At 33.2% G+C, this 50,484-nt stretch carries 49 protein-coding genes and 1 tRNA gene (1 of these 50 only partly in view); 24 read left to right on the top strand and 26 right to left on the bottom strand.

What is annotated here, in order from left to right:
- Positions 1 to 418: 418 nt before the first annotated feature.
- The gene (cobA, locus tag RM519_RS08655; RefSeq protein WP_311593305.1) at positions 419 to 1,177 is read right to left on the bottom strand and encodes a uroporphyrinogen-III C-methyltransferase; all 759 of its coding nucleotides are present in this window, start codon (positions 1,175 to 1,177) and stop codon (positions 419 to 421) included.
- Between the two features lie 91 nt (positions 1,178 to 1,268).
- Here cobA and RM519_RS08650 point away from each other — a divergent pair, with 91 nt between their 5' ends.
- The 6 genes from RM519_RS08650 to RM519_RS08625 all read left to right on the top strand — a co-directional run bounded on the left by RM519_RS08650 (position 1,269) and on the right by RM519_RS08625 (position 5,984).
- Positions 1,269 to 1,859 carry a DUF4202 domain-containing protein gene (locus RM519_RS08650; protein ID WP_311593304.1) on the top strand — a complete coding sequence of 197 codons (591 nt, stop codon included), beginning with the start codon at positions 1,269 to 1,271 and terminating at the stop codon, positions 1,857 to 1,859.
- 78 nt (positions 1,860 to 1,937) lie between these two features.
- Positions 1,938 to 3,878: a threonine--tRNA ligase gene (gene thrS / locus RM519_RS08645; RefSeq protein ID WP_311593303.1), complete on the top strand. Its 1,941-nt coding sequence runs from the start codon at positions 1,938 to 1,940 to the stop codon at positions 3,876 to 3,878.
- Between the two features lie 66 nt (positions 3,879 to 3,944).
- Positions 3,945 to 4,460, top strand: a complete 516-nt coding sequence (gene infC, locus RM519_RS08640) for a translation initiation factor IF-3 (protein ID WP_311593310.1) — start codon at positions 3,945 to 3,947, stop codon at positions 4,458 to 4,460.
- Positions 4,461 to 4,519: 59 nt separating this feature from the next.
- A complete protein-coding gene (gene rpmI, locus RM519_RS08635) occupies positions 4,520 to 4,717 on the top strand; it encodes a 50S ribosomal protein L35 (RefSeq protein ID WP_311593302.1) in 198 nt (65 codons plus the stop codon).
- 89 nt (positions 4,718 to 4,806) lie between these two features.
- Positions 4,807 to 5,151: a 50S ribosomal protein L20 gene (rplT, locus tag RM519_RS08630; RefSeq protein ID WP_311593301.1), complete on the top strand. Its 345-nt coding sequence runs from the start codon at positions 4,807 to 4,809 to the stop codon at positions 5,149 to 5,151.
- 86 nt (positions 5,152 to 5,237) lie between these two features.
- Complete coding sequence (locus tag RM519_RS08625) at positions 5,238 to 5,984, top strand: MBL fold metallo-hydrolase (RefSeq protein WP_311593300.1); 747 nt, start codon at positions 5,238 to 5,240, stop codon at positions 5,982 to 5,984.
- Positions 5,985 to 6,058: 74 nt separating this feature from the next.
- On the opposite strand, the gene prfA is transcribed toward RM519_RS08625, so the two are convergent.
- The 5 genes from prfA to RM519_RS08600 all read right to left on the bottom strand — a co-directional run bounded on the left by prfA (position 6,059) and on the right by RM519_RS08600 (position 13,037).
- Entirely contained in the window at positions 6,059 to 7,135 is a 1,077-nt protein-coding gene (gene prfA / locus RM519_RS08620; protein ID WP_311593299.1) for a peptide chain release factor 1, read from the bottom strand.
- A 96-nt stretch (positions 7,136 to 7,231) separates the two neighbouring features.
- Positions 7,232 to 8,251 carry a DUF3078 domain-containing protein gene (locus tag RM519_RS08615; RefSeq protein WP_311593298.1) on the bottom strand — a complete coding sequence of 340 codons (1,020 nt, stop codon included), beginning with the start codon at positions 8,249 to 8,251 and terminating at the stop codon, positions 7,232 to 7,234.
- 21 nt (positions 8,252 to 8,272) lie between these two features.
- Positions 8,273 to 9,454, bottom strand: a complete 1,182-nt coding sequence (locus tag RM519_RS08610) for an AIR synthase related protein (protein WP_311593297.1) — start codon at positions 9,452 to 9,454, stop codon at positions 8,273 to 8,275.
- A 59-nt stretch (positions 9,455 to 9,513) separates the two neighbouring features.
- A complete protein-coding gene (locus RM519_RS08605) occupies positions 9,514 to 10,797 on the bottom strand; it encodes an amidohydrolase (RefSeq protein ID WP_311593296.1) in 1,284 nt (427 codons plus the stop codon).
- A gap of 53 nt (positions 10,798 to 10,850) precedes the next feature.
- Positions 10,851 to 13,037: a glutamine synthetase III family protein gene (locus tag RM519_RS08600; protein ID WP_311593295.1), complete on the bottom strand. Its 2,187-nt coding sequence runs from the start codon at positions 13,035 to 13,037 to the stop codon at positions 10,851 to 10,853.
- Positions 13,038 to 13,239: 202 nt separating this feature from the next.
- Between RM519_RS08600 and RM519_RS08595 the strand changes: the two genes are divergently transcribed.
- Positions 13,240 to 14,253, top strand: a complete 1,014-nt coding sequence (locus RM519_RS08595) for a glutamine synthetase beta-grasp domain-containing protein (protein ID WP_311593293.1) — start codon at positions 13,240 to 13,242, stop codon at positions 14,251 to 14,253.
- A gap of 81 nt (positions 14,254 to 14,334) precedes the next feature.
- Here the strand turns inward: RM519_RS08595 and RM519_RS08590 are convergent, their stop codons facing one another.
- A complete protein-coding gene (locus RM519_RS08590; RefSeq protein ID WP_311593292.1) occupies positions 14,335 to 15,270 on the bottom strand; it encodes a calcium/sodium antiporter in 936 nt (311 codons plus the stop codon).
- Positions 15,271 to 15,425: 155 nt separating this feature from the next.
- Here RM519_RS08590 and RM519_RS08585 point away from each other — a divergent pair, with 155 nt between their 5' ends.
- From RM519_RS08585 to RM519_RS08560, 6 genes are all read left to right on the top strand, one after another.
- Positions 15,426 to 15,782 carry a BlaI/MecI/CopY family transcriptional regulator gene (locus RM519_RS08585; protein ID WP_311593291.1) on the top strand — a complete coding sequence of 119 codons (357 nt, stop codon included), beginning with the start codon at positions 15,426 to 15,428 and terminating at the stop codon, positions 15,780 to 15,782.
- A 4-nt stretch (positions 15,783 to 15,786) separates the two neighbouring features.
- Entirely contained in the window at positions 15,787 to 17,475 is a 1,689-nt protein-coding gene (locus RM519_RS08580; protein ID WP_311593290.1) for a M56 family metallopeptidase, read from the top strand.
- A gap of 21 nt (positions 17,476 to 17,496) precedes the next feature.
- Positions 17,497 to 18,507: a carboxypeptidase-like regulatory domain-containing protein gene (locus tag RM519_RS08575; RefSeq protein WP_311593289.1), complete on the top strand. Its 1,011-nt coding sequence runs from the start codon at positions 17,497 to 17,499 to the stop codon at positions 18,505 to 18,507.
- 22 nt (positions 18,508 to 18,529) lie between these two features.
- The gene (locus RM519_RS08570) at positions 18,530 to 19,315 is read left to right on the top strand and encodes a TlpA family protein disulfide reductase (protein ID WP_311593288.1); all 786 of its coding nucleotides are present in this window, start codon (positions 18,530 to 18,532) and stop codon (positions 19,313 to 19,315) included.
- A gap of 27 nt (positions 19,316 to 19,342) precedes the next feature.
- Positions 19,343 to 19,492, top strand: coding sequence for an SsrA-binding protein (locus tag RM519_RS08565; RefSeq protein ID WP_311593287.1), 150 nt, complete (start codon positions 19,343 to 19,345; stop codon positions 19,490 to 19,492).
- A gap of 36 nt (positions 19,493 to 19,528) precedes the next feature.
- A tRNA-Arg gene (locus tag RM519_RS08560) sits at positions 19,529 to 19,602 on the top strand.
- Positions 19,603 to 20,070: 468 nt separating this feature from the next.
- Here RM519_RS08560 and RM519_RS08555 read toward each other — a convergent pair.
- The 5 genes from RM519_RS08555 to tpiA form a co-directional block, all read right to left on the bottom strand.
- Entirely contained in the window at positions 20,071 to 21,585 is a 1,515-nt protein-coding gene (locus RM519_RS08555) for a M28 family peptidase (protein WP_311593286.1), read from the bottom strand.
- Positions 21,586 to 21,612: 27 nt separating this feature from the next.
- A complete protein-coding gene (locus tag RM519_RS08550) occupies positions 21,613 to 23,157 on the bottom strand; it encodes a M28 family metallopeptidase (RefSeq protein WP_311593285.1) in 1,545 nt (514 codons plus the stop codon).
- Between the two features lie 106 nt (positions 23,158 to 23,263).
- Positions 23,264 to 23,539 (bottom strand): ATP-dependent Clp protease adaptor ClpS, encoded by a 276-nt coding sequence (locus tag RM519_RS08545; RefSeq protein ID WP_311593284.1) that lies wholly within the window; start codon positions 23,537 to 23,539, stop codon positions 23,264 to 23,266.
- Between the two features lies 1 nt (position 23,540).
- On the bottom strand, positions 23,541 to 24,374 hold the full coding sequence (gene prmA, locus RM519_RS08540; RefSeq protein WP_432280181.1) for a 50S ribosomal protein L11 methyltransferase: 834 nt from the start codon (positions 24,372 to 24,374) through the stop codon (positions 23,541 to 23,543).
- Positions 24,375 to 24,436: 62 nt separating this feature from the next.
- Positions 24,437 to 25,195: a triose-phosphate isomerase gene (tpiA, locus tag RM519_RS08535; RefSeq protein WP_311593283.1), complete on the bottom strand. Its 759-nt coding sequence runs from the start codon at positions 25,193 to 25,195 to the stop codon at positions 24,437 to 24,439.
- A gap of 211 nt (positions 25,196 to 25,406) precedes the next feature.
- On the opposite strand from tpiA, the gene pyrF reads away from it, so the two are divergent.
- The gene (pyrF, locus tag RM519_RS08530) at positions 25,407 to 26,225 is read left to right on the top strand and encodes an orotidine-5'-phosphate decarboxylase (protein WP_311593282.1); all 819 of its coding nucleotides are present in this window, start codon (positions 25,407 to 25,409) and stop codon (positions 26,223 to 26,225) included.
- Positions 26,226 to 26,269: 44 nt separating this feature from the next.
- Here pyrF and RM519_RS08525 read toward each other — a convergent pair whose 3' ends face one another.
- Positions 26,270 to 27,919, bottom strand: coding sequence for a dipeptidyl-peptidase 3 family protein (locus RM519_RS08525; RefSeq protein ID WP_311593281.1), 1,650 nt, complete (start codon positions 27,917 to 27,919; stop codon positions 26,270 to 26,272).
- Positions 27,920 to 28,013: 94 nt separating this feature from the next.
- Here RM519_RS08525 and RM519_RS08520 point away from each other — a divergent pair, with 94 nt between their 5' ends.
- Entirely contained in the window at positions 28,014 to 28,445 is a 432-nt protein-coding gene (locus RM519_RS08520) for a DUF4890 domain-containing protein (protein WP_311593280.1), read from the top strand.
- Positions 28,446 to 28,476: 31 nt separating this feature from the next.
- On the opposite strand, the gene RM519_RS08515 is transcribed toward RM519_RS08520, so the two are convergent.
- From RM519_RS08515 to RM519_RS08505, 3 genes are read right to left on the bottom strand one after another with little or no spacing between them, the layout of a single operon-like run.
- Positions 28,477 to 29,475, bottom strand: a complete 999-nt coding sequence (locus tag RM519_RS08515; protein ID WP_311593279.1) for a glucosaminidase domain-containing protein — start codon at positions 29,473 to 29,475, stop codon at positions 28,477 to 28,479.
- A 15-nt stretch (positions 29,476 to 29,490) separates the two neighbouring features.
- Positions 29,491 to 30,420 (bottom strand): 1-aminocyclopropane-1-carboxylate deaminase/D-cysteine desulfhydrase, encoded by a 930-nt coding sequence (locus tag RM519_RS08510; protein ID WP_311593278.1) that lies wholly within the window; start codon positions 30,418 to 30,420, stop codon positions 29,491 to 29,493.
- On the bottom strand, positions 30,413 to 32,323 hold the full coding sequence (locus tag RM519_RS08505; protein ID WP_311593277.1) for an ABC-F family ATP-binding cassette domain-containing protein: 1,911 nt from the start codon (positions 32,321 to 32,323) through the stop codon (positions 30,413 to 30,415). Before RM519_RS08505 ends, RM519_RS08510 begins: the two co-directional genes overlap by 8 nt.
- 62 nt (positions 32,324 to 32,385) lie before the next feature.
- On the opposite strand from RM519_RS08505, the gene RM519_RS08500 reads away from it, so the two are divergent.
- Positions 32,386 to 32,787 carry a DUF983 domain-containing protein gene (locus tag RM519_RS08500; RefSeq protein ID WP_311593276.1) on the top strand — a complete coding sequence of 134 codons (402 nt, stop codon included), beginning with the start codon at positions 32,386 to 32,388 and terminating at the stop codon, positions 32,785 to 32,787.
- On the opposite strand, the gene RM519_RS08495 is transcribed toward RM519_RS08500, so the two are convergent.
- The 7 genes from RM519_RS08495 to topA form a co-directional block, all read right to left on the bottom strand.
- Positions 32,777 to 33,823 (bottom strand): NAD(P)/FAD-dependent oxidoreductase, encoded by a 1,047-nt coding sequence (locus RM519_RS08495; protein ID WP_311593275.1) that lies wholly within the window; start codon positions 33,821 to 33,823, stop codon positions 32,777 to 32,779. The genes RM519_RS08500 and RM519_RS08495 overlap by 11 nt on opposite strands.
- A 78-nt stretch (positions 33,824 to 33,901) precedes the next feature.
- Positions 33,902 to 34,804 (bottom strand): type IX secretion system ring subunit PorN/GldN, encoded by a 903-nt coding sequence (gene porN / locus RM519_RS08490; protein ID WP_311593274.1) that lies wholly within the window; start codon positions 34,802 to 34,804, stop codon positions 33,902 to 33,904.
- An 11-nt stretch (positions 34,805 to 34,815) separates the two neighbouring features.
- Positions 34,816 to 36,369, bottom strand: coding sequence for a type IX secretion system motor protein PorM/GldM (porM, locus tag RM519_RS08485; protein ID WP_311593273.1), 1,554 nt, complete (start codon positions 36,367 to 36,369; stop codon positions 34,816 to 34,818).
- 38 nt (positions 36,370 to 36,407) lie between these two features.
- Positions 36,408 to 37,025: a type IX secretion system motor protein PorL/GldL gene (gene porL / locus RM519_RS08480; RefSeq protein WP_311593272.1), complete on the bottom strand. Its 618-nt coding sequence runs from the start codon at positions 37,023 to 37,025 to the stop codon at positions 36,408 to 36,410.
- Positions 37,026 to 37,075: 50 nt separating this feature from the next.
- Positions 37,076 to 38,443, bottom strand: a complete 1,368-nt coding sequence (gene porK, locus RM519_RS08475) for a T9SS ring complex lipoprotein PorK/GldK (RefSeq protein WP_311593271.1) — start codon at positions 38,441 to 38,443, stop codon at positions 37,076 to 37,078.
- An 88-nt stretch (positions 38,444 to 38,531) separates the two neighbouring features.
- A complete protein-coding gene (locus RM519_RS08470; RefSeq protein ID WP_311593270.1) occupies positions 38,532 to 39,692 on the bottom strand; it encodes a formimidoylglutamase in 1,161 nt (386 codons plus the stop codon).
- A gap of 48 nt (positions 39,693 to 39,740) precedes the next feature.
- Positions 39,741 to 42,224, bottom strand: a complete 2,484-nt coding sequence (topA, locus tag RM519_RS08465) for a type I DNA topoisomerase (RefSeq protein ID WP_311593269.1) — start codon at positions 42,222 to 42,224, stop codon at positions 39,741 to 39,743.
- A 197-nt stretch (positions 42,225 to 42,421) separates the two neighbouring features.
- Here topA and miaB point away from each other — a divergent pair, with 197 nt between their 5' ends.
- From miaB to groL, 7 genes are all read left to right on the top strand, one after another.
- Positions 42,422 to 43,873, top strand: a complete 1,452-nt coding sequence (gene miaB, locus RM519_RS08460; RefSeq protein WP_311593268.1) for a tRNA (N6-isopentenyl adenosine(37)-C2)-methylthiotransferase MiaB — start codon at positions 42,422 to 42,424, stop codon at positions 43,871 to 43,873.
- A 3-nt stretch (positions 43,874 to 43,876) separates the two neighbouring features.
- Positions 43,877 to 45,115: a sigma-54 dependent transcriptional regulator gene (locus tag RM519_RS08455; protein WP_311593267.1), complete on the top strand. Its 1,239-nt coding sequence runs from the start codon at positions 43,877 to 43,879 to the stop codon at positions 45,113 to 45,115.
- A gap of 14 nt (positions 45,116 to 45,129) precedes the next feature.
- On the top strand, positions 45,130 to 45,639 hold the full coding sequence (locus tag RM519_RS08450) for an LptE family protein (protein ID WP_311593266.1): 510 nt from the start codon (positions 45,130 to 45,132) through the stop codon (positions 45,637 to 45,639).
- A complete protein-coding gene (locus tag RM519_RS08445) occupies positions 45,640 to 46,398 on the top strand; it encodes a DUF8458 domain-containing protein (protein WP_311593265.1) in 759 nt (252 codons plus the stop codon).
- A gap of 3 nt (positions 46,399 to 46,401) precedes the next feature.
- Entirely contained in the window at positions 46,402 to 46,746 is a 345-nt protein-coding gene (gene secG / locus RM519_RS08440; RefSeq protein WP_311593264.1) for a preprotein translocase subunit SecG, read from the top strand.
- A 139-nt stretch (positions 46,747 to 46,885) separates the two neighbouring features.
- Entirely contained in the window at positions 46,886 to 47,164 is a 279-nt protein-coding gene (locus RM519_RS08435; RefSeq protein WP_311593263.1) for a co-chaperone GroES, read from the top strand.
- A gap of 12 nt (positions 47,165 to 47,176) precedes the next feature.
- Positions 47,177 to 48,811, top strand: coding sequence for a chaperonin GroEL (groL, locus tag RM519_RS08430; protein WP_311593261.1), 1,635 nt, complete (start codon positions 47,177 to 47,179; stop codon positions 48,809 to 48,811).
- Positions 48,812 to 48,887: 76 nt separating this feature from the next.
- Here groL and RM519_RS08425 read toward each other — a convergent pair whose 3' ends face one another.
- The 3 genes from RM519_RS08425 to xrtF all read right to left on the bottom strand — a co-directional run bounded on the left by RM519_RS08425 (position 48,888) and on the right by xrtF (position 50,298).
- Positions 48,888 to 49,259: a heavy metal-binding domain-containing protein gene (locus RM519_RS08425; protein ID WP_311593259.1), complete on the bottom strand. Its 372-nt coding sequence runs from the start codon at positions 49,257 to 49,259 to the stop codon at positions 48,888 to 48,890.
- Between the two features lie 74 nt (positions 49,260 to 49,333).
- Complete coding sequence (locus tag RM519_RS08420) at positions 49,334 to 49,759, bottom strand: exosortase F system-associated membrane protein (RefSeq protein WP_311593258.1); 426 nt, start codon at positions 49,757 to 49,759, stop codon at positions 49,334 to 49,336.
- On the bottom strand, positions 49,756 to 50,298 hold the full coding sequence (xrtF, locus tag RM519_RS08415) for an exosortase family protein XrtF (RefSeq protein WP_311593257.1): 543 nt from the start codon (positions 50,296 to 50,298) through the stop codon (positions 49,756 to 49,758). Before xrtF ends, RM519_RS08420 begins: the two co-directional genes overlap by 4 nt.
- A 56-nt stretch (positions 50,299 to 50,354) precedes the next feature.
- On the opposite strand from xrtF, the gene RM519_RS08410 reads away from it, so the two are divergent.
- Positions 50,355 to 50,484, top strand: partial view of a GAF domain-containing protein gene (locus RM519_RS08410; protein ID WP_311593255.1) — the 5' end (the start) only. 308 nt of this gene lie beyond the right edge of the window; only the first 130 of its 438 coding nucleotides appear in the window; its start codon is at positions 50,355 to 50,357; the stop codon falls past the right edge of the window.

The following is a 50,484-nucleotide window of genomic DNA, read 5'->3' as shown; positions in this document are numbered from 1 at the left end:
GAAAATTAAAACTTTTTTTAATCTTTTTTCTTACCCCGAATAAAACCTCTATCTCAATGAACTTGCTCCTAAAACTTATGCCCCAAAAGCGGATGCAAATATACGACCCTTTTATAATTGAGCAAGGCTTTTTAAAGGTTTTTTTGAATAAAAATCAAAATAACTTATACTGCACTGATTCACTACTACTTATAATTGATGAATTCAAGAAAATAATATATATAAATTAACGATTTCAACTAAAAACTAAATAAAACATCTCTAAAGGCGTCATTCCACCAATTCCATCTACAAGATTTTAACCAATGGCAAACAACCAAAAACATCTAACAAGTTAATTCGTAACTCATTATGCTTTTACATCAAATCTTAAACAGAACTAACACTTTTAAATAGCAAGAAAAATGACATTAAACAGTTATGAAAATCTTTCTAAAACTCTATGTATTTCCTCTGATAAAAATTGAGGGTGCTCAGCAACAACATCTCCTATAACAATAACACCCGGAAACTCACAATCTAATTCTTTCTTCACCTTATTATAATTACCTATCTTATTAATGTAAAATCGTTCATTAAATAAGGAGCCATTTTGAATAATAGCAAAAGGCGTATTACTTGACCTATACAAAGAAACTAGATCCATAATCTCAGACAGTTTTCTTAATCCCATTAAAATCACTAACGTTGTATTCGACTTTGCACCATAAATTAAGTCATTCGAAATCTTACCAGATGAATTCACGCCTGTTACAACCATAAAACTCTCACTAATCTTACGCTTAGTTAATGGAATACCTTGCAATTCAGGAACGGCAATAGCACTTGTGATTCCAGGAATCACCTTTACCTCTAACCCTGACTCCTCGAGAAAAGTCATTTCCTCAGCACCACGACCAAAAACAAAAGAATCACCGCCTTTTAAACGAACTACTTTATTATAGTACAACGAACACTCCAATAATAAATCATTTATTTCAAATTGAGAGTATTTATGGTTTCCAAACTTCTTCCCAACATATATACACTTTACACCTTGTTTGGCATATTTCAACATTTCCTCATTAACCAATGCATCATATAATATAACATCTGCTTCCTTTATTGCATTCATCCCTTTTATCGTCAACAAATCTAAATCACCGGGACCTGCCCCTACCAAAGTTACCGTACTCATAATTGAAATTTTCCACAAATATATTAATTCCTAGTAATTTAGTAGGGTATTTATTTTATTTTTGTATACTTTTACATAAATCATAATATTTATGGATTTAAATTTTCAAAAAGCAATAGAGGAATTTGACAAACTAAACGCATTGGACCCCAATAAGATTAAATCCAAAGGTGAAATTTACCCAAAAGAACTTCTATATTCAAATAGAATGACAGATACCTTACTTAGTTATGATTCCAATCCCAGTGAAATCATGCAACTTACTGTGCGCTGTCAACACCTTTGCAGATGGGAAATTCCAAGAAGTACATACGAGCAGAATAGAACAGGTTATTTAAAATGGCGCAAGGATTTATCTAAATTTCATGTACAAAAAACAAGTATAATACTTAAAGACTTAGAATTCGAAGAGGATACTATCAATAAGGTAACTGATTTATTAAAAAAAAAGGGGCTAAAAACCAACCCCGAAGTTCAATTACTTGAAGATGTTGTTTGCTTAGTTTTTCTAGAATATTATTTTGAACAATTCTCTAATAAGTATAACGACGAAAAAATGATTGAAATACTTCGAAAAACTTGGGTTAAAATGTCTAATAAAGCCCAAGTTAGAGCGTTAAAACTCAAATTTTCAGCAAGAAGTGAAAATTTAATCAAACAAGCAATTTCTTCAAAAAAATAAAGGTAATTAAAGAATCTAAAATCTTATTGTGTACCTATAAGTTTTGCAATATCTTTGCATTCTTAATTTTACAAAAAAATGATAAAAATTACATTACCAGATGGTTCGGTAAAAGAATTTGAAAATGGCAGCACTCCTTTTGATGTTGCGATGAGTATAAGTAGCGGGTTAGCTCGAAATATAATTTCGGCGAAATTTAATGGAAACACCGTTGAAACCGTGACCCCTTTAACAACCGATGGCGATCTAGTTTTATTTACATTTGATAGTGACGAAGGTAAAAAGGCCTTTTGGCATTCATCTGCCCACGTTTTAGCACAAGCAATATTATTCTTTCATCCTAATGCTAAACTAACGATTGGACCTGCAATTGATAGCGGGTTCTATTACGATTTAGATTTAGGTGATGAAACTATTTCTGAAAAAGACTTCAAAAAAATTGAAGATAAATTTTTAGAATTTGCACGTGGTAAACACCAGTTTAAATTGCGTGAAGTTTCTAAAGCAGACGCTTTAGACTTTTACAAAAAAGAGAATAATGAATACAAAGTTGAGTTGATAGAAAACTTAACTGATGGAGATATTACATTTTGTGATCATGCAGATTTTACGGATTTATGCCGTGGAGGACATATACCAAATACTGGTATTATAAAAGCGGTAAAAGTTATGAGTGCAGCAGGCGCTTATTGGAGAGGTGACGAAAACAACACGCAGTTAACGCGTATTTATGGAATTTCTTTTCCAAAACAAAAATTACTTACTGAATATCTTGAATTATTAGAATTAGCTAAACAAAGAGATCATAGAAAACTTGGTAAGGAATTAGAGTTCTTTACTTTCTCTCAAAAAGTTGGACAAGGATTACCATTATGGTTGCCTAAAGGAACTGCTTTAAGAAACAGGTTAGAAGACTTTTTAAAAACAGCTCAAAAAAAGGCAGGGTATGAAATGGTTATTACACCACATATTGGTCAAAAAGAGTTGTACGTTACATCTGGGCATTACGAGAAATATGGAGAAGACAGTTTTCAGCCAATAAAAACTCCAAAAATGGATGAAGAGTTTCTTTTGAAACCGATGAACTGCCCACATCACTGTGAAATCTATAACCATCGTCCATATTCATACAAAGAATTACCTAAAAGATTTGCCGAATTTGGTACAGTTTATAGATACGAACAAAGCGGTGAATTACACGGAATGACAAGAGTTCGTTGTTTTACACAAGACGACGCTCACATTTTCTGTACTCCAGATCAATTAGATCAGGAATTTAAAGAAGTTATTGACTTAGTATTGTATGTTTTTGGCTCTTTAGGTTTTGAAGATTTTACAGCTCAAGTGTCTTTAAGAGACCCAGAGAAACCAGAAAAGTATATAGGTAGCACAGAAAATTGGGATAAAGCAGAAAAAGCCATTATAAATGCAGCCCAAGAAAAAGGTTTAAACTATGTGGTTGAAACTGGAGAGGCAGCATTTTACGGACCCAAACTAGATTTTATGGTAAAAGACGCTTTAGGTAGAAGCTGGCAACTTGGTACTATTCAAGTTGACTATAACTTACCAGAGCGATTTGAACTTACTTATAAAGGATCTGATAATGCAGAACACAGACCTGTAATGATTCACCGTGCTCCTTTTGGATCTATGGAACGATTTATTGCAGTTTTATTAGAACATACAGGAGGAAATTTCCCACTTTGGTTAACTCCAGATCAAGTTATTATCCTGCCAATCAGTGAGAAATATCAAAAATATGCCGAAAAAGTTTCAGATGTCTTAGAAAATTCCGAAATTCGCGCCCTCATTGACGACCGTAGTGAAAAAACGGGAAGAAAAATTAGAGATGCGGAAGTGAAAAAGATTCCTTACATGATTATTGTTGGTGAGAATGAAGAAGGTAATGGAACTGTGTCTGTAAGAAAACATGGCGAAGGAGACAAAGGAACATATACTATCGAAGATTTTATATCTTTGATGCAAGAAGAAATAAAGAGTACAATAAAACAATTTTAGTTTAATTTAAATTTTACAGCCATAGCAATACGTAGAAGAAGAGGACCTAGAAAGCCTTGGAGAGTCATCAAAGAAGATCAACACAGAATTAATGATAACATTAAGTTTGTTGATGAAGTCCGCCTAGTAGGGGACAATGTTGAAATAGGTGTTTACCCATTAGCAAAAGCGAAAGCTATTGCTAGAGAGCAAGAGTTGGATTTGGTAGAGATATCACCAAAAGCAGTTCCACCTGTATGTAAAGTTATTGACTATAAAAAGTTTTTATACGAACAAAAGAAAAGAGAGAAAGCTCAAAAAGCGAAAGCAACTAAAGTAGTTGTAAAAGAAATTCGTTTTGGACCTCAGACTGATGAACATGATTACGAGTTTAAAAAGAAACACGCAATTAAGTTTTTAGAAGACGGTGCTAAATTAAAAGCTTTCGTATTCTTTAAAGGTAGATCTATTATTTATAAAGATCAAGGACAAATTTTACTATTAAAACTAGCGCAAGAGTTAGAAGAATATGGTAAAGTTGAACAAATGCCAAAATTAGAAGGGAAGCGTATGATTATGTACATCGCTCCTAAGAAAAAATAAAAAAGGATGCTGAAAAACTTTCAGCATAAAGATATTAAGCAAGATAAAAACGAAGAGAAATGCCTAAAATGAAAACAAAATCTAGTGCCAAGAAACGTTTTAAGTTGACTGGTTCTGGAAAAATCAAAAGAAAGCATGCTTTTAAGAGTCATATTTTGACAAAAAAATCTAAAAAGCGTAAGCTAAGACTTACTCACGATGGTTTGGTACACAAATCTGACAAGAGTAACATCTTACAACAATTAACTTTGAAATAGAAGTTAGGAATTTTTAACCATGTAATGGTGCTCGTATAAGAGTCTAGAATATATTTAGGCCGCCCATTATAAAATAAAAACATTGAATTATGCCAAGATCAGTAAATTCAGTTGCTTCAAGAGCTAAGAGAAAAAAGATATTGAAGCAAGCAAAAGGTTACTTTGGACGTAGAAAAAACGTTTATACAGTAGCAAAAAATGCGGTTGAAAAAGGAATGCAGTATGCATACCGTGACCGTAAAAACAATAAAAGAAATTTCCGTGCATTATGGATCCAACGTATTAACGCTGGTGCTCGTTTACATGGAATGTCTTATTCTCAGTTTATGGGTAAAGTAAAAGCTAATAACATTGAATTGAATCGTAAGGTTCTTGCAGATTTAGCTATGAATCACCCAGATGCATTTAAGGCAGTTGTTGAGAAAGTAAAATAAATAGTTGAATAACTTGCTTATAACGAAAGCCCTGAACGAAAGTTCAGGGCTTTTTGTTTTATATTTGGATATTTAAATTTCTAATTATGAAAAATTACTTCTTATCATTACTTGCATTAACTTTTGTAACCACATCTTTAAGTGCCCAAGATAATATTCCTACATCCGAAGGAACTATTACCATTCATCCAATTACACATGGAACATTGGCTATTCAATTTAATAACAAAACAATGTATATCGATCCATACGGTGGTTCAGAAAAATTTAAAAACCTTCCGAATGCAGATATCATACTAATTACAGACATTCATGGAGATCATCTAAATCAGAAAACACTAGATGGCCTGGACACAAAAAAGACACAGTTCATTGTACCTCAAGCGGTCGCTGATAAATTGCCGGAAGCATATAAACCAAAACTTACTATCTTAAACAATGACCAAAGCGTTCACCGTCTTGATTTCTACATTACTGCAACCCCAATGTATAACCTACCAGAAACCGAAGACTCTAGACACCCAAAAGGACGAGGAAATGGATATATTATTAACGTGGCCGGCAAGAATATGTATATTTCTGGAGATACAGAAGACATTCCCGAAATGAGAAACCTAAGAGATATAGATATTGCATTTATTTGTATGAATCTACCGTATACAATGGATATCAACCAAGCTGCCGATGCGGTCCTTGAATTCCAACCAAAAATTGTGTATCCATTTCATTTCAGAGGTAAACCAGATTTTTCTGATGTAGAGAAATTTAAAGAAATCGTAAACTCTAAAAACAACCAAATAGAAGTTAGACTAAGAGATTGGTATCAGAAATAATTGATGGTAATTGAAGAAATTAAAAAACCCAAAACAATTGTTTTGGGTATTTTATTAATATTTCGAAAAGAGCATTAAAGCATTTCTCCTAATTCTTTCAACTTCTCTGTATTCTCAGCTAACTTCAATTCTTCAATAATCTTATGAATATCTCCATTTATTACATTTTGCAAATCATATAAGGTTAATCCGATTCTATGCTCCGTTACACGCCCTTGTGGATAGTTATAAGTTCTAATCTTTGCGGATCTATCTCCACTTGAAACCATACTTTTTCGCTTTGCAGAATCCGCTGCTAATTTCTTAGCCAATTCCATTTCGTATAAACGAGAGCGCAATACTTTAATCGCTTTTTCTAAGTTTTTATGAGATGACTTTTGATCTTGACAACTTACAATCATTCCAGTTGGCTCGTGATGTAATTTAATTGCAGAATACGTCGTATTCACCGATTGCCCTCCAGGTCCCGTTGAAGTAGTACGCTCAATTCGCACTTCTTTCATATCTAATTCAATATCGAATTCTTCTGCCTCAGGCAATACGATTACAGTTGCTGCACTCGTATGCACACGACCTTGAGTTTCTGTTTGTGGGACACGCTGTACACGATGGACTCCTGATTCAAATTTCATTTCTCCATAAACATCAGGACCGTTTACGCTGAAAATAATTTCTTTAAACCCTCCGGAAGTTCCTTCATTCATATTCTCTACCTCGGTAGACCATCCTTTATCAGAACAATACTTAGTATACATTCTGTATAAATCACCTGCAAAAATACTTGCCTCATCACCTCCAGTACCCGCTCTAATCTCTACAATTACGTTCTTAGCATCTTCCGGATCCTTAGGAATCAGCATAAACTTAATCTCCTCTTCTAATTTTGGAATTGATTCATTCGCTTCATCCATTTCCATCTTCGCCATTTCGGTCATTTCTGGATCAGAACCATCAGATATGATTTCTTTAGCCTCCGCAATGTTATCTAACAAAGATTCATATTCCTTAATTTTTTCAACCATACTGCTCAAATCCTTATACTCCTTATTGAGCTTCACATAGCGCTTTTGGTCCATGATAATATCTGGCTGAATAATAAGGTCTGAAACCTCATCAAATCGCTGTTTTACGAATTGTAATTTATCTAGCATCGTCTTCTTTTTTGTAGTGACAAATTTAAGAATTATAAATGAGTTAATCGAAATTCTTATGTCTTAAGAAACTAAGATAAGAATAATTCTACAGCCCTAGAAATCATAGACCACACCAACACCAAGCAACTGTTTCCATTGCACTTTTGCACCTGACACCTGAACTTCTTCATCATCAATCTTTTCGGTAATTTTAACGTCGTCATCATATTTTATATGTGATCCAAAAACAGCACGAATAAAATCGTTTACCTTAAAATCAAAGTTCAACTCCCAATCGATATCAACATTTCCAAAATTATTTATGTAATCAGTATAGAAACTCATAATATTTCGAAACATTACATTTCTAAAAACTTCTCTTTCGAATGTACTTGAAAGCAGAATACCAACCTCTTCTCTTGTTTTTTTTCCTTCTTTAATTAGATTACCATCTTCGTCATAAATAGCTGGATCTACTCCAAAAGAACCTAAATTGGCCAATTCTTGGTCAAGAACAAATGTGGATTTTAAGGTTAAAGGAGAGATATATGCAGTAAAACGATGCAAATCATGACTGTATATAGTTCCAACTCCAACAAATAGATATGCTGGCGCCATTATGTTTGATATCAATTTTCTTTCATCACCGTTATAAGAATATCCAGGAGCTAATTGCGTTTTAAAACTTAAGTTCGCAGAAGAATACCAATTTGAAATTGTATCTTTTCTATACCCAAAAGTAGAATAAAACTCGAACGAATCATCTGTTTTTCTTAGACCTCTATCCGCTTGATTGTTCAATCCTATCCTAGCCACTAAACGGTTATTCCAAACTGTGTAACTTTTTTTAAAATTTCTCTCAAACTCACCACTAAACAAACCTGATACGGAATTGGTACCTCCTGTATTCCAATTTACAAATGCAACCTCACTTATATCTAGACCCAATCTATTCTTCCGAAACCAAGTTGCAATGGACTCCTCAACAATATCTTCATCAAAACCTTTAACTAAGTCTTTTAGGGCAATCGTATAAATACTGTCGGTTTCAATATCTTTAACTTTAATGGAATCTTTTTGCGCATTGCCAACAATACACAATAAGAATAATGGAATTAAAAAAAGTTGTTTCATCGTAAGGTTTAGGATTCTCATTTACTCATAAAAAAACGTGCCAAACTCACTTTTTATTGTTAATTTTTTTGAATAAGATTTTTCAACCCTTCCAATTACTTTTGCATCTACATTGTATGACTTTGAAATTTCGATGATATCTTCTGCAATTGATGGATTTACATATAACTCCATTCTATGCCCACAATTAAACACTTGGTACATTTCTTTCCAATCTGTGCTTGACTGTTCTTGAATTAATTTAAATAGTGGAGGAACATCAAACATATTGTCTTTAACAATGTGAAGATTATTTACAAAATGCAATATTTTAGTCTGAGCACCTCCGCTACAGTGAACCATACCATGCAGATCATCAGAATTATATTTCTCTAGAATAGTTTTTATAATAGGTGCATAAGTTCTTGTTGGCGACAACACTAGCTTACCTGCATCTATTGGAGAATTTTCTACCCCATCGGTCAATTTCGTTTTACCTGAATACACTAAATCTTCAGGAACAGCAGCATCAAAACTTTCTGGATATTTTGCCGCTAAATATTTATCAAACACATCATGACGGGCAGAAGTTAATCCATTACTTCCCATTCCACCATTGTATTCTGTTTCATAACTTGCTTGCCCAAAAGATTCTAGGCCTACAATAATGTCACCCTCTTTTATGTTTGCATTATCAATTACTTCTGAACGTTTCATGCGAGCCGTAACCGTAGAATCAACAATTATAGTTCTGACTAAATCTCCAACATCTGCTGTTTCTCCTCCAGTTGAATGAATTTCAACTCCAAAAGATTTTAAATCAAAAATTAATTCTTCAGTTCCATTAATAATTGCTGAAATAACTTCTCCTGGAATTAGATTTTTATTTCTACCAATAGTTGAAGACAACATGATGTTATCTGTAGCACCTACACATAATAAATCATCAATATTCATGATTAGGGCATCTTGTGCAATCCCTTTCCAAACAGAAATGTCTCCTGTTTCTTTCCAATACATATAAGCCAAAGAAGATTTTGTACCTGCTCCATCAGCATGCATAATCAAACAATAATCACTATCGTTAGTAAGGTAATCTGGAACAATTTTACAGAAAGCCTGAGGAAATAATCCTTTATCTACATTTTTAATCGCATTGTGTACATCCTCTTTTGAAGCGGATACACCTCTTTGACTATACCTCTTACTAATTTCTGAACTCATATTTATTGTAACTTGTGTTGTGGTGCAAAAATAATCATCAATTCAGAAAAACAAACTATTTATTCGGCATTATTCAAATAATCTAAGGTTAACGACACAAAAGACCGAACACCTGTTTTCATACCTGCTTCATCAATATAAAAATCTGGTGTATGATGATCTGCAATCTTATCAATTTCAACATTTGGATTCCGACCACCAACAAAAAAATAAAACCCAGGAACTTCTTTCTGAAAATAAGAAAAATCTTCAGCTCCCGTAATGGCATCAATAATCATCACATTTTCATCGCCAATATTTTCATTTAATACCGGAACCGCATATGATGTTAATTCTAAATGATTATAAGTTAATGGCGCTGTAGTACTAAATTCTATTGTTGCATCTCCTCCAAAAGCTTGACTTATTGATTTGACCCGTTTTTCCATTAATGAATTAATTTTCAGTTTCATCTCTTCATCTAACGTCCTTATAGTACCTATCATTTTTACATTTTCTGGAATTATATTATATCTTAAACCACCTTGAATCATTCCAACAGTAATTACCGCCGCCTCTTTCGTTAATTCAGTATCCCTGCTAATGATGGTTTGAAGTCCGTTAATAATTTGAGCAGATATAACTATTGGATCTACTCCGGACCATGGGCTTGCTCCATGAGATTGCTTTCCTTGAACTTCAATTTCAAATCGTTGCGCTTCTGCCATTATTCCTCCAGGCTTATACCCTATTTTTCCTACTTCTATAAAAGCGTCAATATGGATTCCAAAAATTACATCTACATCTGGATTTTTCAACGCCCCTACTTCAACCATAAGTTTTGCTCCTCCTTCTTCACCTGGTGGCACTCCTTCTTCCGCAGGTTGAAATATGAATTTTACGGTTCCTTTTAAATCAGCCTTCATTTTTGAAAGAATTTCTGCCGCACCTAAAAGCATTGCCACATGGGTATCATGTCCACAGGCATGCATTACTCCAGATGAAACCCCATTGTACTCACTTATTTCTTTTGACGCAAATGGTAAGTCAACACGTTCCGTTACCGGCAAAGCATCCATATCTGCTCTCAATGCAACAACAGGTCCTTCTCCATCTCCTTCTAAAATCCCGATAACTCCGGTATGCGCTACATTTGTGATTACTTTAATTCCTAACCCTTCCAAATATGAAGCGATTTTCTGAGATGTTTTAAATTCTCTATTTGACAATTCAGGAAATTGATGAAAGTCTCGTCTTAACTCGATTACTTTTGGATCCACTTCATTAACTAATTGATCAAGTGATTTTTGCCCAAGGGCTACATTGAAAACTAATAGACAAATAATAAGTTTGATATGCTTCATTAATACATTTTTCTTAAAAATACGAAATCCTGTCGAATGACAGGATTTTTAAATTATCTAGTAAATAGTAACTCTCTATATTTAATTAAGGGCCAAACCTCATCATCTATCATTAGCTCTAACTTATCACAATGCATACGAATTGCTTCAAAATACGGTTTTACCTTTTTACTATATATGTCCGCTTTTTTCTCCGCATCATTGAGTTTATTCGCTTTTTTACGTTCTTCAATCATTAAATCAACTTGAGAATTAATTCCTTCAATATGCACAGAAATAGCCTCAATTAATTTCAATTGTTCCCTTGCATGATTTTTAAAATCTGCTCCGAAAATTTCCTTTAAACCAGTCACATTTTTTATCAATGTATTCTGATATTTAATTGCTGTCGGCACCACATGATTTCTAGCTACATCTCCTAAAACACGCCCCTCAATCTGAATTCTCTTTGTGTAATCTTCAATTTCTATATCATATCTGGCTTTTATTTCAACAGCGTTCATCACTTCTACTTCTTCAAAAATGCGGATATTCTTCTCCGTAATTTTTGCTTTTAAAGCTTCCGGAGTCGATTTATTATTACTCAGTCCTCTTTTCTTTGCTTCTTTTTCCCATTTTGCACCATAACCATTTCCTTCAAATAAAATATTTTTTGAAGCTTTGATATATTCTCTAATTACATTAAAAATAGCATCGTCTTTTTTCATGTCTTTTTTATCAATCAAGACATCTACTTCCTTTTTAAATTCTTTCAATTGTTTTGCAACGATGGTATTTAAAACCGTCATAGGATTTGCGCAATTGGCCATTGAACCAACACCTCTAAATTCAAATTTGTTCCCTGTAAATGCAAATGGTGATGTCCTATTTCTATCTGTATTATCTAATAAAATTTCTGGTATTTTACCTACTACATTTAATTTTAAATCTGTTTTCTCTTCAGGAGACAATTTTCCCTTAGTAACTTTTTCCAACTCTTTTAAAACTTGCGTTAGTTGCTCTCCAATAAATACGGAAATAATTGCTGGCGGGGCTTCATTTGCCCCTAATCTATGATCATTACCCGCACTTGCAATTGTTGCACGCATTAATTCTTCATTATCATATACCGCTTTAATTGTATTTATAAAGAAAGTTAAAAACTGTAAGTTACTCATTGGAGTTTTACCAGGACTTAGCAAATTAACGCCAGAATCTGTAGACAAAGACCAGTTGTTATGCTTACCAGAGCCATTTACATTTGCAAAAGGTTTTTCATGAAATAACACTTTAAAATTATGACGCTTGGCAATTTTAGGCATTATGTCCATCAATAGTGAATTATGATCTACCGCCAAGTTTGACTCCTCATAAATAGGTGCCAATTCAAACTGATTTGGAGCCACCTCATTATGACGTGTCTTTACAGGGATTCCTAATAAAATACATTCCTTTTCTAATTCGCGCATAAAGGCCATTGCCCTACTAGGTATTGTACCAAAATAATGATCGTCTAACTGTTGTCCTTTTGCAGAAGAATGCCCTAAAAGGGTTCTACCAGTTAACATAATATCTGGCCTAGCTACCGCTAAAGAACTGTCAATTAAAAAATACTCCTGTTCCCATCCTAAAGACGATTGTACCTTTTTTACATTTTTGTCAAAATACTTGCAAATTGCTGTTGCATTTTGATCCACTGCACTTAATGCTCTTAATAAAGGTGTTTTATAATCTAATGCTTCTCCAGTATAAGAAACAAAAACTGTTGGGATACATAAAGTCGTTCCATAAACGAAAGCTGGAGAAGTTGGATCCCATGCAGTGTATCCCCTTGCTTCAAAAGTATTCCTAATCCCACCATGAGGAAAACTTGAAGCATCCGGTTCTTGCTGCACCAATTCACTCCCTCCAAATCTTTCTATAGCGGTATTAGAATCTACAGTTTCAAAAAAAGCATCATGTTTTTCCGCTGTAGATCCTGTTAAAGGTTGAAACCAATGAGTATAATGAGTTGCTCCTTTAGACAAGGCCCATTCTTTCATTCCCGTTGCAACTGCTCCTGCTATTTTTCGATCAATTTTAGTTCCTTTATCAATAGCGTCCATTACACTAGAATATGCTTCTCTAGATAAATATTGTCGCATTTTTGGGTTGCTAAAAACATGGTCACCGAAAATTTCAGACCTTCTTTTAAGTTCCTCAACCTTAATCGGTTTTCTATTTAACCCCTCCTTTAATGCGTTAAATCTTAATGTAGCCATAGTTCAAAATATCTTTTTGCGAAGATAATGATTTAAACTTTATAAAATATTGTTTTAAAAATTTAACCCCCTAAAAAATGGGGTATTGATAAAAATAATATTACAGATGTTAAAATCACCCCTATTTTTTACGAGTATTTGTCAAATATTTTATATTTGCACTGAAATATTTTTCAATTGTCTATTTAAACAAAATATAATTATGGCTAAAATAAAATTAGAGTACATTTGGTTGGATGGTTATAAGCCAACTCAAAATCTTAGAAGTAAAACTAAAGTTGAAGAACACGAAAATTTTCAAGGAACAATTGAAGAATTAGGAGATTGGTCTTTTGACGGTTCATCTACACAGCAAGCAGAAGGTGGATCTTCTGATTGTTTATTAAAACCAGTTGCAATTTACCCTGATCCTGCTAGAATTAACGGATATTTGGTTATGACTGAGGTTTACAACGCTGACGGTACTCCACACGAATCAAACGGACGTGCTACTATTGATGATGATGATAACGATTTTTGGTTTGGATTTGAACAAGAATACTTTTTAATGGATTCTAGAACTCAATTGCCATTAGGGTTCCCAATTGGAGGGTATCCAGGACCACAAGGTATGTATTACTGCTCTGTTGGTGGTAAAAACACTTGGGGTAGAGATTTAGTTGAAGAACATGCTGATTTATGTATTGAAGCTGGATTGAACTTTGAAGGTATTAACCAAGAGGTTGCTGCTGGACAATGGGAATTTCAATTATTTGCAAAAGGTGCTAAGAAAGCAGGAGATGAAATTTGGATTGCAAGATACTTACTAGATCGTTTAACTGAAAAACATCACTATTACATAGAATATCATCCAAAACCAGTTAAAGGAGACTGGAATGGTTCAGGAATGCATGCTAACTTCTCTAACTCAATATTGAGAGAGTGTGGATCTGCTGAAAAATACGCTGAAATTTGTGAGGCATTTAGACCTGTAACAAAAGAGCATATTGCAGTTTATGGACAATATAATGATGAGCGATTGACAGGTTTACATGAAACCGCGTCAATCAATGATTTCTCTTGGGGCGTTTCTGATAGAGGTGCATCTATTCGTATTCCAATTATTGCTGTAGAAAAAGGATACAAAGGATGGCTAGAAGATAGAAGACCTGCTTCAAATGCTGATCCATATAAAATTGCTGCGAGAATTATTAAAACGGTTAAACCAATTAAATAATTTAACTATTTTGGTTAAATCTGTTTAACACAATGTTCATAATTTAAAAGAGCCTTCAATTGAAGGCTCTTTTTTTATGCATTAATTTATAGTTTGATAAATAAAGAAAATATATAGCCCTAGTAAAATGAAACCTTCCAATTTACCCAATTTCAATTTTGATGGAAAAAACACCAATGGAAAAACTAAAATCGCAAACCCTAGCATCCAATAAATATCGTTGGTTAACAGCGCTTGATCCCCTACTTTTATCGGAGTAATCATTGATGTAATTCCTAAAACCGCCAATATATTAAATACGTTTGAGCCTATTAAATTACCTAAGGAAATTGCTTTTTCCTTTTTTATGACAGCAATTACTGAGGCTGCTAACTCCGGAATACTAGTTCCTACAGAAACTATTGTAATTCCAATTATTCTTTCACCAACACCTAAATCAACAGCCATTAAAACAGCTCCTTCTATTAATAGTTCAGAACCACCCCAAAGCGCTAAAGCGCCTATTGCTAAAAAAAACACATTTTTATATAAGGGCAACTCAATATCATCATCTGGCATTTCATCTACAACTGCAGTTTTTTGAAATCGCAATAGATAAATCAAAAACACAATCAATAAAAGAAATAAGGTTAGCCCTTCAAATTTTTGAATTTCTCCGTCATAAATAATAAAGAAATACAAGAGCAGAGATGCAATCATCATAACAGGCCAATCTGTTTTATAAAAACTTTTTTGAACTGTAATAGTTGATATAATAACTGTTATTCCAAGTACCAAACCTAAGTTTGCAATATTTGAACCTATTACATTTCCCAAGGCTAAATCGGCATAACCATTTAAGGCCGACTTTAAACTTACTATGAGTTCTGGAGCGGATGTTGCAAATGAAACTACAGTCATTCCTATTACAATTTTTGGAATATTTAATCGTAAAGAAAATCCAACAGCAGATTTTAGCAACCAGTTCCCTCCTACTATTAATAAGGCCAAGCCAAGTACTATAAACAATAGATTCATTAAAATAAGTTTTGCACAAATATAGTTGAATTTGAAAGTGTTTCTTAAGAGAATTTCAAAAACAAATTCACTTAATTTTATGTTAAAACGATTTTATTAGTTGTATAACTATAAAAATAGTTATACGTTTGTTTCAGTCAATATTAAATGTGTAAATGGAAAAACTAACCAACAAGGAAGAAGAGATAATGCAAGCCCTTTGGCATTTAGAGAGAGCATTTGTAAAAGAAATTGTAGAAGAACTTCAAAGTTCTCCTCATTACAATACTGTTTCAACAACTATTAGAAAAATGGAAGAGAAAGGTTTTGTTAAGCATGTTGCTTACGGCAAAACTCATCAATACTATCCTGCAATTCCGAAGGAAGAATATCGTAAAGGCTTTATGAATAAGACCATCAATAATTATTTTGAAAACTCTTATAAAAATGTAGTGTCATTTTTTGCCAAAGAAGAAAAGATCAGTATAGAAGAATTAAAGGAAATTATTAAACTAATAGAAAGCAATAAATAAAAGGATGGACTATTTTATAAAAGCATCGGCTATACTCGCTATATTCTATATTGTATACAAACTATTACTAGAGCGAGAAACTTTTTTTCAATCGAATCGAATTTTTCTAATTGTTGGTATCATCTCTTCTATTTGTATTCCGTTAATTGTTGTTCCGATTTATACCGAACAACAAATAACGACCTTACCCTTTATATTAGACAATGTCACCTCAACAGCACCAACTGCCGTAAAAGAATCATTTGATTGGCTACAGTTATTTCAATTTATTTATTTAACTGGTGTACTGCTAATTTCAATTAAATTACTCATTTCCTTGAGTTCTCTTTTAAGATTTATTGTCGTAGGAAACTCCAAAAATATTGAAGGTTTTAAAATCATTGAGACGGATGCAGCGATTTCTCCATTTTCATTTTTTCAATATATCGTTTACAACCCAACTCTTTTTAAACAAGAGGAGTTAACACAAATATTAACCCATGAAAAGGTACATGCTTATCAGTGGCATTCTTTCGATGTGCTTTTATCACAAGTCATGACGATCACGTTTTGGTTCAATCCGTTTTCCTGGTTTTACAAAAAAGATTTACAACAAAATTTAGAGTTTATAGCAGATTCTGTATCGCAAGAACAATTAACCTGCAAAAGATCATATCAAAAACTATTACTTAAATCAAGTACAAATACCAATCAACTGGTATTAGCTAATAACTTTTATAATTCATTAATCAAAAAAAGAATAATTATGTTACACAAAAACAAATCTCAAAATAAAAACCAATGGAAGTTTGCTTTAATATTACCACTATTAACAGCATTCGTATTTACGTTCCAAACAAAAGTTGTAGCTCAAAAACCAACGGTAAAAGAAATAAAAGGAAAGGAAGTTCATGAAAATATTGAAGCGTATTTGATTACGAAAGAAACTAAGGATTTTGATAAATTGACAACTCTATTTTCTGAAAAAGGAATAACTGCAAAATTTAAAAGTATTAAGAGAAATAGTGATGGTGAAATAACTGGAATTAAAATTGATTTAAGTTCTAATCATTCGAGTGCTAATTTTTCTACAAGTTCTGATGAACCGATAAACACTATTAAAATAAGTTTTGAAAAAGGAGGGAAAAACCTTTCTATAGGGAACACTAAAGAACATCGTCATTTACATGAAAAAGGAGAAAATGTAATTGTTATTAAAACCAATGATGGTGAACACGAAGAACATATTATTAAAGAAATAAAAACAAATGGAGAAACGCCACAAGTTATAGAGATAAAGAAAGGTAAAAATGTTTGGGTTACGAAAGAAGGCGAGAAAACTGTTGAGATTATCACTGATGACGGTGAGCACAAAGTCATTGAAATTAAGAGCGATAATAACGTTTGGGTTACGAAAGAAGGAGATAAAGAAAAACACGAAGTAATTGAAATAAAAACGGAAGGTGAATCTGGAGGAGCAATATTCATAAGAGAAGACACCGATGGTAAAAGTGACGTACAAATTAAATTAACCGATAGTGATGAGAAACCTTTAATAATTGTAGACGGAAAAGAAATGCCTTATAAATCTATGGAAGATTTAGATCCAAATAACATTGAAAGCATGAATGTATTAAAAGGAGAATCTGCTGAGAAAAAATATGGAGATAAGGCTAAAAATGGCGTGATTGAAATTACGACTAAGAAGAAATAGATATATTTAAAGAAAAATTCTTTGAAGAAATCAATTTTATTATTTCTGTTCTTTTGCCAGACGATAGGTGCGCAAAATATATCTGGACATATATTAGATATAAAAACAAAAGAACCTTTAGTAGGTGCCACTATTTATTTAGATGGCACCTCTATTGGAACTACTTCAGATTTCGAAGGCTATTTTCAACTGAATATAGAGTTAAATAACATTTACAACGCAAATGTTATAATTAGTTTTATTGGTTTTGAAACTAGAGTCTTAAAACCAGTAGAACTCGAGGATAAAATGTCCATTTCTCTTACTCCTTCAACCAATTCATTAAAAGAGATTGAACTCCAATTTGATTTGTGGAGTAGATCAAAAAAGATGCATATTTTCAAACGTGAATTTTTAGGAAATGATTATGCCGCTTCGCGTTGTAAAATAGAAAATGAAAAAGACATCGTATTAATTCACAATTCTTCAGAGAATACTTTAACTGCCCACTCTAATAAACCGATTAAAATAATTAACAAGTATTTAGGCTATGAAATTTATTATAGTTTAATGGATTTTGAAATAGAGTTTTCGGATCATATTTTCGGTTCTGTAATACCGCAAAGCGTCTATTATATTGGAACCAGTTTTTATAATGAATTGAATGAGAAAACAAAAAAATCAGTTTTAAAAAATAGAAATCAAACTTATTCTGGTTCTTTACTACATTTTATGAGAGCATTAGTAAATCGAAGTTTAACCGAAAATGACTATATTTTCTATCGTAATCACGCCCAAGTAGATCCCTATAAATATTTCGAAATTTCTGAACAAGAGAATTTGTTCGTGAAAGTTTCTTTTAATACACAAAATATAGGTGTAACATATAAAGAAAAAGAATTCTCAAACATAAAGGTTTTTAGAGAGGATCAAAATACATTTTATATTGACCAAACAGGAAATCATTCTCCAGCAAACGCATTAATTTTTAGTGGTGTCTTCGGACAAAAAAGAATGTCTACTAAATTACCTCTAAATTTTAATTTAAATTAACTTCTAATACTTCTTAAAGATAATGTCTAAAATATTATATCTATTCTTAGCACTTTCAATTACATTTTCAATTTCTGCACAAACCAAGGTTTCAAAAAGACCCGACTATGTAATTATTATCAACGATGAAATCGTTTCGAAAGAACAGGTTTCAACATACTCTAAAAATGGTGACATTAAATCGATGAACAAAGGAGTTAGTCAAAAGAAAAGAGACGAACTATATAATTTACATGGTGATAAAATTGGTGACAAACAATTTATAGTAACCGTGATATTACTCACAGAATTCGAAAAAGCAGAACGGAAAAGAACAAAGAAAAAAATAGTTCACCCTAAAAGGGTAGCTGTGCAAGAGTTTCTATTAAACATAAATGACGTTGCTAAGAATTTTAACGTGCAAATGATTGACGAAACGACTATTGAACTAAATGAACTTAAAGGGAAAGTTGTACTACTTAATTTTTGGGCTACTTGGTGTGCACCTTGCATTATGGAGTTTTATGACATGCCAGATAAAATTTTGAATCCATTTAAAGAATCTGAATTTGTGTTTATTCCAATATCTATTGGAGAAAGCAAGGAAAAGGTTGTAAAAAAAATGAAGAAATTGGCTAAAGATGGTATCAACTTCAGTGTTGGGTATGATTCTAATAAAGCAATTTGGGATTTATATGCTTCTGGCTCCATACCTAAAAACTTTTTAATAGACCAAAACGGAGTTATCCAATATGTCTCTACAGGATATTCTGAAGCTGGAGTGGATAAATTAGCCATTGAAATTCAAAAACTTTTAGATAAACAATAGTAATTTCCCTTTTTGTATTTTTACCAAATGCAAAAACAACTTTTCAGAACACTAGCTAAAATTAATAAAATTTTACTTCCTTCTTTTACAAAAAAAGGATTAGATCCTAGCTATGCAAAAAAGTGGCAGTTAGCTATTATTGGATGGAGATATTTTGTCACAAAAAATAGTTTGTAAATATATAATAAAGTGTATCTTTGCAAACTCAAAATCGGCCTCGTGGCGCAACTGAATAGCGCATCTGATTACGGCTCAGAAGGTTATAGGTTTGAATCCTATCGAGGTCACAAATAATAAAAAGAGACTGCAAAAGCAGTCTCTTTTCTTTTAGTAAATAAGTATAATATGGAGTTTTACTAAAAACTATCGGAAACAATTAAATTTTCAGTAAAGTCTTCAATCCTACAACAAATACAGCAGCCAAAACCGTTGAAATTGTTGCTATTGTTAACCAAACAAAAACAAACATACTTCTATCAACTAATCTATTTATAGTCTTCATCATCTCTAGGGCATTAAAGGGTTAATAAAATGTAATTTCAATTCACATATTTTATTCGTCTTGGTTATTATTGAAAACGCAAACACCGTTCCGAAATTGTTTAGCAAGGTGCGTTTAATACTATTTTAACATTTGAATGCTATATAATTATTGGTCTATTAAAAAAGAGTAAACTAACAGAACTCGAGTAAATTTCAATAAAAAAATCCTATTCAACTAAGAATAGGATTTTAAAAATATTTTCAAATAGGAATTATTTACTTGACGCTTCGTCAGCTTTAGGCCCTTTGTCTACAATTAAACGACCATCTCTATTTGCTATTTCCCATGCTGTGTGAAATGCCAATTTTGCTCTCTTTGCCATTAATTCAAACTCAATTTTTTCAACTGTATCAGTATGCTTGTGATAATCGTCGTGTACACCATTAAAATAAAATACAATTGGAATATTGTGCTTTGCAAAGTTATAGTGATCAGATCTATAATAAAATCTATTCTTATCGTTTGGATCATTATACGTATAATCTAAATCCATTTTTACATAGGTAGAATTTGCTTTTTCATTAACCTCGTGTAATTCTGAACTTAATCTGTCTGCTCCAATAACATAAATATAGTTATCGTCGTCTAGGTGCTCGTACCCTCTTCTACCAATCATATCAATATTTATATTGGCCACTGTATTTTCTAAAGCAAAAATTGGATTTTCTGAGTAGTATTTAGACCCTAACAATCCCTTTTCTTCAGCCGTTACAGTCATAAACAAGATACTTCTTCTTGGACCATTACCCGCTTCTTTTGCCAATGCAAATGCCTCAGCAATATCTAATACAGCAGTAGTACCTGAACCATCATCATCAGCTCCATTGTAGATTTTTCCATCTTTAACACCTTCGTGATCGTAGTGTGCAGTAATTACCAACACCTCATCTTTTAAATCAGATCCTTCTAAAAATCCTAAAACATTTTCTGAATCTACTTTTTTAGATTTAAAATCCAACTTATATGTTAACTCTCCAGATTTAATTTTTGAAATTGATTTAGCCTTTTGTAATTTTTCAAAAGATTTTCCAAAAGTTGCAGCAGCTACGTTAGGGCTTACATAAAAAGTTCCTGCACTTTTAGCAGCATCTCCTGTATCCAAACCGATTCTTCCTCTGTTCAAAAATCTTGCATACCTTGCAATTCCTTCTTCAAATTTTTCTTGACTTTCAGCATTTACTGCAAAAAGCATTGTTCCTCCATTATCTTGAACATAAGTTTGTGCCGCTCTAGTTTCTCTTCTGTCAGAATTTAAAATTAAAACTGATTTACCTTTAACATCAATAGATGCTAAGGCTTCCTTTGACCCATTTCCTCCAAAAACAACCTCAGTTTTTGTTTCATCAGAATTATAAGAAGATCCAGAATAATAAATATCCATTCCATTCTGTAATTTATTACCATCGGAAATTAAATAAATATTTCCTGCTGTTGATGTTTTTAAAGGTACCTCTTGATAATGACTCATACCACCTGCTGTTTTAACTGGTGCTTGTAAACCAATCTCTTGGAAATGTGCTCTAATATAAGCGGCAGCCATTTTCTGACCTCTTTCTCCTGTTTCTCTACCTTCTAAGGCATCAGATGCCAAAATTGTTAAATGTCCTTTTAAATCATCTACTGTAATTGTTTCAGCATATTTTACTTGAACTGGATCTTGTTCTTGAGCTTGAACAAAACCTAAACCAGCTAGTAAGAATGCCGATAATGCAATACTTTTCTTCATGGTGTGTTATTTATTATTTGTTATTAATTATTTGCTTACTTTATCTTCCTTCTCTCCTTTATCAACAATCAATCTTCCATCTCTATTGGCTATTTCCCAAGCGGTGTAAAAAACTAATTTTGTTCTTTTGGTCATCAATTCGAATTCAATTTTATCAACTGTATCCGTTGGTTTATGATAATCTGGATGAGATCCAGTTGTATAAAAAATTACCGGAATTCCATTTTTAGCAAAATTCCAATGATCTGAACGATAATAAATACGTTCTGGATGTCCTTCATCATTATACGTATAGTCTAAATATAAATCAGTGTACTTTTTATTCGCTCTTTCGCTGATTTCATGTAGTTCTGAAGATAATTTATCTGACCCTACCAAACTTACATATTCCTTTCCAACAATTTCATCTCTATCATCTACCCTACCAATCATATCTATATTTAAATCGGCAACTGTATTTTCTAATGGAAAAATTGGATTGTCTGCATAATACTCAGATCCTAGCAATCCTTTCTCTTCGGCAGTTACAGTCATAAACAAGATACTTCTTCTTGGGCCATTTCCATCTGCTTTTGCTTTTGCAAAGGCTTCTGCAATATCCATTACAGCAACCGTACCTGAACCGTCATCATCGGCTCCATTATAAATTTCGCCATTTTTAATTCCTTCATGATCATAGTGAGATGTCAACACCAACAATTCATCTTTTAAATCTGTCCCTTCTAAATAACCTAATACATTTTCAGATATAATCTTTTTAGAAGCATAATCGATTTTATAAGAAATCGAACTTTCCTTTAATTTCTTGTAGGCATTTTTCTTCCCTCCTTTGTTTGAAGCAATCGCCTTTTGAAGTTTATCAAAAGTAGTTTCGAACATAGCCGCCCCATGTGCTGGACTAATAAATACAATTCCTGCAATTTCAGCACCATCTCCTTTATCTAAACCAATGGATTCTCTGTCAAAATAATTTTTGTATTTATTATAGTAATCGCTATGCTCCTCTTCGTTATTCGCATAGATTACAAATAGCATTTTCCCTCCGTTCTTCTGAACATACTCTAATGCTGATTGTCTTGTATTTCTATCGGTAGTATTAATTAAAACCGTTTTACCTTTAATATCTAATCCTTTTAACTCCTCTGTAGAACCAGCACCTCCGAAAACAACATTAGTCGTTAATTCTTCAATATTATATGCAGGACCATAATATAAAAAGTCTTCAAGATTTTTAATTTGAGTATCTCCAAATTTGATGTAGATATCACCAGGCTTCGAAGTTTTTAATGGGACATTTTGATAATACCCATTTCCCGCTTCTGCTGGACCTTCTAAACCTAATTCCTCAAAATGAGTTTTAATGTAGGCGGCTGCCATTTTTTGACCACGTTTTCCAGTTTCTCTTCCTTCTAAAGCATCAGAAGCTAAAATGGTTAAGTCTTCTTTTAAATCTTCAATGGTAATTGTGTTCGCGTACTTTACCGCAGTATCAATTTCAGTTGTTTTTTCTGCAGTTTGAGCAAATGTCAACCCCGCTAAAAGCATGGCAGACAGCGTGCTAATTTTCTTCATGTAGTAGTCTTATTTGAATTAAGAGTATGTGTTTTAACACATTCGAGCAAATGTAGGATTTCACTTTGTTAAAAAGTGTTAAAATATGTTAAATAAAAGTTGGAATCTACACGATTTCAGCAGATAAGCCTAAGGAAAGTAATTTAGTACATCTAGGCTTAAGGAAATCATACTCACCTGTTTTAACAGTGCATTTACCTTTGTAGTGAACTAATATTGTGCACTGTTCTGCTTGTTCAGCAGTATGTTCGCAAACTGAAATTAAGGATTCAATTACAAAGTCAAAGGTGTTTACATCGTCATTATGAAGTACAATTTCATACTTACGTGTTTCTTGCTCTAAAACATCAACTTCTTCTTGGATCTTTTCTTTCGAACTCATATTATCGTCTACATTTTAAGGCTACCCAATTATTTCTTTCAATTACTTTTTCCACTTTTAAATCAAATTTAGAAATTTCTGATTCAATTACAGGAATATCCCCTTTATAAAAGCCACTCAACAATAACGTTCCACTTTGTTCTAAACACCCCACATATGTATCCATGTCGCTCATAAGAATATTTCTGTTGATGTTTGCAATGATAACATCATACACTTCTTTTCGCTTTCGCAATACTTCGGCATCACCTTCCCAAATAGTAATATGTTTGGCATTATTCCGATCTACGTTTTCTATCGAATTTAAATAACACCAATTATCTATATCAATTGCGTCTATTGGCTGGGCACCTTTCATCTCTGCAAAAATGGCTAATATACCTGTTCCACAACCCATGTCTAGCGTTTTCTTCCCAGTAAGATCCATAGCATTTAAATGCTGAACCATCATATGGGTCGTTTCATGATGTCCTGTACCAAAACTCATTTTTGGCTCTATTACAATATCGTATTGCAGTTTTGGATCTTCATGAAAAGGAGCTCTTATACTTACAATTCCATCTACCTGAATCGCCTCAAAATTTTTCTCCCACTCACTATTCCAGTTCGCTTGAGCAATTTCTTCTATTTCATAAGAAATCTTGAATTCGTCATTATTTAAAACAAAAATGGCATCTAAAATATGTTCATTCCATTCTTCCTTTTGAATAAAAGCCTGAAATCCAACTTCGGTATCCACAAAACTTTCAAAACCAGCATAACCCAATTCGGCAATTAATATCTCCGATGCAGGCTCCTTAGGCTCTACTTTAAAGTTGTACGAAATATAAACCATTCTTATTTTTTTATAAACACCACTCAATTGTAAAAACTGCAATTGAGTGGATTTTTATTGTTTTAAATTGCCTTGATGATTGCTCCAAAATCTTCAGACTTTAAAGCCGCACCGCCTATTAATCCTCCATCCACATCTGGCTTTGAGAAAATCTCTTCTGCATTTGCAGGCTTTACACTTCCTCCGTATAAAATAGAAACACTATCAGCAATACCACTATCGTATTGTTTCTCTACAATACTTCTAATAAATGCGTGCATTTCTTGTGCTTGCTCTGCACTAGCAGTTTCACCAGTTCCAATAGCCCAAACTGGCTCATAAGCCAATACAATATTTTTCCAAGCCGAAGCTTCTAAATGAAACAAGCCATTTTTAACTTGACTTCCTACTACATTAAAATGATTGCCAGATTTTCTGTCTTCTAACTCCTCTCCAAAACAAAAAATAACTTCCAAATTATTCTTTAAAGCAGCATCAACTTTACTCGCAAGTAACGCATCATCTTCACCAAAATAAGCTCTACGCTCAGAATGACCAAGAATTACAGAGTTCAACCCAATCCCTTTTAACATTTCTCCAGAAATCTCTCCAGTGTAAGCTCCAGATTCTGCTTGATGCATATTTTGAGCTGCAACTTCAATAACAGAACCTTCAACAGTTTCGCTAACTCCAGTTAAATTAACAAATGTAGGCGCTACAATAACTCTTGTATTTTCCAAAGTCAATCCACTAACTACTGTTTTTAACTCATTTGCTAATTCCTTAGACTCATTTAAAGTTTTATTCATTTTCCAGTTTCCTGCTACTATTTTTGATCTCATCTTAATCTTCTTTAATTAATTGTGTTGGTTGTTTTGTTCATTTTTAAATGAAATGCAAAGATATTGATAAAAAAATTCCTACACCCCTATTTCACACTAGTTCTAATCATTATTAGTAAATCAGAAAAAAACCAGCCCTTTCATTCTGAAGTTAATAACAAATCAACCATATTTAATTAGTAACTTTGCACAACCTTTTTTTTATCTCGAAATGACAAGACTAGAGCTCGTTGAGCAAATTAAGCAAAAGCAATCTTTTTTATGTATAGGATTGGATGTTGATTTAACCAAAATTCCAACTCATTTACTAGAATTAGAAGATCCAATTTTCGAATTTAACAAGCAAATTATTGATGCCACACATCAATTAGCAGTGGCTTATAAACCCAACACAGCTTTTTACGAAGCCTACGGTTTGAAAGGATGGAAATCATTAGAAAAAACGATTGACTACTTAAACGAGAATTACCCTGAAATTTTCACCATTGCTGATGCAAAACGTGGAGATATTGGAAATACCTCTACTATGTATGCAAAGGCATTTTTTGAAGATTTAGACTTTGATTCTGTTACCGTTGCCCCATATATGGGAAGTGATTCTGTTGAGCCTTTTTTAGCATTTAATAATAAGTTTACGATTATGCTAGCCTTAACATCGAACAAAGGTGGCTTGGATTTTCAAGGATTAGAAACCGAAAAAGACACATTGTATAAAGAAGTATTAAAAACTTCTTTAACTTGGAAAAACAACGAGCAGTTAATGTTTGTGGTTGGAGCAACTAAAGCAGAGTACTTTAAAGGAATTAGAGATATTGTACCGAATCATTTTTTATTAGTTCCGGGTGTTGGTGCCCAAGGTGGAAACTTACATGACGTATGTAAATATGGATTGAATGATGATGTTGGGTTACTAATCAACTCATCAAGAGGAATTATATATGCAGGCAATGATGAAAATTTTGCAACGACGGCCAAAGAAAAAGCCCTAGAACTACAACAAGAAATGAAAGAAATTCTTGAATCTAAATAAGAAAAGCCCAGCATTGCTGGGCTTTTTTATACTATTTATACAACTTACAAACCAAGTACTTCCGTTCCTTGTTCAAAGATTACATCTACAGGAATATTCGCTTCTTTTAATCGATCTAAGTCCGCTTCTAATTCTTTAGAAATCCTACCCTTTTCAGCAACTAACTTAGCAACTCCATTATAATCTCCATTACCTTGCAAAGTTAGAATCATTGTAGATAATTCTGTCATTGCAAGTTCCATTTTATCGAAATTTACTTTAAAAGTTCCATCATCGTTTTTAGAAAACGCTCCTTTTTCTTTAAAGAAATTAAATCGAATCATGTTGGCTTTTCCATGTGCAGAAGAAGCACCAAAACGTACTGATCTAAAAATACCGGCTAAAAACGTAACCATATTATCTTTGATGTCGTTTGTTAATTCTCCTTTTGTATTCAATTGCTGAATCATGTACAAGCCTAAAATATCTGCTTTTCCTTCTTCCAATGCGCTGGCGTGTTCTTTTAAAGATGTTCTAACAGTTCCTTTGCCATTTATGGTATTTTTTATCCCCAAACCATGTGCTACTTCATGAAACATAGTATTTGCAAAAAACGCATCGAACGTTATATGCTTGCGTTGACTTTCATCTATTAAAACTTCAGAAATAGGTACTAAAATCTTGTCAAATTTAGCCTGCATGGCATTTTTCAACTGCAATCTTCTAGTTCCTTTTTTTAACTGAACCTCTTCATCATTTGGTAAATTAATAGCGATGGTTTTACTTCCAGCATTACAATCACCTGCATAATAAACTACATCATATGCATTCAAATCAGAATCTGTTCCTGGAACTTCATTCTTATAATTTTGATCAACAGGTAATCCTCTCTGTAACTCTGGCAAATATTTACTAAACTTTGCTAATTTCTTACTCCATTCTTGATCTTTTATTAACACATAACCTTCATGGGCCGCTTTATTTCCATACAATTGATCTTCATACGTCTCAATTGGTCCTATTACAATATCCAAAGTATTTGTTTTCATATCCATCCAAGCTAAATCACTTTGTTGATATTCATCATTTAGTACCGCTGCAGCCCTTAACTCGAGATATTTTTTTAAACCGGTATCATCAGCAAGCGCAGAAGCCTCTAATAATAACTCTGAAACCTGTTTTACTTCATCCTTAAACTGTTCATAAAAAGGAACCGTATACAAATCTCCATTCTCATTTCTACGGACAAACGTGTAGAGGCTTTCCTTATTTTCTAAATTGGACTTTTCAAACTCATCTTTTGTCATGTCACTTGGATAATAATTTGCCCCTAAAGGTTTATCACCATAACTTTCAACAAATGACTTGTTACCATTTAACCTATCCCATGGACCGTAATTTATACTTATAAATTTCTTTGTTTCATCATCTCTTAACTTTGTAAATAATTCAAGTTTATCTCCATAAGCTTCGTACCAAAACAAATCATTCATTATTGCTGCGGCCTCAATTAATAATGGAATCATTTTACGTTCTTTTTCGGTCAACTTTGACAAATCACTCATCAGTTTAACCGAAACATATTTATCTAAGTTTTGCTGCATTTCTGAAGTGTTTTTTTCTATTGTTACTTGCTTAATAGGTTTTCTAGACGCGTCTTTAGGTTTGCAAGAAACCACTACCAAAAGGACCAATGCGTATGTTAATTTATTCATAATTAATTCTTAAAAAAATTAAAATATCCATTTCAAAGTTAAACCTTTTTAAAGTGTGAAGGTCAAAACTACAAACAAAATTAAATTAGAAATCATGAAAAAAGTAGTATTTATTTTAGTCGCATTTATTTCCATTCAAACATTTGCTCAAAAAGAACGAGCTCATAAGAAAAGTGATTTATCTCCAGAACAAATGGCAACGCTTAGAGCAAAACAAATGACACTTGATCTAGACTTGAATGAGAAACAGCAAGAACAGGTTATGGCACTTACTCTTAAAAATGTTGAAGAGTTAAAAAAGATGAAAGGAGAACGGAAAGAACTAAGTGAGCAGGAAAAATATGAATTAAAGAATAAAATGTTAGATAATCAGATTGCTGTTAAAAAAGAGATGAAAAACATTCTAAACGAAGAGCAATATGAAAAATGGCAAAAAATGAGAAATCAACGTGCTAAAAAGATGAAGCAAAAGAAAATGCAACATCATAAAAAACAAAAAGGCAAAGAAAAAACTGAAAAGCATTAAACAAAAAGAGCATCTAATAGATGCTCTTTTTTTATTTATTTACAATCAATTCCTGACCTATTGACAATGTATTATCTAAGAGTCTATTCCAATCCTTTAACTGAGTAACCGTCACTTTATGTTTTTTGGCTAAACCGTATAAGGTATCTCCTTTTTTTACTGTAATGAGTTTTTCTTTTCTATCATTCTGCTTTCTCTTCTTTTGTTCCTTTACTAAGAGCATTTGACCAACCGAAAGATTATTACTCTTTAAGTTATTCATCTTTTTAAGTTCGTCAATTGTTAAACCAAAACGTTTTGAAATTGAATATAAAGATTCACCGTATTGGACTTCAATAGTTCCTTTTGATGAAACCTTTGAAGGGGTAACAACATATTCTTCCTTCTTTACTCTTTTTCTTTTCTTTTTACCAAGAACCAGGTCGTCGTAATCGTACAACTCATGTGTTTCTATAATACTGATTAATTTTTGCGGGTAAGACTTATCCGTTGCATACCCCGCTTTTTTTAATCCTTTCGCCCAACCTTTATAATCAGTTATTTTTAATTCAAATAAACCGGCATATCTTTTTCTTTCTGCTAAAAACAATGAATGGTCTCTAAACGATTTTTCCGGATGTTTATAAACTCTAAAACACTCACCTTTTTCATCATCGTCATGATAGGTTTTACCACCTGTCCATCCTTTGTGACATTTAATTCCAAAATGATTATTAGATCTTGTGGTTAACTGACTTTGTCCACTTCGAGATTCTAACACTCCTTGCGCTAGGGTAATACTCGCCGGAATTTTATAACGTCTCATTTCTTCCATAGCAATCTCAGAATACTTTGCTATATAAGCGCCTTTAGCATCTTTATAAGTAACCTTTTTTTTCGTTTTTGGTTGCTCCTTTTTTGGTGTAAATTTAGATTCAACTTCTTTTTTCTCAACTTTATTTTTTGAATTTTCATTCACAACCCTCTTTCGAGAACTACAACTTGCAACCAGAAATGCTGCAAAAACGATTAGCGTAATTTTAAATTTCATTGAGGTTTGGAGTATTTATCTAATTATCAAACTATTATTTTTCTTTAAAATTGTATTTATTCCATCTATTCCTTGCAATCCGCCTGTGTGGATTGCTAAAATCTTAGAACCTTTTGCAAAATATCCTTTCTTTATTAAATCTACAATTCCAAACACCATTTTTCCAGTATAAATTGGGTCCAACTGAATATTTGTTTCTTTCTTAAAATTATTAATAAACCGAATTAACGGCTCAGATGTCTTTGCATACCCTCCAAAATGATAGTCTGAAATTAACTTCCATTTCGTTTTATTTGTAATATATGGTTGAATTTCCTTCTCTAAAAAATCACCTTTCAAAGCTGGAAACCCAATTATGTCTTGATGCTTTTTTGCAGTATTAATCAAACCTGAAATTGTTCCTCCAGTGCCAACTGCGGTACAAATTGTATCAAAGTTTTGTGTGCAACTATCTAAAATTTCTTCACAACCTTTCACTGCGAACTTATTTGTTCCGCCTTCAGGAACATTATAAAACGTACCGAACTTATTTTCTAAACCTTTCAAAAATTCTTTCGAATGCTTTAACTTGTAATCACTTCTCGATACAAAATGAAAAATCATGCCACTATCGTGTGCAAATTTTAAGGTCTTGTTATTTGCCAGCGTCTTATTTAAATCTACCCCTAATTCTTCTCCTCTAATGACACCAATTGTCTTAACTCCATGAATTCTTCCTGCTGCAGCGGTTGCTACAATATGGTTAGAATATGCGCCACCATAGGTTAGAATTGTACTATGGTTTTCTTTTAAGGCTTGCTGAATGTTAAATTTTAACTTTCGGAATTTGTTGCCAGATATTTCTGGGTGAATAAGGTCTTCTCTTTTAACAGATAAAGAAACCTCCAATTTTTCGATTTCAGAAAACTGAACCTTTTGAATTACACTATTTAAAACATTAGGCATTCACAAGATCTTCTAATTCAGACCAATCTTCCATCAAAACATCTAACCTATCTTTTTTAGCTTGGTAATTCGAATAAAAATCTGGGTCGTTAGAAACGGCTTCAAAATCCTCCGCTATTTTGGCATCTAATGTTATTATTTCTTTTTCCAAAGTTGCTATTTCCGTTTCTACTTTAGACAATTTATTTTGTAGTTTCTTTTTTTCCTTGTCATTTTGACGTGATTCTTTTGAGCTAGAAGTTGTTTCTTTTTTTGCTTCAACAATTACCGTTCTTTTTTCTGCTTCACGTAAATTTTCCATTTTATGCTGCTCTAAGAAATAATCAATATCTCCTAAATACTCTTTAATTTCTTTATCCTTAAAACCATATACCGTGGTTGTTAAGCCTTGTAAAAAATCACGATCGTGAGATACCACGATTAAAGTCCCTTCAAAATCTTTTAGCGCCTTTTTTAATACATTCTTAGATGCGATATCTAAATGGTTTGTGGGTTCATCCATTATTAAAGTATTAATTGGCTGTAACAACAATTTGCACAATGCCAATCTATTTCTTTCTCCACCTGATAGCACTTTCGCTTTTTTATCTACATCATCACCTCCAAATAAAAATGCCCCCAACATATCTCTAACTTTAACCCTGTTAGAATCAGTTGCTGCATCTTCCATTATTTGTAAAACTGTTTTCTCACCATCTAAATATTCAGATTGATTCTGTGCAAAATAACCTACTTGAACATTATGCCCCAACTTCATATTTCCTTCAAAAGGAATTTCTCCGACCATCATTTTAGCCAAGGTAGATTTACCTTGTCCATTTTGACCGACAAAGGCAATTTTACTCCCACGTTCAATCAATAAATCTACATTCTGAAGCACCTGTTTTTCTTCGTAATTCTTAGCTAAATCAGAGGCCTCAACTATAATTTTACCAGGCTGAATTGAAAGCGGAAAACGAACATTCATAACGGCAGTATCCTCAATATCTACTTCAATACGTTCTACTTTATCCAATTTCTTAATTAAAGATTGCGCCATAGATGCCTTATTGGCTTTCGCTCTAAACTTGTTAATCAATTGTTCGGTTTGCTTAATTTCCTTTTCCTGATTTTTTTGAGCCTGTAACTGCTTTTCTCTAATCTCTCCTCTTAAGGCAAGATATTGCGTATATGGTTTTTTAAAATCATAAATCTGACCTAAGGAAATCTCAATCGTTCGGTTAGTAACATTATCTAAGAACATTCTATCATGCGACACCAATACCACAGCGCCAGCATAATTTTTCAAGAAACCTTCTAACCAAATAATTGATTCAATATCTAAATGGTTTGTAGGCTCATCAAGCAACAATATGTCATTATTTTGAAGTAAGAGTTTTGCCAATTCAATACGCATACGCCAACCTCCTGAAAAAGTATCTGTAAGTTTGTCGAAATCCTCTCTTTTAAATCCAAGCCCCTGCAAAATTTTCTCAGTATCTCCTTGGTAATTATACCCTCCTAGCACTTCATAACGATGTGTAAAATCCGTTAAATCATTAATCAATTCTGTATATGAATCACTTTCATAATCAGTTCGTTCAACTAATTCCTTATTGATCTTTTCTAATTTTCGTTCAATTTCTTTAATTTCTGTAAACGCTTCATAAGCCTCTTCAAGAATTGTCCTACCTTGAACAAAATCAATATCTTGACGTAAAAACCCAATTCTAACATCTTTTTCAAATGCCATTGAACCTCCATCATATTCAATATCCCCAGATATTACTTTTAAAAGTGTCGATTTTCCCGCCCCATTTTTCCCAACAAGACCTACTCTATTTCCACCATTTAACCTAAAAGTGATTCCTGAAAACAAGTCCTCTCCCGAAAACGATACTGTGATATTATGAATGTTTAACATGAATTTGTATATATAAAAACTAAAAATTTTACATTTGCAAAAGTAATCTATTTTTTGATTTTATGCTGCTAAGAAAAGGCTCCAAACTCTATAGTATTTTTAAGAATAAATGTCCGAGATGCCAAGAAGGCGATTTTTTTGAATCGACTAGTTTTTTTAAGGTAAAGAAACTTTTAAAACTTCATAAACACTGTTCTCATTGTAATTTAAAATACATGATGGAACCCTCTTTTTACTATGGAGCTATGTACGTAAATTATGGCTTAACCGTAGCGGTTTCTGTTTTGACTTTTATTATTTCTTTTTTAGTTTTTAATCTTGATTTATTACAGAGTTTTATAGCGATAGTCATTGTATTAATTTTTACTGTATTGCATACCGTACGATTATCAAGAATTATTTGGATTAATCTTTTTGTTAAGTATCGTAAAGATGAAGTGGAGGAACAAAAAACTAGTTCTTAAAACGAGTAATGTTTATTTCTTCACGCAGTGGCTCGCCGTTCTCTAGATAATTATACAACTCCTCAGATACCGTAGGAGCAATCATAACACCTCGTGTTCCTAACCCATTTAAAACAGCCAATTCTTTGTGTTCTGGATGAACTCCTACTAACGGTCTTCGATCTTTTACAGTCGGCCTTATTCCTGCTACATGATCTACAACTTCGAAAGGAACACCAATAATTTTTGATAATTTTTCAATCAACTCAGTCTTTCCTTCTTCTGTTGGAAGGTTCGTTTTATCATCCCAATTAAAAGTTGCACCAACTTTGTATAAATCATTACCCAAAGGCATTATAAAAACCCCTGACTTTAAAATAAAATCAATATTTAATTCAGATGAGTTAATGGTAATTAGTTCTCCTTTTACTTCATTAAGCGGTAAGTCTTTGAAATAAGGATTTAATCTGATTCCGTAACCTTCACTAAACACAACGGTTTTAGCCTTAATACCTTTATAGACAACAAAATTTACATTCAATTCAATATTGTTGTAATCAAAACTTTCTTCTTTTAACTTGCCATTGCTTTGTAAAAAGTGTTTATAGTCTAAAAGTAATTGTTTTGCATCAATTCTTCCAGCACCTATAACTTCACCATAACCATAAGGGGATGATATTCCGTTATATGTTTCATTAATTACTTTTGGCTCCAAGTATTTTGACAAAACTGGATGGTCACATTTTGCAAACCAATTATTTTGTTCTTCTATAGAAGTAAACAAACGGTGCAAGCTTATTTTATGGTCATATACCGTATTGAAGTTTTGCTCCAACTCTTGGTAAAATGGCAAGGCTTTTTCTATTTGATCATGACCTTCCCAAACTGGGGTAAACCTTTTTAAAATAACAGGGTTATACATACCTCCTGCAACCTTAGATGAGTTCTGAGAATTGTTTTCATACACAACAAACGACTTGTTATTTTTCTCTAATTGACGTGCAAAAGACAGCCCTGCAAGCCCTAACCCAACTATTATATAATCTACTTCCTTCATCAATTAAATATTCGTCAAAAATAGAAATAAAAAAACTCCCGTATTGCTACGAGAGTTTCTTTTATACTACTAAATGTTTTAGTAATTCCAAATATCTAATTCTTTATCCCTAATATTTTCACGAATTTTGTCTGATTCTAGAACTTGGAATAAAGAGTTTCCTCTAACATAATGAGAAACATCTCTGTTACCGTACAAATTCTCTTCTCTATAAATAATGGCATTAAATCTTTTGGCGTTTAACAAGTGATCATATGAAATAGGATATGCAGAATTTTTTTGGTTAAACACCTTCATGTCATATAAATTCTGTCTTGCACCTGGATACCAAACCCAAAACAATGCAAGTTTTTCATCTACGGTCTGCACATCACTTCTGTTCTTTGTTTGAACATCTGGAGCAACTGGAGCAATTGCTAGTAATCTATATTTCATTTCTCCTTGACGCTTGTCTATATACCAAACTCCTTTTATTTTAAACCCTTCAATATCTCCGGGATTAATCTCTGTTCTATTGATAAATTCTTCAATATTTGATTCTCCTTGATTCAATGCTCTTTTACCAGCATCAGTAGTATCAATACGGAACAGTTTGGCTTCTATTTCTTTCTTTGTTAATTTACTAGTAAAATACGTATCATCATACACTTCAGTAATTTGATCATCCATTATACCATCTAACAAGGTTTTAAAAAGTGACTTTCTATTTTTAGAAGTACTATTTTCATGAATAGGGTAATAGAACGGTAAATTGATTCTTTCATTTAAATCAATATATTCCCACACTACTTTAGACCACATCATATCTCTATCATCAACATAACCATACTCCATTGGCTTATCGTTATCTGCAGCCAATTGCTGTGCAGTCTTAACGCCAACCTGATCAGGTGTTGTGGCATTTAACAAATTTGATTGTGCCTTTACAACAAACATTGAAAAGACTCCCACAAATCCTAAAATTAAACTTTTCCTATTCATAATTCCTTTAATTATTGTATTTCAATATTCACAGGTGACGCATCCGGAACTCTCAATCCGCTTACACCAACAATACTTGATTTTACATCAAATATATTTATCACATCTCCAACTCTTGCTCTGTTTACTGCTGTTTGAGCCTGTGTATTCAATTTATTCCCATTCACCGTTATTGTCGCTTGACCTGGAACTTTTATTTTAAAACTTTGAATATTAAAATCCAAGTCGAATAAAAAGTCTGGCAATTCCACGCGAACCGTAGTTTTTAATAAACTAGACTTCGCCATAGAGACCATTCCTGACTCCCTTCTTACAGTAGCCATCGGTTTCGGTATATCTTTAATTCTATATACTTTTGAACTTGACATTGGAGACCCATCAGGTAAACTAGCCGTTACATTAATTCTTATTTCTTTCCCCGTACCTGGCACCATTATATATTTTCCAATTCCACTCGCTTTACGCAATCCTGCGGCTTTCGCATTTACTTTATTATCTGCAACACCTGGTACCGAAATTGTCATTGGGTTTTGTAAGCCCCTGTATACTACATTCATTTTATCTGCAGCAATTACTGCATCATTTGGTTTGGCAACAACAGCATATTTCGTGTCAATTGGAATTTCAACTGGTTTCCCATCTTGCATAAAAACAAACTTTCCTTTAATGTCGTTTTCTCCAACATTACCCGCAGGAAAATTCATAACTGCTCCACCACCTTCAAATTTAGTAACTGGTCTTCCGTTCACAACTACTTCAGATGGCATTAAAGTCGCATCATAACGTCCTAAAACAATTTCTCCTGTTACGTTCTCTCCTGGAAAGAAAGAAGGCTTTGTTGGAATAAAAATTGTTTGATACGTACTAGCACTAATTCCCGCATCTGCAGCTAATTGGCCGCGCAACATTGTATTTAAAATATTTCTTTCCGCAGAACGAATATCCGTTTGCATTAAAGATAATTTTGTCATAGAAGCAACTGATGGGAAGCCAACAAAAGTATGGTCAATCCAATTTTTTGCCTGAGACACACCATCCTTACTAGGTACATCATCAGTATCAAAATGTTCTAAAATAGATGTTGAAACTTCAGGATATTCATCACCCAATACAGCAACTACACCGTTTCTATATTTTTCAATTGCATCTAAAAAGGCTTGTCCGTCTTCAGAAACTTGTCCCTTTTGATATAAGTATAAATCTAATGTTTCAGATTTATCCATCTCTTCATAATTCTCTTTCTTCTCTTCTGGAATATCAACAAGAACAACTTGTTTTACTTTCTCAATATGATCAAATAACTCCTGAGAAAGCGCCCTTACTTGTTGTGCTTTTTCATTTTCATCTCCAAACTTTTCAGCTTGTTCGCTAGCCTTTAATGCTAACCCCGCGTATTTATCCGCATTCTTATCTTTTTGCGATACGTTAAATGTTGTTAAACGCTCATTTAAATATCCAAATGCTGTAAGTACTTCTTTTGACATCTGCAATGCTAACATTGCGATAAATACCAAGTACATCAGATTAATCATCTTCTGCCTTGGTGATAGTTTTCCTCCTGCCATAATTAATTAGTTTTGTTGGTTAATAATTAAATGACTAATTAATTTTTAGACATTGCAGATAACATTCCACCGTATACTCCATTTAAAGAAGACAAGTTCGTTGCTAAGGATTCCATTTGTTCCTTTAATTTTCCTGCATTATCAGCAGTTTCTTTATTTATTTCTGCTTGCCTAGAAGCACTTTCTAACTGTACTTGATACAAACTGTTTAACGATTCCATTTGTGAAGCCGCTAAAGATAATTGCTCACTATATTTATTTGTTGCAGCAATTGAATCTACCGCAGGAGCAATATTATCAGCTGCCCCTTTAAAGTTTTGGATACTATCTCCTAAACTTTTCATTAAACCAGCATCAAGTTTTGCCTCTTGCAACATGTCGTCTAATTTTTGCGATAACATTCCTTGAACATCACCTTTCTCTTTTGCTGTACCACCAGTCAATTCTGGATATACTTTAGACCAATCTAGATCGTCTTCAACTGGTTCAAATGCAGAAATAGCAAATACCAATGCTTCTACAATCATACCAATCATTAACATTTCATTTCCAAAGTTCCAATGTAATATTTTAAATAAAGCACCTAAAATTACAATTGATGCTCCAAGCCCGTAGGCCATATTAAATAGTTTCTTAGTTGATTTTGATTGTGCCATAACTTTTCTTTTAAGGGGTTGTTGATTTATTTGGTTAATTTTTGTTGGTTCTATTTGATATTTGTTCCTAAGTAATCATGAACAGTTCTAAAGCCGATATAACTTCTAGCAGAATCTGCATATTCAAAATCTCTTGAACTTACTTCTAAAAAGTAGGCCACGTCTTTCCATGAGCCACCTCTAATAACTTTTCTTTTATTTTCCTTATCCGTTACATTCGGATTCATCGTTGAACTTAAATAATAAGTAGATTCTCCATATACCGAGTTTGTCCATTCCGATACATTTCCTGCCATATTATACAATCCGTAGTCGTTTGCGTTATAAGACTGGACCTCTACGGTATACAATGCTCCGTCTACGGCATAATCTCCTCTTGTTGGTTTAAAATTTGCTAAGAAACAACCTCTATCACTTGTTGTATAAGGTCCTCCCCAGGGGTAATTTCCAAAATCTAATCCTCCACGCGCTGCATATTCCCATTCCGCCTCAGAAGCCAATCTGTAATCTGGAGCTCGAGTCACATTTTTCTTTCCTCTTAAATAGTTGTTCTTCTTCTGAGTTCTCCAATTACAGAACGCATTGGCTTGTCCCCATGAAACTCCCACAACAGGATAGTCCTGATATGCTTGGTGATAAAAATAATCTTGATGCATAGGGTCATTATAAGAATAGTTATAATCTTTTACCCAAACGGTTGTATCAGGATATACCTGTAATACTTCTTCTTTTATATAATTATGTCTATTTCCTTTATCTTTTGCTGCATTTTCAATATCAAGCCAATAATAACGATATTCTAATTGCTCAGTATCAATCAATCTTCTTCCGTCAAAACTATTACTCATTGAAATGTATAATGAGTCCATTACATATACATAACTTTCATCTGGAAAATCTTCAGGATTCCAAACAAGATCTTCATCCCAGTTTAACGCTCTACCCATAGATGGAGAGTTTACGTTTCCTAATGAGCCATACATTTCTAACATGTACTTCACATAAGGTGATGCATCTGTAGTATCAATATCTTTATATTCGTAGCCTGCTAATTTCCTCCCCGGGTCCTCTAATTCTAAACCTGCATTCATAAAATCTGCTTCTTCAGCTAATCTTGAACGCACGATTGAATCTCTAACCCAATAGACAAATTCTTTATACTCACTATTAGAAATTTCTGTTTCATCCATATAAAATGGTTTTACAGTTACAGTTCTAGATGGGGTATTAAGAGCACCTGCCATATCTTCATCTTGTTTACCCATAGTAAACGAACCACCCGGAATTAAAGTCATTCCATATGGTTTTTCGGCATTCCATTTACTTTTCGCTTTTACACCTACTAACTCTCCTTTATCACTACTTCCGCAACTTACGACAAAGGCTGCCAACAAAATGTATATTGAAATTCTCTTCATAATAAAAATGTATCTCTTTCTAAATTCGCGTAAACCTAAAAATTATTTTTTTAATAGCAATTCAAATTCTTATCTAAATTAAAAAAAATCAAATGACTTTCTTTAAGGTTTTATACCATCTATCTGGTATTTCCTGTTCATTCGCATTTAAATAATCTTGATATGTACAAGGTATTAACGAATGTCTTTGGTATTTATTATTATTCTTAAAATTAATTTCCATCCACCATCTTCCACTTTTATCACTTTTATAAAAGTTCAAAACTTCATCTTCTATTGGCACCATAAATTTCTGATAGGTATCCTTAGTCCCAAATGGATAATCGTTTGCTCTGCAATTAACACCTTCCACAAAATACCATATGGCCTGCGCTATTAACTGCGCAGTTTGCCTTTTATTATCATAACGTGGATTGTATTCATAAACACCAAATGAACTTACTTTATCACTTATCCCTGCATATCTAGCAATTACACACAAATCTTCTCCATAAAACCCATTAGGTGTTGCGTTATTATTTGCTGGCGCCTCACTATTCCTCACTGCTCCAATATCTATAGAAACGATATCCGCATCCCTTAATACTGGCTCTACTAATTCAAGATTTTTGGCAACTTCCCCCAATCTGTATGCATCAAAAAACAGATCATTTACCAAATCTATTTCCTCCTGTGGATTGAAAAAAGTTTGATATCCTATATTACTAAAGTTAAAAAGATTGTTGGGCTTTTCCATTACAATGGAACTCAAATAAGACTGAGAAGAAATTCCATCTTGAATACTTCCAAAATCGAATTTATTATCTACAGAAACGATATTTACAGTCTGTTCTAAAACATCATAAGCTCTATAACTAGCATAGGTCAAATCTTGACCTCCCCCAATAATAATTGGTATGATATCTTTTTTAATAAGACTACTTACAACCTCTTTAACAGCGAAGTAAGTGTCATCAATAGTATTTCCTTGTTTAACATTACCAAGATCTACCATTGTCGTAATCCAGTTTCCAGGAAATAATTGATAAATTTCTTTTCTTATATTACCAAGACCTTGCCCCGTTTCTTCATTATCGATAGCCATACGCCCTTCTTCAACCCCTACAATAGCAAACTTTGCACCGGTTAAATCTGGAGTTCCAAATTGATTGGAATGTATTCGAATTTGATGTCCGAGTGATTGTTCTGAAAGCACCATAGCGTGTGCAAAAACAGCGTCATCAACTGGAAATAAATAATCAAAATTCATGTTTATTTAGTCCTGTTTGGGGTTTAACAACAATGCTAAATTAAGAAATTATTTCTTTTTCGCAGGTTTTTTACGTGTTGCTTTCTTTTTTGGTGCCTTTTTTTCGATAATCGCTTGCACTTCTTCTAAGGTCAGTTTCTCCGCTTTCGTTGTTTTTGGCATTTCAATTTTAACCTTTCCTTTGATTATATTGAAACGGCCCCAACGTGCTTTCTCCACTCTAATTCCTTCCTCTTCCCAATTATGAATAACCTTTTCTATATCCTTTTGTTTCTTAACCTCAATTAATTCAACAATGTTATCATAAGTCAAGTTATCGAAATCGTATTTTTTATTAACATTAATAAAAACACCATTCCATTTAATAAAAGGCCCAAATCTACCAACGCCTTTTTGAACTGGCATATTCTCATATTCCGCAATTGGAGCATCAGCCTTTCGCTTTGCTTCAATTAGTTCTACTGCCTGATCAAAATCTACCGCTAACGGATTTTCTCCTTTCGGTAAAGACACAAACATAGAACCAAATCTAACATAGGGCCCAAATCTTCCGTTTGAAATAACAACATCCTCATTTTCATATTGACCAACGTTCTTAGGTAATAAGAATAAATCTAGAGCTTCTTCTAACGTTATGGTTCCTAAAGTTTGATCTCCTTGTAAACTGGCAAACTGCTTATCTTCATCTTCTCTATCTCCAATTTGAACCATAGGTCCAAATCTACCAAGCCTCACAAGTATGGTTCTTCCTGATTCTGGATGCTTTCCAAGAATACGTTCGCCAGATTCTCTTTCTGCATTTGCGGCAACGTCTTCTACTCTATCATGAAAACCAGTATAAAACTCCTTAATCATAGAGGTCCAATCTTCTTTCCCTTCTGCTATTTCGTCAAATTCATTTTCGACTTTGGCTGTAAAACCATAATCCATAATAGTTGCAAAGTGAGCCACTAAAAAGTCGCTAACAATGTTCCCAATATCAGTTGGCACCATCTTTCCTTTATCCGCTCCAACTTTTTCAGTTAACATTTTCGCACTAACTTCGTTATTACTTAATACTATTTGTGTATAGTTTCGTTCTACTCCTTCAATTACACCTTTTTCTATATATCCTCTTCTTTGAACAGTAGAAATGGTTGGAGCATATGTAGATGGTCTTCCAATTCCTAACTCCTCTAATCGCTTTACTAATGAAGCTTCTGAATATCTGTAAGGTGCCTTGGTATACCTCTCTGTAGCGGTTATCAGTTTATTTTCTAAAACCTCTGATACTTCCAACTTAGGCAACATACCTTCTTGCTCCTCATCTTCATTATCTGTACCTTCTAAATACACTTTTAAAAATCCATCAAAAGTAATTACCTCACCTTTTGCTGTAAGAATCTTATCATTGTTCGAGTTTTCAATTTTTACATTGGTACGTTCTAACTGTGCATCACTCATTTGAGACGCAAGTGTTCTTTTCCAAATTAAACTATACAGCCTGTCTTGGTCATAATCAATAGATACAGTATGGCGATCCATGTTGGTAGGTCGAATCGCTTCGTGAGCTTCTTGTGCTCCTTTCGCTTTATTCTTAAAATTCCTTGGATTGCTATATTGTTCTCCAAACGAAGAAATGATTTCTGCTTGTGCAGCTTCTTTTGCATCATCGGATAAGTTTACACTATCCGTTCTCATATAAGTAATAAGACCAGCTTCATATAACCGTTGCGCCATCATCATTGTTTTTGCAACAGGAAAATACAACTTCCTAGAAGCTTCTTGCTGTAGAGTTGAAGTAGTAAATGGTGCTGCCGGAGATTTCTTAGCTGGTGTCTTTTTTAAATCTGCAACTTTAAACTCAGCATTTACACAAGAATTTAAAAATGCCTCAGCTTCTTCCTTTGAATCAAAGTTCTTTGGAAGTTTTGCTTTAAACTTTTTATTGTTATGATTTACAAATTCAGCATCTATTCGATACGAAGGTTTTGCTTCAAACTCTTGAATTTCACGTTCTCTTTCTACAATTAAACGAACCGCTACAGATTGCACACGACCAGCAGAAAGCCCTCCTTTAACTTTTCTCCAAAGCACAGGAGACAATTCATATCCAACAAGCCTATCTAAAACCCTTCTCGCTTGCTGCGCATTAACTAAATTGTAATTAATTTCTCTCGGATTCTCAACTGCTTTCAGAATCGCTTTCTTCGTGATTTCATGAAAAACAATTCTTTTCGTGTTTTCTTCCTTTAATTTTAATTGCTCTGATAAGTGCCATGCAATTGCTTCTCCTTCTCGATCCTCATCACTTGCTAACCAAACAGTTTCAGCTTTTTTCGCTAAATCTTTTAGTTTCTTTACAACTGCTTTCTTATCAGTAGAAACAGCATATTTCGGTTTAAAATCACCTTCTACATTTATCCCTAATTCCTTAGATGGTAAATCTGCAATGTGTCCAAAACTGGATTCAACTTGAAACCCTTTTCCTAAAAATTTTTCTATTGTTTTTGCCTTTGCAGGTGACTCTACTATAACCAAATTCTTTGCCATACATCTTCCGTTTATTTTGAATTACACCTTTATATATATGCGATGTATTCAGAATGCAAAAGTAGATAGTTTTTTTTAAATTCAAATTTTTTGTGAAAATAAATAGAATAAGAGTCATCCAATAGAAGTTAATATTTTCTGCCACTTTGTCATATTTTTAAGTTTTTGGTTGTATCTTTGCAAACCAATTTTAGTATATGATTTCTGAAAAAGTAATTGACGAAAAAAGACAAGGAAAGCCTCTCATCACCAAGGATACAAAGGGCAATGATAAAAAACTTTTTATAGAGAGTTATGGCTGCAGCATGAATCTAAATGATAGTGAAATTGTTGCATCGATAATGGCTGAACAAGGGTTTAATACAACTACGACATTAGAAAATGCCGATTTAGTCCTTGTAAATACGTGTTCTATTAGAGAAAAAGCAGAACAAACAATTCGTAAAAGATTAGAAAAATACAATGCCGTTAAAAAAATTAATCCAACAATGAAAGTTGGAGTTTTGGGCTGTATGGCAGAACGACTGAAAGAAAAATTTTTAGAAGAAGAAAAAATTGTTGACCTAGTTGTTGGTCCGGACGCATATCGAGATTTACCTAATTTATTAGAAGAAATAGAGGCCGGTAGAGATGCCGTAAATGTAGTTTTATCTAAAGAAGAAACATATGGAGACCTTTCACCTGTGCGTTTGAACTCTAACGGAGTTTCCGCTTTTGTTTCAATTACGAGGGGATGCGACAACATGTGTACGTTTTGCGTGGTTCCGTTTACAAGAGGTCGTGAGCGCAGTAGAGACCCCAAAAGTATTATTGAAGAAATTCAAGATTTAGCAGACAGTAATTATAAAGAAATTACTCTTTTAGGTCAAAACGTAGATAGCTTTTTATGGTATGGTGGAGGCCTAAAAAAAGATTTTAAAAAGGCTTCAGGAATTGCACAAGCTTCGGCAATTGACTTTTCACAATTATTGGAAATGTGTGCTATTGCTTTTCCAAAAATGAGGTTTAGATTTTCTACCTCAAACCCACAAGACATGAGTGTTGATGTAATTCACACCATGTCTAGACACAAAAACATCTGCAAATATATTCACCTGCCTGTACAAAGTGGAAGCACAAAGGTTTTAAAAGATATGAATCGCCAACATACAAGGGAAGAGTATATGCAGTTGGTAGATCATATTTTTAATATAATTCCGGAATGTAGCATAAGTCAAGACTTGATCACTGGTTTTTGCGGAGAAACTGAAGAGGATCATCAAGAAACATTAAGTTTAATGGAATATGTAAAATATGACTTTGGCTTTATGTATGCATACTCCGAAAGACCAGGAACTTTAGCGGAGAAAAAGATGGAGGATGACGTTCCTTTGGATGTTAAAAAAAGACGCTTAACGGAAGTTATTAACCTTCAACAAAAACATAGTGCATATAGAACTAAGGCCTTTCTAGGTAAGACAATGGAGGTTTTAATTGATGGGACGTCAAAAAAATCTGAACTGCATTGGAAAGGAAGAACCTCTCAAAACACTACAGTTGTTTTCCCAAAGGAGAATTACAAATTAGGAGAATTTGTAAATGTAAAACTACTCGAATGTACAACTGCAACACTAATAGGAAAAGCAGTTGGATATTCTGACAATAATTAAGCTATGGAATCATTACAAAACATAAAACAGCGTTTTGGAATTATAGGAAGTGACCCTCATCTAAACAGAGGGCTTTCTAAAGCCGTTCGTGTGGCTCCAACTGATATTTCTGTATTGGTTACAGGGGAAAGTGGTGTTGGAAAAGAAAGTATACCTAAAATTATACATGCTTTATCACATCGTAAACACGCAAAGTATATTGCGGTAAATTGCGGCGCAATTCCAGAAGGAACCATAGATTCTGAATTATTCGGACACGAAAAAGGAGCCTTTACTGGGGCTACCTCTACTAGAAATGGATATTTCGAAGTAGCAGATGGTGGAACAATTTTTTTAGATGAAGTTGGAGAATTACCACTTACTACGCAAGTTCGTTTACTAAGGGTTTTAGAAAATGGTGAATTTATAAAAGTAGGATCGAGTAAAGTTCAAAAAACAAATGTTAGAATTGTTGCGGCGACGAATTTAAAAATGATGGAGGCCATTGAAAAAGGTAAGTTTAGAGAAGACTTATACTACCGATTGAGCACTATTGAAATTGAACTACCTCCACTTAGAACTAGAAAGGAGGATATTCATTTGTTATTTAGAAAATTTGCTTCAGACTTTGCTCAAAAATACAGCATGCCTACGATTAGATTGACAGATGACGCTGTGAATTTATTATTGAATTATAATTTTCCTGGAAACATTAGACAATTAAGAAATATTGCAGAACAAATATCTGTTGTAGAAGAAGATAGAAGTGTAGATTCTATTAAACTCGCACAATACCTTCCTCAAATTAGCAGAAATCTTCCTTCAGTAATCGAAGATTCTAAATCGAATTCTGATTTTGCCAATGAGCGTGAAATTATGTACAAGATTTTATTTGATATGCGTAATGACATTAACGACCTTAAAAAATTAACGCTCGATTTAATGCAAGATGGAAACAATGTTCAGTTCCAAGAAAAAAATCAACATTTAATTGAAAAAATTGCAAATGAACAGGAGAATTTTAAAGCTGTAGAAAACACTGTTGAAGTAGTATATCCTCAAGAAAAATATACCGAAGAAACGCCAACGTATGATTTTGCTGAAACCATTACCGAAGACGAATCGCTATCATTGCAGGATAAAGAATTTGAAATGATTAAGAAATCTCTTGAACGTAACAAAGGAAAACGTAAATTAGCTGCAAAAGAATTAGGTATTAGCGAACGTACTTTATACCGAAAAATTAAACAATACGACTTATAAGATCAGTTCTAAATATGAAAAGTAAACTTCAACTATTAGCCTCAACTATTCTTTTATTAAGTCTTATCAGTTGTGGCATTTACTCTTTTGGAGGTGTAAATTTAGATAACAGGGTAAAAACGGTACAAGTAGATTACTTTCCGAATAATGCTAGATTAATTGAACCAAGTTTAAGTCAGGCTTTTACAGTTGCGTTACAAGATATTTTTATCAGTCAAACAAATCTAGACATGGTTAAAAGTGGAGGAGATATTCACTTTTCTGGTGAGATTACTGGATATAGAATAAACCCAATGACTGCAACTGCAGAGCAAACTGCTGCACAAAATAGACTTACAATTACCGTTCAAGTTCGTTATGTAAACAAATATGAAGAAGATAAGGATTTTGAACAAAGTTTCTCTTTTTATCATGATTATGATGCAAATGCACAATTGGTTGGTGGTGTTTTAGATGAAGCTTTTCAAGTAATATTCGAAAGAATTACTCAAGATATTTTTAACGCATCGGTTGCACAGTGGTAGATGAATATACAAGACTACACATACTTAACTAATAACCCAGCAGTAATATCTAAAGAGCAAACGAGTGAATTGGAAAGTATTATCAATTCTTTCCCCTATTTTCAATCAGCAAGAGCACTGCATTTAAAAGGATTAAAAAGTCAGGATAGTTATAAATACAATCAAGCCTTAAAAACAACTGCTGCCCATACTTCAGATCGTAGTATTTTATTTGACTTTATTACTTCGACAAAATTTCAAAATTCTACTTTATTAACTGAAGAGCAGACCATACTAGAAAACATTGAGGTAATTGATGCTGAAATAGTTAAAGCATTACACCAAAAAATAACAAAAATACATTCGGAAGAGATTTCTAATCAACCAAAGGAAGTATTAGAAATTGGCAAGCCTTTAAATTTTAAAAGTAACGAGGCGCATTCTTTTGGAGAGTGGTTACAGTTAGGAACTATAAAGCCGATTAACAGAACTGAGAAGAAAGAAAAAACAACCTCAAAATTTGACTTAATAGATAAGTTTATCGCATCCAACCCTAAGATCAAACCCGTTAAAAATAAAGAAGCAAATTCTCCGATTGTAAAGCAAGAATCGACAGATTACGACAGTCTTATGACAGAGACACTTGCACAGGTTTATATAGAGCAAAAAAAATATGAAAATGCTATTAAAGCATATCGCATTTTAAGTTTGAAATATCCAGAAAAAAGTAGTTTCTTTGCAAACCGAATAAAAGCAATAAAATTATTAGATAAAAAATAAATTATGAGTTATAGCCTATTTTTAGTTTTAATTATGATTGTAGCCGTGCTACTTGTATTAATTATAATGGTACAGAACCCTAAAGGCGGAGGGTTGTCTTCTTCATTTGGAGGAAGCGGATCCCAATCAGTTGGAGGTGGTGTACAAAACACAACTAACTTTTTAGACAAGAGTACATGGACATTATCTATTGTTTTATTGTTATTGATTTTAGTATCTAATTTTGCATCACCAAATTTAAACAGTGCTCCAACTGATACAACTATTCAAAATACATTAGATCAAAGAGATGCTCAGGAAGTTCCAGCAGAACCTGCTGCGACAACACCAACTGACACAGTACAATAATCTTTTTAGATTATACAATATAAAATGCCAACGTAAATGACACGTTGGCATTTTTTTTTCACTATGTCATACTAAATTGATTTGGCACACTTTTGGAAAAAACATTGAAAGAATTATCAAACTATAAAATATTCACAACATGAGTAAATTAAACATAAAACCATTGGCAGATCGAGTATTGGTTGAGCCAGCAGTAGCTGAAACAACAACTGCAAGTGGAATTATCATTCCAGATTCAGCAAAAGAAAAACCACAAAAAGGAACTGTAGTAGCAGTAGGAACAGGAACAAAAGACGAACCTTTAACGGTTAAAGTTGGTGACACTGTTTTATACGGAAAGTACGCTGGAACAGAATTAGCAGTAGAAGGAAACGATTATTTAATAATGAGAGAGAGCGATATTTTCGCAATCGTTTAAAAATATATTAAGATGGCAAAAGATATTAAATTTGATTTAGAAGCACGTGACGGACTAAAACGTGGTGTTGATGCATTAGCAAATGCAGTAAAAGTTACTTTAGGACCAAAAGGAAGAAACGTAGTTATTGGAAAAGCATTTGGCGGACCAGCAGTTACAAAAGATGGTGTTTCAGTAGCAAAAGAAATTGAACTGGAAGATGCACTTGAAAACATGGGTGCTCAAATGGTAAAAGAAGTTGCTTCTAAAACTAATGATTTAGCAGGTGATGGAACTACTACTGCAACTGTATTAGCACAAGCAATCGTAAAAGAAGGATTGAAAAACGTAGCTGCAGGGGCAAACCCAATGGATTTAAAAAGAGGGATTGATAAGGCTGTTGAAGCAATTGTTACTGACCTACATTCACAATCTAAAGAAGTTGGAAGTAACTCTGAAATGATCAATCAAGTAGCATCTATTTCTGCAAATAATGATAGCACTATCGGAACTTTAATTGCTGAGGCATTTGAAAAAGTAGGTAAAGAAGGTGTTATTACTGTTGAAGAGGCAAAAGGAACTAAAACATATGTTGATATTGTTGAAGGTATGCAATTTGACAGAGGTTATTTATCTCCTTATTTTGTTACAAACACAGACAAAATGTTGGTTGATTTAGAAAGCCCGTACATTTTATTGTTCGAAAAGAAAATATCAAATCTTAAAGATTTATTACCAATCCTTGAGCCAGTTGCACAATCTGGAAAACCATTATTAATTATTGCCGAAGATGTTGAAGGAGAAGCTTTAGCTACTTTAGTAATGAACAAATTAAGAGGTGCTCTTAAAATTGCTGCCGTTAAAGCGCCAGGATTTGGAGATAGAAGAAAAGCAATGTTACAAGACATCGCTATCTTAACGGGAGGTACTGTAATTTCTGAAGAACTTGGTTTGTCTCTAGAGAAAACAACTATTGAAATGTTAGGTACTGCAGAAAGAGTAACTATTGATAAAGACAACACAACTATTGTAAATGGTGCTGGTGATGTGGACGCTATTAAAGCAAGAGTTGGTCAAATCAAATCTCAAATAGAAACTACTACATCTGATTACGATAGAGAGAAATTACAAGAGCGTTTAGCTAAATTGGCTGGAGGTGTTGCTGTATTATATGTTGGTGCTGCTTCTGAAGTAGAAATGAAAGAAAAGAAAGACCGTGTTGATGATGCTTTACATGCAACAAGAGCGGCTGTAGAAGAAGGAATCATTGCCGGAGGTGGTGTTGCTCTGGTTAGAGCTAAAAATGTTTTGGAAAAAATTACTACTGATAATTTAGATGAAGTAACAGGTATCAAAATTATTGATAGAGCAATTGAAGAGCCTTTACGTCAGATTGTTGAGAACACCGGAAAAGAAGGATCTGTTGTTGTTTCTAAAGTGTTAGAAGAAAAAGGTGACTTTGGTTACAATGCCAAATCTGGAGAGTACGTTAAAATGCTAGATGCTGGTATTATTGACCCTACAAAAGTAACACGTGTCGCCTTAGAAAATGCGGCTTCTGTTTCTGGAATGATTTTAACTACTGAATGTGCTTTAGTTGATATTAAAGAAGAAGCACCTGCTGCTCCAATGCCACCAATGGGCGGAGGAATGCCAGGAATGATGTAATGGCGAATCGCCATAAATAATTAAAAACCCGATTTATTTAAAATAAATCGGGTTTCTTTTTTTCTCACGCCATTGATTAGTGGTTTTCATCAGAATCATGTCCTTTCTCTTCACCTTGATGCTCGCCATCTTTATCATGTTCAGAACCTTCTTCATGTTCCCCTTCACCATCGTGATTATCATCATCTAAATGCTCCTTTCCATCTTTGTGCTCTCCTTCTTTGTCGTGCTCATGCTTTCCTTCTGATTCTTTCTTTACTAATTTCATTTTACAAACGGCACACTTATCATTTTTATCTGCGTATGTTTTTCCATCTTCACAATCCATTGGGCAAACATATTCTACCTTTGCCATTTCGTGATCGGAATGCTCTCCTTTTTTCTCCGATTTACAACCGATTAGTGTTAACCCTACAATTAGAACTAACGAATACATAAGTTTCTTCATAATTAATATTTATACTTTGAATAATAGTTTAGAACGAAAATAATGGAAATTATTACATCTCTTTGAATTAATCCTCAACGATTTCTTTTCACAAAATATACAGGCAACAACACAATTAATAGCATTGGATGGATCAATAGTCTTCTAACATAAAATGGAAACAAATAACCATTATCAAATTCAGATTGCACTTGTATTAAAAAAACAGATACACATACAATAAAGAAAACGATATACAACCAGATTAAAAATTTCAACTGGACCGTTTCGCTAAAAACAAACTTTAAAATCAACACTGAAACAATACTATTTAATGAAAAGCGAAATAAAATACTAAGGAATAACTTCCACATATCAACACTTGGAAATTCTGCTAATAAATAATCATTCTCAAAATAAAGTAAAAAAGGGTCGTAAAAGAGTACATCTTCAAACCCTCTTATAAAAAAAAGAAGCAGAAATAAAATTGCTATTACACTATACCTAATTACTTTTTTCATTTGCTTTTGTGCAGTGTTGCATATTTTTTTACCCATATTAACCACAACAAAAAAACCATCCCATAAATGATTGCTGGAAAAACAAAATCATGCATAAAATTCTGCCAACTAGGATGATGATATATCACCAACGACAACAACACAATTCTAAAAATATTTACCAAATAAATCAAAACAAGTCCCAACAAAACATATAAAATTGTTGTTTTAATTCTCCCAGAAAAAGCAACAACAAAAGCCATGAACAAAATCATAATACTAACACTCGTACATCCTTCCACAATTTTAACTACATAACTTTCATTTACCATGAACATCATTGAAAGTTCATCAAAATTTTGATCAGTATAAACGTCGTATCCTAACAACTCTATAACATATTCGGCATGATCAGTGACAAGTGTAGTAACAGGCGAACAGGCGAATAAATCATCCGTTTGTTGCGTATTACTTAAGTACCACGAATACATAGCTGTAAATGAAAAATACACCAAGAAAAACTTGACTAAAAATAGTATGACAACTTTGTTTTTTTTCAACGAAAAAGTAGTTAGTTTTGCTTCAAATTTAAGCATTCATTATGGAAATCGACGCAATGAAAAATAATATTACATCAATCTTAGAATCGAACACTGATAAAAACGTCACGCTTCAACAAATTTGCGATTACTTAGAAAGTTCTATTTCTTATTATGACTGGGTTGGATTTTATTTTAAGAACGGAG

Source organism: Urechidicola vernalis, from assembly GCF_031846385.1.
Classification (GTDB): domain Bacteria; phylum Bacteroidota; class Bacteroidia; order Flavobacteriales; family Flavobacteriaceae; genus Urechidicola; species Urechidicola vernalis.
Note: the sequence above shows the minus strand (reverse complement) of the source record. Positions and strands in the feature narration are given on the sequence as shown.

Coding starts and splice junctions, on each gene's coding strand:
- cobA (WP_311593305.1), bottom strand. CDS start 1,177: ATGAGTACGGTAACTTTGGTAGGGGCAGGTCCCGGTGATTTAGATTTG.
- RM519_RS08650 (WP_311593304.1), top strand. CDS start 1,269: ATGGATTTAAATTTTCAAAAAGCAATAGAGGAATTTGACAAACTAAAC.
- thrS (WP_311593303.1), top strand. CDS start 1,938: ATGATAAAAATTACATTACCAGATGGTTCGGTAAAAGAATTTGAAAAT.
- rpmI (WP_311593302.1), top strand. CDS start 4,520: ATGCCTAAAATGAAAACAAAATCTAGTGCCAAGAAACGTTTTAAGTTG.
- rplT (WP_311593301.1), top strand. CDS start 4,807: ATGCCAAGATCAGTAAATTCAGTTGCTTCAAGAGCTAAGAGAAAAAAG.
- RM519_RS08625 (WP_311593300.1), top strand. CDS start 5,238: ATGAAAAATTACTTCTTATCATTACTTGCATTAACTTTTGTAACCACA.
- prfA (WP_311593299.1), bottom strand. CDS start 7,135: ATGCTAGATAAATTACAATTCGTAAAACAGCGATTTGATGAGGTTTCA.
- RM519_RS08615 (WP_311593298.1), bottom strand. CDS start 8,251: ATGAAACAACTTTTTTTAATTCCATTATTCTTATTGTGTATTGTTGGC.
- RM519_RS08610 (WP_311593297.1), bottom strand. CDS start 9,454: ATGAGTTCAGAAATTAGTAAGAGGTATAGTCAAAGAGGTGTATCCGCT.
- RM519_RS08605 (WP_311593296.1), bottom strand. CDS start 10,797: ATGAAGCATATCAAACTTATTATTTGTCTATTAGTTTTCAATGTAGCC.
- RM519_RS08600 (WP_311593295.1), bottom strand. CDS start 13,037: ATGGCTACATTAAGATTTAACGCATTAAAGGAGGGGTTAAATAGAAAA.
- RM519_RS08595 (WP_311593293.1), top strand. CDS start 13,240: ATGGCTAAAATAAAATTAGAGTACATTTGGTTGGATGGTTATAAGCCA.
- RM519_RS08590 (WP_311593292.1), bottom strand. CDS start 15,270: ATGAATCTATTGTTTATAGTACTTGGCTTGGCCTTATTAATAGTAGGA.
- RM519_RS08585 (WP_311593291.1), top strand. CDS start 15,426: ATGGAAAAACTAACCAACAAGGAAGAAGAGATAATGCAAGCCCTTTGG.
- RM519_RS08580 (WP_311593290.1), top strand. CDS start 15,787: ATGGACTATTTTATAAAAGCATCGGCTATACTCGCTATATTCTATATT.
- RM519_RS08570 (WP_311593288.1), top strand. CDS start 18,530: ATGTCTAAAATATTATATCTATTCTTAGCACTTTCAATTACATTTTCA.
- RM519_RS08565 (WP_311593287.1), top strand. CDS start 19,343: ATGCAAAAACAACTTTTCAGAACACTAGCTAAAATTAATAAAATTTTA.
- RM519_RS08555 (WP_311593286.1), bottom strand. CDS start 21,585: ATGAAGAAAAGTATTGCATTATCGGCATTCTTACTAGCTGGTTTAGGT.
- RM519_RS08550 (WP_311593285.1), bottom strand. CDS start 23,157: ATGAAGAAAATTAGCACGCTGTCTGCCATGCTTTTAGCGGGGTTGACA.
- RM519_RS08545 (WP_311593284.1), bottom strand. CDS start 23,539: ATGAGTTCGAAAGAAAAGATCCAAGAAGAAGTTGATGTTTTAGAGCAA.
- prmA (WP_432280181.1), bottom strand. CDS start 24,374: ATGGTTTATATTTCGTACAACTTTAAAGTAGAGCCTAAGGAGCCTGCA.
- tpiA (WP_311593283.1), bottom strand. CDS start 25,195: ATGAGATCAAAAATAGTAGCAGGAAACTGGAAAATGAATAAAACTTTA.
- pyrF (WP_311593282.1), top strand. CDS start 25,407: ATGACAAGACTAGAGCTCGTTGAGCAAATTAAGCAAAAGCAATCTTTT.
- RM519_RS08525 (WP_311593281.1), bottom strand. CDS start 27,919: ATGAATAAATTAACATACGCATTGGTCCTTTTGGTAGTGGTTTCTTGC.
- RM519_RS08520 (WP_311593280.1), top strand. CDS start 28,014: ATGAAAAAAGTAGTATTTATTTTAGTCGCATTTATTTCCATTCAAACA.
- RM519_RS08515 (WP_311593279.1), bottom strand. CDS start 29,475: ATGAAATTTAAAATTACGCTAATCGTTTTTGCAGCATTTCTGGTTGCA.
- RM519_RS08510 (WP_311593278.1), bottom strand. CDS start 30,420: ATGCCTAATGTTTTAAATAGTGTAATTCAAAAGGTTCAGTTTTCTGAA.
- RM519_RS08505 (WP_311593277.1), bottom strand. CDS start 32,323: ATGTTAAACATTCATAATATCACAGTATCGTTTTCGGGAGAGGACTTG.
- RM519_RS08500 (WP_311593276.1), top strand. CDS start 32,386: ATGCTGCTAAGAAAAGGCTCCAAACTCTATAGTATTTTTAAGAATAAA.
- RM519_RS08495 (WP_311593275.1), bottom strand. CDS start 33,823: ATGAAGGAAGTAGATTATATAATAGTTGGGTTAGGGCTTGCAGGGCTG.
- porN (WP_311593274.1), bottom strand. CDS start 34,804: ATGAATAGGAAAAGTTTAATTTTAGGATTTGTGGGAGTCTTTTCAATG.
- porM (WP_311593273.1), bottom strand. CDS start 36,369: ATGGCAGGAGGAAAACTATCACCAAGGCAGAAGATGATTAATCTGATG.
- porL (WP_311593272.1), bottom strand. CDS start 37,025: ATGGCACAATCAAAATCAACTAAGAAACTATTTAATATGGCCTACGGG.
- porK (WP_311593271.1), bottom strand. CDS start 38,443: ATGAAGAGAATTTCAATATACATTTTGTTGGCAGCCTTTGTCGTAAGT.
- RM519_RS08470 (WP_311593270.1), bottom strand. CDS start 39,692: ATGAATTTTGATTATTTATTTCCAGTTGATGACGCTGTTTTTGCACAC.
- topA (WP_311593269.1), bottom strand. CDS start 42,224: ATGGCAAAGAATTTGGTTATAGTAGAGTCACCTGCAAAGGCAAAAACA.
- miaB (WP_311593268.1), top strand. CDS start 42,422: ATGATTTCTGAAAAAGTAATTGACGAAAAAAGACAAGGAAAGCCTCTC.
- RM519_RS08455 (WP_311593267.1), top strand. CDS start 43,877: ATGGAATCATTACAAAACATAAAACAGCGTTTTGGAATTATAGGAAGT.
- RM519_RS08450 (WP_311593266.1), top strand. CDS start 45,130: ATGAAAAGTAAACTTCAACTATTAGCCTCAACTATTCTTTTATTAAGT.
- RM519_RS08445 (WP_311593265.1), top strand. CDS start 45,640: ATGAATATACAAGACTACACATACTTAACTAATAACCCAGCAGTAATA.
- secG (WP_311593264.1), top strand. CDS start 46,402: ATGAGTTATAGCCTATTTTTAGTTTTAATTATGATTGTAGCCGTGCTA.
- RM519_RS08435 (WP_311593263.1), top strand. CDS start 46,886: ATGAGTAAATTAAACATAAAACCATTGGCAGATCGAGTATTGGTTGAG.
- groL (WP_311593261.1), top strand. CDS start 47,177: ATGGCAAAAGATATTAAATTTGATTTAGAAGCACGTGACGGACTAAAA.
- RM519_RS08425 (WP_311593259.1), bottom strand. CDS start 49,259: ATGAAGAAACTTATGTATTCGTTAGTTCTAATTGTAGGGTTAACACTA.
- RM519_RS08420 (WP_311593258.1), bottom strand. CDS start 49,759: ATGAAAAAAGTAATTAGGTATAGTGTAATAGCAATTTTATTTCTGCTT.